The organism is Rubritalea tangerina (genome assembly GCF_042683245.1).
GTDB lineage: Bacteria > Verrucomicrobiota > Verrucomicrobiia > Verrucomicrobiales > Akkermansiaceae > Rubritalea > Rubritalea tangerina.
Genome location: NZ_JBHUJB010000047.1, coordinates 1 through 57671, shown reverse-complemented (window position 1 = coordinate 57671; position 57671 = coordinate 1). Strand labels below are relative to the sequence as shown.

40 protein-coding genes (1 of these 40 running past the window's edge) are annotated in these 57671 nt (G+C 51.6%); 20 read left to right on the top strand and 20 right to left on the bottom strand.

What is annotated here, in order from left to right; all coding sequences use genetic code 11:
* The 4 genes in view from trpS to ACFSW8_RS11840 are tightly spaced (at most 51 nt apart) and all read left to right on the top strand, a layout consistent with a single transcriptional unit that may run on beyond the window.
* On the top strand, window positions 1–667 hold the 3' portion of the coding sequence (gene trpS, locus ACFSW8_RS11855; protein WP_377087585.1) for a tryptophan--tRNA ligase. Its footprint begins 299 nt before the window's first position; 667 of the gene's 966 nt are visible here — the last part of the coding sequence; its start codon lies beyond the left edge, outside the window; it ends in the stop codon at window positions 665–667.
* An 18-nt stretch (window positions 668–685) separates the two neighbouring features.
* A complete protein-coding gene (locus ACFSW8_RS11850; protein WP_377087586.1) occupies window positions 686–2377 on the top strand; it encodes a DUF3592 domain-containing protein in 1692 nt (563 codons plus the stop codon).
* Window positions 2378–2379: 2 nt separating this feature from the next.
* The gene (locus ACFSW8_RS11845; protein WP_377087588.1) at window positions 2380–2799 is read left to right on the top strand and encodes a hypothetical protein; all 420 of its coding nucleotides are present in this window, start codon (window positions 2380–2382) and stop codon (window positions 2797–2799) included.
* Window positions 2800–2850: 51 nt separating this feature from the next.
* Window positions 2851–3432, top strand: a complete 582-nt coding sequence (locus ACFSW8_RS11840; protein WP_377087589.1) for an ATP-binding protein — start codon at window positions 2851–2853, stop codon at window positions 3430–3432.
* A 36-nt stretch (window positions 3433–3468) separates the two neighbouring features.
* On the opposite strand, the gene ACFSW8_RS11835 is transcribed toward ACFSW8_RS11840, so the two are convergent.
* A complete protein-coding gene (locus ACFSW8_RS11835; RefSeq protein ID WP_377178318.1) occupies window positions 3469–4161 on the bottom strand; it encodes a PEP-CTERM sorting domain-containing protein in 693 nt (230 codons plus the stop codon).
* A gap of 324 nt (window positions 4162–4485) precedes the next feature.
* On the opposite strand from ACFSW8_RS11835, the gene ACFSW8_RS11830 reads away from it, so the two are divergent.
* Complete coding sequence (locus ACFSW8_RS11830; RefSeq protein WP_377178316.1) at window positions 4486–5907, top strand: sulfatase family protein; 1422 nt, start codon at window positions 4486–4488, stop codon at window positions 5905–5907.
* A 237-nt stretch (window positions 5908–6144) separates the two neighbouring features.
* Here the strand turns inward: ACFSW8_RS11830 and ACFSW8_RS11825 are convergent, their stop codons facing one another.
* Complete coding sequence (locus ACFSW8_RS11825; protein WP_377087594.1) at window positions 6145–6777, bottom strand: hypothetical protein; 633 nt, start codon at window positions 6775–6777, stop codon at window positions 6145–6147.
* A gap of 241 nt (window positions 6778–7018) precedes the next feature.
* Here ACFSW8_RS11825 and ACFSW8_RS11820 point away from each other — a divergent pair, with 241 nt between their 5' ends.
* On the top strand, window positions 7019–8479 hold the full coding sequence (locus ACFSW8_RS11820) for an MFS transporter (protein ID WP_377087598.1): 1461 nt from the start codon (window positions 7019–7021) through the stop codon (window positions 8477–8479).
* A gap of 20 nt (window positions 8480–8499) precedes the next feature.
* On the opposite strand, the gene ACFSW8_RS11815 is transcribed toward ACFSW8_RS11820, so the two are convergent.
* Window positions 8500–9678, bottom strand: coding sequence for an AraC family transcriptional regulator (locus ACFSW8_RS11815; protein WP_377087600.1), 1179 nt, complete (start codon window positions 9676–9678; stop codon window positions 8500–8502).
* Between the two features lie 151 nt (window positions 9679–9829).
* Between ACFSW8_RS11815 and ACFSW8_RS11810 the strand changes: the two genes are divergently transcribed.
* From ACFSW8_RS11810 to ACFSW8_RS11785, 6 genes are all read left to right on the top strand, one after another.
* Window positions 9830–12088 carry a GH39 family glycosyl hydrolase gene (locus tag ACFSW8_RS11810; RefSeq protein ID WP_377178314.1) on the top strand — a complete coding sequence of 753 codons (2259 nt, stop codon included), beginning with the start codon at window positions 9830–9832 and terminating at the stop codon, window positions 12086–12088.
* Between the two features lie 13 nt (window positions 12089–12101).
* The gene (locus ACFSW8_RS11805) at window positions 12102–13514 is read left to right on the top strand and encodes a sulfatase (RefSeq protein WP_377178312.1); all 1413 of its coding nucleotides are present in this window, start codon (window positions 12102–12104) and stop codon (window positions 13512–13514) included.
* Window positions 13515–13537: 23 nt separating this feature from the next.
* A complete protein-coding gene (locus tag ACFSW8_RS11800; RefSeq protein WP_377087604.1) occupies window positions 13538–15082 on the top strand; it encodes a sulfatase in 1545 nt (514 codons plus the stop codon).
* Window positions 15083–15093: 11 nt separating this feature from the next.
* Complete coding sequence (locus ACFSW8_RS11795; RefSeq protein WP_377087606.1) at window positions 15094–16635, top strand: sulfatase; 1542 nt, start codon at window positions 15094–15096, stop codon at window positions 16633–16635.
* Between the two features lie 114 nt (window positions 16636–16749).
* Window positions 16750–18357, top strand: a complete 1608-nt coding sequence (locus tag ACFSW8_RS11790; protein WP_377178310.1) for a sulfatase family protein — start codon at window positions 16750–16752, stop codon at window positions 18355–18357.
* Between the two features lie 91 nt (window positions 18358–18448).
* Complete coding sequence (locus tag ACFSW8_RS11785) at window positions 18449–20875, top strand: glycoside hydrolase family 94 protein (protein WP_377087609.1); 2427 nt, start codon at window positions 18449–18451, stop codon at window positions 20873–20875.
* 164 nt (window positions 20876–21039) lie between these two features.
* On the opposite strand, the gene ACFSW8_RS11780 is transcribed toward ACFSW8_RS11785, so the two are convergent.
* The 3 genes from ACFSW8_RS11780 to ACFSW8_RS11770 form a co-directional block, all read right to left on the bottom strand.
* A complete protein-coding gene (locus tag ACFSW8_RS11780; RefSeq protein WP_377178308.1) occupies window positions 21040–21558 on the bottom strand; it encodes a hypothetical protein in 519 nt (172 codons plus the stop codon).
* A gap of 33 nt (window positions 21559–21591) precedes the next feature.
* Window positions 21592–21765 (bottom strand): hypothetical protein, encoded by a 174-nt coding sequence (locus tag ACFSW8_RS11775; RefSeq protein ID WP_377087614.1) that lies wholly within the window; start codon window positions 21763–21765, stop codon window positions 21592–21594.
* Window positions 21766–22032: 267 nt separating this feature from the next.
* Window positions 22033–23067 carry an SGNH/GDSL hydrolase family protein gene (locus ACFSW8_RS11770; protein ID WP_377087617.1) on the bottom strand — a complete coding sequence of 345 codons (1035 nt, stop codon included), beginning with the start codon at window positions 23065–23067 and terminating at the stop codon, window positions 22033–22035.
* A 256-nt stretch (window positions 23068–23323) separates the two neighbouring features.
* Here ACFSW8_RS11770 and ACFSW8_RS11765 point away from each other — a divergent pair, with 256 nt between their 5' ends.
* The 3 genes from ACFSW8_RS11765 to ACFSW8_RS11755 all read left to right on the top strand — a co-directional run bounded on the left by ACFSW8_RS11765 (window position 23324) and on the right by ACFSW8_RS11755 (window position 30657).
* Window positions 23324–25756 carry a glycoside hydrolase family 94 protein gene (locus ACFSW8_RS11765; RefSeq protein WP_377087619.1) on the top strand — a complete coding sequence of 811 codons (2433 nt, stop codon included), beginning with the start codon at window positions 23324–23326 and terminating at the stop codon, window positions 25754–25756.
* 290 nt (window positions 25757–26046) lie between these two features.
* On the top strand, window positions 26047–29685 hold the full coding sequence (locus tag ACFSW8_RS11760) for a hypothetical protein (protein ID WP_377087622.1): 3639 nt from the start codon (window positions 26047–26049) through the stop codon (window positions 29683–29685).
* A gap of 12 nt (window positions 29686–29697) precedes the next feature.
* Window positions 29698–30657 carry a hypothetical protein gene (locus ACFSW8_RS11755; protein WP_377087624.1) on the top strand — a complete coding sequence of 320 codons (960 nt, stop codon included), beginning with the start codon at window positions 29698–29700 and terminating at the stop codon, window positions 30655–30657.
* Here the strand turns inward: ACFSW8_RS11755 and ACFSW8_RS11750 are convergent.
* The 6 genes from ACFSW8_RS11750 to ACFSW8_RS11725 all read right to left on the bottom strand — a co-directional run bounded on the left by ACFSW8_RS11750 (window position 30654) and on the right by ACFSW8_RS11725 (window position 40925).
* Window positions 30654–31109, bottom strand: a complete 456-nt coding sequence (locus ACFSW8_RS11750) for a YtoQ family protein (RefSeq protein ID WP_377087626.1) — start codon at window positions 31107–31109, stop codon at window positions 30654–30656. The two genes, ACFSW8_RS11755 and ACFSW8_RS11750, sit on opposite strands and share 4 nt — an antisense overlap.
* Before the next feature lie 18 nt (window positions 31110–31127).
* Window positions 31128–33170, bottom strand: a complete 2043-nt coding sequence (locus tag ACFSW8_RS11745; RefSeq protein ID WP_377087628.1) for a family 20 glycosylhydrolase — start codon at window positions 33168–33170, stop codon at window positions 31128–31130.
* Between the two features lie 144 nt (window positions 33171–33314).
* Entirely contained in the window at window positions 33315–35000 is a 1686-nt protein-coding gene (locus ACFSW8_RS11740; RefSeq protein ID WP_377087632.1) for a sialidase family protein, read from the bottom strand.
* Window positions 35001–35030: 30 nt separating this feature from the next.
* Window positions 35031–37091: a family 20 glycosylhydrolase gene (locus ACFSW8_RS11735; protein WP_377087634.1), complete on the bottom strand. Its 2061-nt coding sequence runs from the start codon at window positions 37089–37091 to the stop codon at window positions 35031–35033.
* A 133-nt stretch (window positions 37092–37224) separates the two neighbouring features.
* A complete protein-coding gene (locus ACFSW8_RS11730) occupies window positions 37225–38907 on the bottom strand; it encodes a sialidase family protein (protein ID WP_377087636.1) in 1683 nt (560 codons plus the stop codon).
* A gap of 8 nt (window positions 38908–38915) precedes the next feature.
* On the bottom strand, window positions 38916–40925 hold the full coding sequence (locus ACFSW8_RS11725; RefSeq protein WP_377178306.1) for a family 20 glycosylhydrolase: 2010 nt from the start codon (window positions 40923–40925) through the stop codon (window positions 38916–38918).
* 299 nt (window positions 40926–41224) lie between these two features.
* Between ACFSW8_RS11725 and ACFSW8_RS11720 the strand changes: the two genes are divergently transcribed.
* Window positions 41225–44842, top strand: coding sequence for a sulfatase-like hydrolase/transferase (locus ACFSW8_RS11720; protein WP_377087640.1), 3618 nt, complete (start codon window positions 41225–41227; stop codon window positions 44840–44842).
* 86 nt (window positions 44843–44928) lie between these two features.
* The gene (locus tag ACFSW8_RS11715) at window positions 44929–45540 is read left to right on the top strand and encodes a carbohydrate binding domain-containing protein (RefSeq protein WP_377087643.1); all 612 of its coding nucleotides are present in this window, start codon (window positions 44929–44931) and stop codon (window positions 45538–45540) included.
* Between the two features lie 141 nt (window positions 45541–45681).
* Here ACFSW8_RS11715 and ACFSW8_RS11710 read toward each other — a convergent pair whose 3' ends face one another.
* Both ACFSW8_RS11710 and ACFSW8_RS11705 read right to left on the bottom strand, forming a co-directional pair.
* Window positions 45682–46773: a DUF389 domain-containing protein gene (locus ACFSW8_RS11710; RefSeq protein ID WP_377087644.1), complete on the bottom strand. Its 1092-nt coding sequence runs from the start codon at window positions 46771–46773 to the stop codon at window positions 45682–45684.
* 306 nt (window positions 46774–47079) lie between these two features.
* Window positions 47080–48180, bottom strand: a complete 1101-nt coding sequence (locus tag ACFSW8_RS11705; protein WP_377087645.1) for an aminopeptidase — start codon at window positions 48178–48180, stop codon at window positions 47080–47082.
* A 153-nt stretch (window positions 48181–48333) separates the two neighbouring features.
* Here ACFSW8_RS11705 and ACFSW8_RS11700 point away from each other — a divergent pair, with 153 nt between their 5' ends.
* Window positions 48334–49062, top strand: coding sequence for a uracil-DNA glycosylase family protein (locus ACFSW8_RS11700; RefSeq protein WP_377091400.1), 729 nt, complete (start codon window positions 48334–48336; stop codon window positions 49060–49062).
* A 26-nt stretch (window positions 49063–49088) separates the two neighbouring features.
* Window positions 49089–49730 carry a pyridoxamine 5'-phosphate oxidase gene (gene pdxH / locus ACFSW8_RS11695; protein ID WP_377087647.1) on the top strand — a complete coding sequence of 214 codons (642 nt, stop codon included), beginning with the start codon at window positions 49089–49091 and terminating at the stop codon, window positions 49728–49730.
* A 108-nt stretch (window positions 49731–49838) separates the two neighbouring features.
* On the opposite strand, the gene pheT is transcribed toward pdxH, so the two are convergent.
* From pheT to ACFSW8_RS11665, 6 genes are all read right to left on the bottom strand, one after another.
* Window positions 49839–52238 carry a phenylalanine--tRNA ligase subunit beta gene (gene pheT, locus ACFSW8_RS11690; protein ID WP_377087648.1) on the bottom strand — a complete coding sequence of 800 codons (2400 nt, stop codon included), beginning with the start codon at window positions 52236–52238 and terminating at the stop codon, window positions 49839–49841.
* A gap of 148 nt (window positions 52239–52386) precedes the next feature.
* On the bottom strand, window positions 52387–52764 hold the full coding sequence (locus ACFSW8_RS11685) for a type II and III secretion system protein family protein (RefSeq protein WP_377087650.1): 378 nt from the start codon (window positions 52762–52764) through the stop codon (window positions 52387–52389).
* Between the two features lie 58 nt (window positions 52765–52822).
* A complete protein-coding gene (locus ACFSW8_RS11680) occupies window positions 52823–53392 on the bottom strand; it encodes a DUF6036 family nucleotidyltransferase (RefSeq protein ID WP_377087651.1) in 570 nt (189 codons plus the stop codon).
* Between the two features lie 105 nt (window positions 53393–53497).
* The gene (locus tag ACFSW8_RS11675; protein ID WP_377087653.1) at window positions 53498–53809 is read right to left on the bottom strand and encodes a hypothetical protein; all 312 of its coding nucleotides are present in this window, start codon (window positions 53807–53809) and stop codon (window positions 53498–53500) included.
* A gap of 101 nt (window positions 53810–53910) precedes the next feature.
* Window positions 53911–54927, bottom strand: a complete 1017-nt coding sequence (gene pheS / locus ACFSW8_RS11670) for a phenylalanine--tRNA ligase subunit alpha (protein WP_377091401.1) — start codon at window positions 54925–54927, stop codon at window positions 53911–53913.
* A gap of 75 nt (window positions 54928–55002) precedes the next feature.
* A complete protein-coding gene (locus ACFSW8_RS11665; protein ID WP_377178304.1) occupies window positions 55003–55287 on the bottom strand; it encodes a putative quinol monooxygenase in 285 nt (94 codons plus the stop codon).
* A gap of 595 nt (window positions 55288–55882) precedes the next feature.
* Between ACFSW8_RS11665 and ACFSW8_RS11660 the strand changes: the two genes are divergently transcribed.
* On the top strand, window positions 55883–57097 hold the full coding sequence (locus ACFSW8_RS11660) for an alpha/beta hydrolase (RefSeq protein ID WP_377178302.1): 1215 nt from the start codon (window positions 55883–55885) through the stop codon (window positions 57095–57097).
* Window positions 57098–57671: the final 574 nt, after the last annotated feature.

Below are 57671 nucleotides of genomic sequence, written 5' to 3'. Positions count from 1 at the left end.
CCTTGAACGCTGCCATTCCTACAAAGATAAAGTAGCCAAAGGCCTCTCCGCTAACCACGCCCTCTTCGCCTACCCAGCCCTCATGGCTGCAGACATCCTGCTCTACGACGCAAACCTCGTCCCAGTAGGCAAAGACCAAAAACAACACCTCGAAGTCACTCGTGACCTCGCACAAAAAATTAACGACAAATTCGGCCCCGACACCCTCGTCATCCCCGAAGCACAAATCCGTGAAGATACCGCCGTCGTTCCTGGTACCGATGGCCAAAAAATGAGCAAAAGCTACGATAACACCATCCCCCTCACCGGTGGTAAAAAAGCCATACGCAAAACCATCATGCGTATCGTCACCGACTCCACTCCCGTCGAAGATCCAAAACCAACCGAAGGATCTAACGTCATCGCTCTCTACAAACTCTTCGCCGATGAAACCGCTATCAACCAAATGATCGCCGAACACGAAGCAGGCGGCTTCGGCTACGGACACTTTAAACAAACCCTCTTCGATGCCTACTGGGAATACTTCTCAGAAGTCCGCGCCAAACGCGAGGAGTTAGAAAATAACCTCGACTACGTCAACCAAGTCATCGCTACAGGTGCCGAACGCGCCCGCCAAGAATCTACCATAGTGCTCGACCGCGTCCGCAAAGCCGTCGGCCTGCGCTAACCCACACACAATCCAATCATGGGAATTTTCAAAAACTACCACAATTCCTCCCGTGATCAAAAGCAACTCGGCGGTTGCGGAGGAGTCGCCTTCGGACTCTTCTGGACCGCCTTCAGTAGCATTTTTGTCATCGTTGGCCTCTACGCCAGCTTCAGCGGTGTCAAGCAATCCCAGTGGCCCACTGCAGAATGCGCACTCCAGGAATTCTCCATCGATGCTAAACGCAATGCCGATCCACCATTCCAACCAAAGGTGCATTTCACCTACCAATGGAATGGACAAGAATACTCCAGCTCTAAAGTCTGGGCAGATAAACAAGGCGAGGATGATTATCAAGACCTAACAGATTTACTCGAGGCTCACCGCAACGAAGAACTTACCACCTGCTTCGTAAACCCAGATAACCCAAGCGAAGCCGTACTCCTGCATGAAGAAGAATCTATCTGGTTCGGTATCGCCTTTGCCCTTTTCGGGCTCTTCTTTGTCCTCATAGGTGTCGGCATCCTCGTCACCTCCTTGCGTGGCTCGAAATCTAAGAAACAAGCCCTCTCCTCAAAGAAAAATGAAGAAGCAGGCAAAGCGATTCTCATCCCATTTTTCGGCATCTTTGCCCTCGCCGGGCTCGCCGTACTAATATTCTTTGTCCTGCCCATGTGGCAAAAGTACCTCTCTGCTAAATCCTGGGAACCCACCTCTGCCACCGTCATCTGGAGTACTGTACGCTCACACTCAGATAGTGATGGCACCACCTATAGCCCAGACATCTTCTATCGCTACCAATACAATGGCCACACCTACCAATCCAACTCCGTCGGCCTCATGGGTGGTAGCTCCAGCGGTAGAGATTCAAAACAAGAACTCGTCAATGCCTACCCGAGGAAACACGAATTTACATGTTTCGTGAACCCTAACAACCCTTACCAAGCCCTCATCCAACGCGATATCGGCTGGTGGGCTGCCTTCACTCTCTTCCCTCTTCCCTTCATCGCCGTCGGCTTCGGAGGACTCATCTACACATTTAAAAAACAAAAATCTAAGAAGACCAAGGTCAGCCACGCCAATGCCAAACACTTCCACCAAACCACCTCTGCCCACTCTCAAGAATTTCGCCCTACTAAAAAACGCCTCGGCTGGATTCTCGGAGCTTTTCTTATCGCCGCATTCTGGAACGGCATCGTCTCAGTCTTCTTCCTAGATGTCTGGAACACTTGGCAAAAAGGTGACCCAGATTGGTTCCTCACCCTCTTCCTCACCCCATTCGTGCTCGTCGGCCTCGGCATGATCCTCCACTTCTTCTATCGAATCATGGCTGCGTGCAATGCCGCTCCCACCCTCACCCTGAAGCCAGCTTCCATCACCCTCGATACCCCCGCTCGCCTCTACTGGAAAACCCTCCGAGGGGAACATAAAGTGGCCCAGTTCCAAATCTACCTCATCGGTGAAGAAGAGGCTCGCTACCAACGCGGTACCAACACCGTCACCGACACTTCCATCTTCCACGAGTCCTTGCTCACCGAAACCTCAGACCCCAGAAAAATCCGCCGAGGCGAAATCGAAATCATCCTCCCTCAGGATACCATGCCCAGCTGGGAAGGATCTAACAATGCAATCAAGTGGTACCTCCGCGTCCGTGGAGACATCAAACTCTGGCCAGACATCAAAGATGATTACCTCATCACCGTCCTCCCACCTCACACTCCCGAATCCTAGGCATGAGCAACGCACTTAGTATCTCACTCACCCATACATCCGACTCCTACCTGCCTGGCGACACCCTCCACGGCCAAATCCATTGGCCAAACGCCACGGCCCCCTCCCAAAAAGTCGCCGTCCGCCTCTTCTGGTTCACCGAAGGCAGAGGCTCCCAAGATCTCGAAATCATCGACGAACTCCAACTCACCCTCTCCCCACACAGCCCTACTGAATTTCATTTCACCCTCCCCCACTTCCCATTCAGCTTCTCGGGTAAGCTCATCTCCCTCCAGTGGGCCGTAGAAGCCATCTCCTTGCCTGATGAATCCCACACCTCACGCCACCCCTTCTGTTTGAGCCCAACTAAGGATGAAATCAACCTCACCCGCGTAGAGTCTGCCCAGACCCAACAATCAAAAAAATGGAGCAACCGAAAATAGGGCACACCAAGAATCCTCATTTGCCTCTTTTGAAGTGCGATTTGGTACAACATGCTGAAAGCTCAAAATAACCCCTTTCGAACCTCTCGCCAACGCGATCTCCTCCCCTACGACCCCACACTCCACGGCGACTCATGGCAGCAGATTTTCCAGCGATGGAAGTCTCTCGGCCAACATGTCTCCATCAGTGCCCCTCACGGTGCCGGCAAAACCACCTTCCTCGATGCCTTCGAAACCTACCTCAATGCTAAAGGTTTCCCCACTCTTCGCATCACCCTCCACACTCATTCCCCAAAAATCTCCCGCCAAACCTTCCAACATATCAAAGCAAACCTCCATGCCACCATCATCCTCGATGGAGAAGAACAACTCAATCCATTCCAAAAAATCAAATTCCGCAGAATAAGCAAATCTGCCGTTGGCTCCATCCTTACCAATCACCACACCCATCCCCATCCCTCATTGCTCACACTCACCCCCTCACTTCCCTTGTTGGAACACTGCGTCTCCACCCTAGCTCCCGAGCACTTCTCGACCCTCAAACCATACTTGCCCCATTGGTTTCAACAACATCAACAAAATATTCGTCACGTGTTGTTAGAATGCTACGACTTCCTCTCCAGCACTGACTAAATGACGACACACAGCCAGTGCCTCTAGCAAACGCTTTTATGCCCTTTTGCGACGCAAAGCCACACAACTAAGACCAAGACCTAACAGGCTCAGTGAGCTTGGCTCTGGCACGGCCACAGCCGTCACCTCAACATCGTCCCAACCTCGTACCGCCGTCGAAACATCACGGTGACTTTCCAAATTGATATAAAGCGACTTCCCCGCATCTGCTAGCGTGCCAACATAAGTCACCTCATATTGATTCCAGCCATTCTGAGCTGCCTGCCCCGTCCCACTTGCATTGCTAGCAACTTGATCCGGCGTGTTGTACGCCGAACTCGCCCCACCACTATGTGTCACTGGTGCCACCGGCAATGCCGTGCTGAAATACGACCTAGAAAGCGCATATGAAGACCCAACATTCGTCCCCCAAACACTAAAGGTATAACTAGTCCCCTCGACAATTGTCGCCACCAAATGCGAATAAATCGCCGACCTCCCTCCATTCAGAAACTGCCCACTCGCAGTCCGAGTCGTGACAGTACTTCCACCAGAACTATCGCCATTCGCCCGTACCCCACGCGAACTGTGATCCCCGATATTATTGGCATCCGTGTAGACCCACGCCCCTGGAGATTGCTCCCCCACACTATAAGAGTCAAAATTCTCAACAAAAATAGTAGAAGCATCAGCCTGAGCCATCCAGCCCAAGCCAACTACAGCCAGTGATCGTAAAATTTGGGGATTCATAACCCCTAAAGTATTCAAAGCCTTACCTCCCCCCACAAGAATGGATTGCCTCACGTGTTCCATATAAGAAACACGCCGTTCCCATCCCTTATACCGTGACAGATAACACCCTCCTGATTTAGATAACACCCTCCTGATTTATTAAAAATAGCCCGATCCAATGCGAAGCGCTATTAGCCCAGAGGAATCTATGCTGAAAAGATACTCAGTCTCCCACTGTAATGTCCTATGGAAAATAGCCCAGATGGCATAAACCCCACCAAGCAACTCGACTTAGCCCCCAATATTAAACTAGGTATAGCCACCCACGCACACCCAATAACGATGATGATCCGATCCCTTATCCTCACTGCCCTCTGCCTCTGCTCATCCCTCCAAGCTGCAGAACGCCCTAACATTCTATTTATTCTCGCCGACGACATGGGCTTCGGTGATCTAGGCTGCTACGGCTCCAGCCAAATCAAAACTCCTGCCCTCGACGCCCTCGCCGCAAATGGGGTCAAATTTACCGATGGCTACGTCTCCGCCCCCGTCTGCGCACCCTCACGTGCAGGCCTTCTCACCGGCCGCTACCAACAAAGATTCGGCTTCGAACATAACCTCCACTCCCCTCATTACCTCAAACCTGAAAAAGCTGGCATTCCCCTCGATGAAACCACTGTCGCACAACGCCTCAAAAACCTCGGCTATCGCACCGGTCTCATCGGCAAATGGCATGTCGGATCCTACCTCCCAGAACACCACCCAAACGCTCGCGGCTTCGACTTCTTCTTCGGTATGCTAGGCGGCGGCCACACCTACTGGCCCACACTTAAAAAAAATAGCCTCCTCAGAAACCGTGAGAAAATCAGCGAAATCCGCACCCCTTACCTCACCGATTGGTTCTCACGTGAAGCTGAAGACTTCATCACTCAGGACTCACAAAATCCCTGGTTCCTCTTCCTTTCCTACAACACCCCCCACACCCCCATGCAGGCAAAAGAGGAAGACCTCAAAGCCTATTCCCATATCTCCCCAAAACGCCGGCAAATCTACTGCGCCATGCAAAAGTGCATGGATGACAATATCGCTCAAATTATCTCCAAACTAAAAGCTACCAAACAGCTCGAAAACACCCTCATCGTTTTCTGCAGTGACAATGGTGGCAGTGTCACCGCAAGCTCAGCAATCAATGCCCCACTCAATGGCATGAAAGGCTGCTTCCTCGAGGGCGGAATCCGTGTACCCATGATCATGCACTGGCCCGCAGGACTAAAACCAGGACAAACCTACTCCCATCCAGTCATCACCCTCGACTTCACCCCCACATTCGTCCACCTCGCAGGCGGTAAGGTAGAGGAAGAAATCGTCGGATCTGGTAAACGTGCCTACAAAAAAACACGCGATGGCGTCAACCTCATCCCCTTCCTCCAAGGACAAAAACAAGGCTCACCCCACCAAGCCCTCTTCTGGCGTATGGCAATCCGCGGCTCCGCCGTCCGCAGCGGCCAATGGAAACTCATCCAAACCCCTCACCACCCAACTATGCTCTTCGATCTATCTAACGATCTAGCAGAACAACATAACCTCGCACCCTCCATGCCTGAAAAGGTCGCCGAACTCACCAATCTCTACGCCGATTGGGCAGAAAGCCTCAAAGCAAACCCCATGTGGATCTCAGATAACTTCTGGTCCGCATATAATAAAAAGCTCTACGACATCGACTACGACCTAACACAACCCACCGGGAATACCACCAAACACTAAGTTCCACCCCACGCTCTAAAGCCAAGGGCTTTTTACAGCTCTTGGCTTTGAGGTATCCCACCCAAGTAACGACACACACTGGGGATTAGATACCAGACCGTTTCTCTCTAGGCGGTGTGGACAAATGGGTTTGCTGGGCGATGAAAGATGATTTGTTGACTAGCAAGGCGGTGATTTTTCATCCCATTTTCATCCTCTTCGCACTCTGAAGCAATGTGTCCATATCGCCTAACGCTTCTACTTGCTGAAGCTCACCTTGCTCTTGGTCAAAGTCGGCCAGTACACTAGCTTGACTTCAACCTCACCTTTGAGATTCCCGATGTTGAATGTTTTGGATTTTCCACTCCACGAACTCCCCTGCTGGTCGAGTTCCTTCCCGTTCTGAGTCACTTTGATCTCCTTGATCTTCTCTATCTCTCCCACCACTGTTACCCCCTCACCACCAAACATGCTCTTAGACTTGCCTGCATTCACCTTGTAAGGTCCCATCTCCAATGCTTTGTCCCCGACCTTAAGCTTCTGAGTCACTGTCTTCGTCTCCTTGCCTGTGAAGACCACCACTGAGCCCTCCGCCTTCACCGCATCCACCTTGCCTAAAAAATCTCCCTTCTTGTGAATGGAAAAACTCCCTTGAGTCCCATCATCCCCCACCTTAGGAAATGGCCCTAACTCCCATCCATCAGCCTCCAATGATTCCTTGTCAAAGCTGATCATATTCTCGCCTGTGACAAAAAAATGAAGCGTCACCCCGTATGCATACCCCATCGGCTTTACCTGAAAATCAGCTCCCTCCGGGACGCCTGCTGCCGCCGTGACACTCACAAGCTTTGCTGATTGCGCGACACTTACGGACGCTAATGAGGCTGCCACAATTGAAGTAGTTAGAAAAGTTTTGAACATGCGTCTGTTATACCCAGCACCCACCCACCCAGCCATTATAAAATACCGTTACAATCCTCATCACTACTCTGTACCCCTCCCACCTACACCCCCAAAGTACCAATTTTCAGCGCCCAAGGACTTAAATTCACAAGACTGCATGATCGACACACACTCCCACCACCGCCATCTTGATAGGACCCTCCATCAGATTTAGAGCCCCATAATTAGGATGAAAGAAGAGAGTCCCGCCAACACACCCAGCGAAAACCAAAATGTCTCAGGCTTAGAACGCCACGGCTACGGACTCGGAGACCTTGCCTCTAATCTCTACTTTCAAATGTTTAACATGTTCCTCCTCTACTACTACACCGATGTGTTCGGTATTGGAGCCGCAGTCGTAGCAAACATCTTCCTTTTCTCCCGCTTCTTTGACGCCATCAATGACCCACTCATGGGGATCATCGCCGACCGTACTCGCACGCGTTGGGGTTCATTCCGTCCCTACATCCTCTGGTTCGCTATCCCCTTCGGCATCACCGGCTACCTCATGTTCTACTCACCTCAGTTGAGTGGTAATGCAAAAATTGCCTACGCCGCCGTCACCTACGTCCTCTGTGGAATGGCGTACACCGCCGTAAATATCCCCTACTCAGGCCTCATGGCTGTCATTTCAAAATCCGCAAGCCAACGCGCCCGTGTCTCCGCCACCCGCTTCATCTACGCCTTCCTTGGTGGATTTGTCATCGTCCAGTTCCTCCCCTCCCTCAAAAATGCCTTCGGCTCAGGTGACGAAATCCTCGGCTTCCGCTATACCATGGCACTCTTCGCCATCATTGCCACCATCCTCTTCTTCATCACCTTCCTCACAACCAAAGAACGCATCAAACCTGACCCTCAACAACAATCCCGCTCAGATATTCTCGCTTCACTGAAAATCCTATTCACCGAACGCCCCTACCTCGTTCTCGTCCTCGCAGGGCTTCTCAACCTCACTGCTGTCGCTATCAAAAATGCTTCTAACATATACTACTTCAAGTACATCGCTGGCAATGCCGATGAAGTCGCTAGCTTCGGTGGCGGCGGGTGGATAGCCATGATCCTCGGCGTCATGTTCACCGGTGTCCTCATCAAGTTCTTTGAAAAACGACAACTCATTATCTGGCTCACAATCCTCGGAGGTATCGGGATGGCCGCCCCATTCTGGATCGACCCCAGCGCCCGTATCTCAAACCCTGGACTCTCTACGGGCCCCTTCTCTCTCTTCGGACTCCAACTCAATAATATCGAGTTTATCCCAGAAAATGCCCGCTGGATCTACCTGATTAATCTCATCGGCTCCTTCGCAGCTGGCCCTCCCGTCGCTCTCGTCTGGTCCATGTACACCGACGTTGCATCCTATATCGATTGGAAACATAAACGCCGTATCGCAGGACTCGTCGTCTCGGCTGCTGTCTTCTCTCAAAAATTCGGCCAAGCAATTGGTGGATGGTTCGCCGCTTCCCTCCTCGCTGCCTTCGGCTTCCAAGCGAACCAAACTCAAGGCGAAGACGCTAAACTCGCCATCCTGCTTCTCTTCTCCATCGTCCCCGGCACCCTCATTATCATCCAAGGTGCCCTCATCTTCTTCTACCCCCTCAATGCCAAACGACTTCACACCATCGAGTCCGACCTCGCTCAGCGCAACACCTAAGCAACACTCTAACTACCGATCTAACCCTTGTCTTTGAACAAAGGAGACCGGTACACATTGCGGTACTCTTGCGGCGACATGCCAATCTCCCGGTTGAATGCATGACTCAAATTTGAGCTGTTTGAATACCCACACTCCATCGCAATTGCGTCGATCTTAATGTCCGTCTGAGATAAACAATTCTTCGCATAGTCTAGGCGAATCCGCCGCAACACAGCCGCGGGTGAATCATTCAAATGCCGCTTGAATGCCTTCTCCAATCCACGCTTAGACACCCCCGAGTACTCATACACGTCCTCAAGCACCAAACCGTTCTTAAACTCCCGGCGCATCAACTCCAAGGCCTTAGCCACCGCTGGGTGCGTCACTGCCAAAGCTTCCGTGCTCCGGCGATTCACTATCGACTTGATTGGCACCGTCACAGGCTCCGCCTCGTTGTCAATTTCCCCGTCCATCAACCTCCCCAATTGCTCCGCCGCTGCATAACCAAGCTCCGTCAAATTACTATCGATACTCGATAAAGGAACCACCGCACACTCACATAAAAAATCAATGTTATCGACCCCCAGCACGGCAATCTCATCCGGTACCGAAATCCCCGCATTCGTACATACTTCCACCAGCGTCACCCCCAAATTGTCCTGCCCAGTAAACACCGCTAACGGACGCGGTAAATCCTTTATCTGATCCACCATCGACTGCACATGCATCTCCCAGTCCCGCATCACATCAATACTCGGCTGGTTGATAATATGGATCCCCTCCTCTGGAACATCCGCAGCCTTCAATGTCTCAATAAAGGCATCCTTACGCACCTGGTTGATCGCCACACTCTCCCACGAATAATAGGCAAAATTCCGATAACCTCGCTCTAAAAAGTGACGCGCTGCCCTCCTCCCAATCTGATCATTGTCCACCGTCACCCTCGGAATCGGTGTCGGTAACACATTCCGCGTGATGTCCACTTTAGGCATGTCTAAGGATAAAATAAAATCCCCCAAAGTTTCCCCATAACACGTGATCGCCCCATCCCCCTTCCACTTCGTCGGTACTGTTCTATCAGAAAATAAATACGGAGATAAATGCCAATTATGTTCAGCACAATACTGCGCTATCCCCCTGTATACCCGATGGTCATACCAATCAAATGCCACTAAAATACTCTTCGATGCTTTTGCGGCTGGCTTCTGGGTCTCCATACTCTTAATCTAACCATTGCCCCTCTGCCTAGCAAGATTCAATCCTGTCAATCGGGCGCATTTTCACTACCCGCATGATAAAAAAGCACTACTTTCTCCCCCTACACAGCTCCCAATCATCGTGCTAGTCTCATGGACTTCTATGCCTACTATGCCCAATTTCACCCAGCTCCTCACCACCCTCTGCATCGCTGCAAACCTCTCCTCAGCTAGCCATGCCACCCAAGCCACTGTCCATTTCAACTCCCAGGAGAAACTCTCCAGCCCATCAAAGCACAGGCTCCTCGGCAGTAACCTCGGACTTTGGTTCACCGATGCCGAAATCGAGAAACTCAACGCCAGCCAGTTCCTCAAACAATGGGCCCCAGCTACCATCCGATTCCCCGGTGGCTCGTGGTCAGATGAAATATACTGGAATGGCAATGGCGTGCGCTCCGGTGACCAATTCGATACCTCAAAACGAAACGGTGACTTCTGGCAAGTCGACTACTCAGACTGGAAACCCGGCTTCCGTATCAACCACGACCGAAGCCTCCACGAATTCCACGGCCACACCACCCTCCCCAAACTCCACCAGTTCGCAGTGGATAATAAACTCGAAGCTATCGTCACCGTCAACGCAGGTACCGGCACCCCAAAAATGGCCGCAGAATGGGTCCGCTGGGCCAATAAAAAAATGGGCTATAAGGTCAAATATTGGGAAGTCGGTAACGAACTCGAAGGTGAATGGGAAGCCGGACACATCCGCCCAGATGGCTCAAAAATGGATGCTAAAAAATACACCGCCATCTACCTCGAATTCGCCAAAGCCATGAAAGCTGTCGACCCCAACATCAAAGTTGGTGGTCCCACAAACTCTAACGATTCCATCGTTTTCACAGAGGAACTTATCAAACAAGCTGGTGAACACATCGATTTTGTCTCCTACCACACCTACTCAGTAGATGCCAAAATCACCGACACCGAAGCCATCTTCAAAGGGACAGAAAGAGTCAAACCCACCGTCGAGCTCATCCGATCATGGCTCAAAAAACACCAGCCAAATCGCGCCGACTCCATCGAAATAGGCATCACCGAGTGGCACCTCCAAGTGCATGAAAACCAAAACACTTGTAACCTCCTCAGCGGCCTTTGGAGTGCTCGGTTTATCGGTGAAATGTTCCGTGCCAATGTCGACTTCGCCAACCAATGGGACCTCTTCTCCACCGCGCATTCTGGTGGCCACGGGCTCTTCCAAAAAGGGGGACCACTCGTGCCTCGCGCCAGCTACTGGGCCATGTGGCTCTGGGGAAGCCAACTCGGTGACACCCTCATCACATCCTCAGTCACTGGTTCAAAACACCTCAAGTCATACGCCACTTTGCACAATGACAAACCCGCCATCCTTCTCATCAACCAATCTCCAACAGAATCTATCACCACCACTGTCAAACCACACGCCCCCCAGTGGAAATCTGGAGAAAGAGTCGAATTCTCCCACAGGAATTACCTATGGAACCCCTACGAGAAAAAGCCCGAATGGACACAGAAACCACTCAGCTCTGGCTTCGACACTGCCCGACCCATCACACTCCCCCCATTCTCAGCAACCGTCCTCCGCTTCGGTGAAAAAAGTATCCCAAAACCCTCTCCCCAACAAACACCCACGCCTGACATCTTCCTCCCAAAGTCACACCCTTCTGACCTCCCTCTCACCACAAAAGTATTCCTCAGAGACGGCGCCTCCCCCTACCTAGGAAAACCTACAACTCTCAAGGTCAGGCTTCACGGTCCAGCAACCCTCTCAGCCACATCTCTCCCAATGCAGATGCCCGTCAGTGACCTCACCATCACACCCACAGGTGCTGGCCCCGTCACCCTAACACTCACCTGCGCAGATCAATCCACACAACATACCTTCACCCTCAAGAAGGTGGCCCTCACACCCAAAGTCATCTGGAGCTTTGGAAACGATGCCGATGTCAAAGTCGCCACCGGAAACCTACCCACCCGCCGCAATGGTGAGGCCCGTCGCAATGAAGATGTCCTCGAAGTCACCATGCAAAACCTCCGCCCAACAAAAGGCAACGACCTCGCCGTCGAAATTAACCCACTCAAACTCCCCTTCCCCAAAAAGAAAATTGGCGGCATCTGCGCAAAAATAAAAGCCAGCCCAAACCTGCTCCAAGCCCCTAAAGGTGCAGCTATCCAAGTCGTGATCCAAAGCGAGGGTAACCACTGGATGGTGCTCAAAGAAATCCCCATCCATTCCCTCACTACTAATTGGTCGGACATCCATATCACTACCGAAAAACAACAAGAACTTGAAGCCATGGCCCTCAGCTACGCCCTCGTTTTCAAAATCAAATCCCCAAAACCTATCACCGGTAAACTCTTCATCGATGACCTCGGCTTTATCATCCGTAACTAAATCACCCATCCACATGCGCTCACTCATCCTTCTCGCCACCCTCTGCTCCACGCTCGCTGCAGCTCAAAAACCTAACATCCTCTTCGTCCTTATCGATGATATGGGTGCCGTCGACTACGCCGCTGCTGGAAGTAAACTCTATGACACCCCACACATCGACCAACTCGCTAAAGAGGGTGTCACCTTCAACCACGCCTATAGCTCACACCCCCGCTGCCTACCATCACGCTACTCCATCTTCTCCGGCCGCATCCCCGGACGCGATGGCGTCCCCGGCTTCCAAGACCGCAAAGCCTCCAAACACGCCCTCCCACTCGAACGCGTAACTTGGGGAGAAATCCTCCGAGATAACGGCTACTCCACTGGCTACATCGGAAAATGGCACCTCGGTAAAGATGGCGGTGAACCAGATAAACAAGGATTCACCGATAGTAGAATCGCCAATGCCGCTGGCGCCCCCCCTTCATACTTCTATCCCTACCACGTCGCCAGACAGGGTTCCTCAAAAGAACAATTCATGCTCATTGATGGTGAAAAGGATGAATACCTAACAGATAGACTCACCGCCGAGGCTCTCGACTTCATCGATAAAAATAAAGACCAGCCCTTCGCCCTCGTCCTCGCCCACTACGCTGTCCATACACCCATCGAAGCACCAGAAGCTGAAACCAAAGCCTACAAAAAGAAGCTTAAGTCGATGAACCTCCCAATCGGCACCGGCAGAAAAGACCAAGATATCGTCACCGTCGGAAATGGTTCAACAAAAACTCTCCAAAACCATCCCACATACGCCGCCATGGTCACCAGCGTCGATGCCAGCCTCGGCCAACTCCGTAGCAAACTCGCTGAGCTCAAACTCGACCAAAACACACTCATCATCTTTACCTCCGATCACGGCGGACTCTCCACTCGCTCAAAAGACAATAACCGTGAACTCGCCACCAGTAACCTCCCCTTCCGCTGCGGAAAAGGTTGGCTCTACGAGGGTGGCATTCGGGTCCCGCATATCGTCAGCTGGCCAGGAACTATCCAACCCGCCAACTCTAACACCCAAACACTCGGTGCCGACCACTACCCCACTATTCTAGAACTCACCGGCTGCAAACTCCCTGAAAACCTCGCAATTGATGGTATCAGCTATGCTCCAGCCCTGCGTGGCATCTCAACCACCCGCCCCCCCCTCTTCTTCCACTCACCACTAGGACGCCCCACACAAACGGGAGACCACCCCGCATCAGCCATCATCCAAAACCAGTGGAAACTCTTCGAACACCACATCTCAGGAAAACTCGAACTCTATGACCTCTCTAAAGACCCGGGCGAAACCACTAACCTAGCTGCTCAAGAACCCGAAAAACTCCAATCACTCCACGCTCTTCTCAAAGCCAACAAAGCAACCCTCGGCACCAAACAACGCTCACACTAATCACCTACCTAACCATTTTTTCTATGAAAGCATTTCTCCAAACGCTCCTTCTCACACTCACCAGCCTCGAACTATCACTCGCTGCTGAAAAACCTAACATCCTCTTCATTGCCGTTGATGACCTCAAGCCTGCCCTCAGCTGCTACGGTGACCCCATCGCCAAGACACCTAACTTCGATAGGCTCGCAAAACGAGGCGTCACCTTCACCAACAGCCACTGCAACCAAGCCGTCTGCGGCCCCTCCCGTGCTAGTCTCATGACCGGACTCCGCCCCGACCGAACCAAAGTCCACGACCTAAAAACAATCACACGCGAGGTCACCCCCTGGATTACCACTCTCCCCCAACAACTCAAACAACACGGCTACACCACCGCAGGCACAGGCAAAATCTATGACCCCCGTAGCGTCGATAAAAAGCTCGATGCCCCTTCCTGGTCACTCCCCTTCAGACTCCACAACCTAGACTACAACCCAAAATACCCCGAACCCGTCCTCGGAGCCTATCACGGTGCCCCACAACGCAAAGCCTTCGAAACCATGCAAGCCAATGGCCTAAAAGGTTATGGCCCAATGTATGCTGAACTCAAAAAACAAAAACTAAACTCCGTCACCGAATCCGAAAACGTCCCAGATGACGCCTACACGGATGGAGCCATCCGTAAACAAGGTATCCAGTTCATGCAGCAACTCGCTGCAAAAAAACAACCCTTCTTCCTCGCAGTCGGATTTAAAAAACCACACCTCCCCTTCATCGCTCCAAAAAAATATTGGGACATGTACGACCCCAAACAACTCCCCCTCGCAAGCTTCCAGCAATTTGCAAAAAATGCCCCCAAATTCGCCTACCATTCCTCACCAGAACTGCGCAGCTACGCTGGCCCACCCTCTTCAGGGCCCGTCCCAAATGACCAACAACGCCACCTCATCCACGGCTACTACGCCTGCGTCTCCTTTATCGATGCCCAACTCGGTCTCCTCCTCGATGAACTAGACCGCCTCAAACTTAGCGACAACACCATCGTTGTGCTCTGGGGTGACCACGGCTGGCACCTCGGTGACCACGGACTCTGGTGCAAACACACTAACTACGAACAATCCACACGCTCACCACTCATTATCGCTGGCCCAGGTATCCAAAAAAATAAACAATCAAACGCTCCAACAGAATTCGTCGATATCTTCCCCACACTCTGTGACCTCACTCACACTCCTGTCCCTAATAACCTCGATGGGGTCTCATTCCTTCCCATCTTGAATGGTTCAAAAGATGCTGTCCGAGAATTCGCTATGAGCCAATTCCCCCGTGGAAATGCCATGGGCTACGCCCTCCGTGACTCCCAATTCCGCTACATCGCCTGGCCTAAAAATACCACTGATGGCACCCCAGTCTCCGATGTCTCTAACCGAAAAGGTGAAGAGCTGTACGACTACGCCACAGACCCGCTCGAAACAAAAAATATCGCCAAAGAGGAAACCCAACGCGCACGCGTCAAAGCCTTCAGAGAGAAGCTCAACAAAACTCTCGCCGAGCAAGCCAAACGCATTGCCCTAGAACCAAAATCCTAACTCATCTTAACATGCTCTCATTGCGCTCAGCCTTCATCGCCCTCTTCGGCGCCTTCAACTTCTCTGCCTTAGCCACCGAAAAGCCTAACGTGCTCTTCATCGTGGTCGATGACCTCAAGCCTTACCTCGCCTGCTACGGTGACCCAGTTGCCATCACCCCAAATTTTGACCGACTAGCCAAACAAGGCACCCTCTTCACAAAAGCCTATTCTAACCAAGCTGTCTGCGGCCCCTCTCGCTGCAGTACCTTCACAAGCTTGCGCCCAGATCGGACACGCGTCCACGACCTTAAAACAGATTTCCTCGCCGAATCTCCATGGGTCGTCAGCCTCCCTGAACACCTCCGTAACCACGGCTACTCCACCGCAGGCTCCGGTAAACTCTTCCATGGAGGTAAGTCCGACAAGATCATGAACCAACGCGCCTGGCACGCGCTTGTCGATGAAGCCCAACTCCCCTTTAACCCCAATTACCCAAAACCTGCAAAACACTACCAAAACCCTAAAAGCCAAGCCGCCTATCAAGCCGCCCTCGCCAATGGGAAAAAAGGTTTCTTCGCTCTCACAAAAGCACTCAAAGACGCCAACGCTAACCCCTCAACAGAATGCCTTAATATCCCAGATGATGCCTACATCGATGGCGCTATCACTAAACAGTCCATCCAGTTCATTCATCAACTATCTAACTCAAGTAAACCCTTCTTCATTGCTGTGGGATTTAAAAAACCACACCTCGCATTCACCGCTCCCAAAAAATATTGGGACCTCTATGACCCAAACTCACTCAAACTAGCCACCTACCAAAAAGCCCCAAAAGGTGCCCCAAAGTATGCCGCACACACCTGGGGAGAGCTCAAAGCCTACTCGGACATCCAAGCCGACACTCCCGTCCCACCCAATAAACAACGCGAACTCATCCACGGCTACTACGCATGCGTCTCCTACATCGATGCACAAATCGGAAAACTCCTAGATACCCTAGAAGCCAAAAACCTCACACAAAACACACTGATTGTTCTCTGGAGTGATCACGGCTGGCACCTCGGCGACCATGGACTCTGGTGCAAACACTCAAACTATGAACAAGCCACACGCTCAGTCCTCATGTTCAGCGGCCCAGGGGTGAAAACCAACCAACAAATCCATAACCCAGTCGAGTTGATCGATATCTTCCCAACCGTCTGCGAACTCACTCAGACACCCCAACTCCCCAACCTAGATGGCATTTCATTAAGCCCTAGCCTCAATGACCCAAATCATCAATCACGTCGCTTCGCCATCAGCCAATACCCACGCCACATCACCATGGGGTACGCACTCCGTGATAACAACTATCGCTACGTCGCTTGGCTCAAAAACCCCAACCCCAAGACCCCACTCACTCAACTCGAAAATATCCGTGACGAAGAACTCTATAAATTGAGCTCAGACCCGCTCGAAACCACCAACCTCGCACTCCATGCCGAACAACAAGCCCGCATCACCTCCTTCCGTGACGCCCTCAATACCCACCTCAAACAACAAGCCTCACGCCCACAAACTCTCAAACCCTGACGCTTAATCACAACTCATGTGATTATATTCGACCAGCTCTGCCATTCCTCTCTCTCCCCCCTCGCCCTATACTGCTCCCTATCACCCTCACTCATCCGCACCTCAACGACTTCTATGACCACACGCCTTCTCAATCCCGCGCGCCTCATCACTCTGCTCCTCCTTCCCCTCACCTCTCTTGCCGAGGAAGTGAAGCGTCCTAACATCCTTTTTCTCATCACCGATGATCAATTCAAACACCACATGAATTGGATGCCCGAAGGTAAAGGTAAAAACCTCACACCACATACTGACGCCCTAGCTGCCTCATCCACCATCCTCGACCGCCAGTTTGTCACCTCTCCCGTCTGCACCCCCAGTCGCTTCGCATCACTCACCGGCCTCTACCCCAGCCGCTCAAAAGCCTCTGACTTCCTCGACCGACAAAAGGAATTAGACGGACAAGCCTCAGTCGAATGGAACACCTTCATCACCAAGGGCATGCCAAGCCTTCCCAAAATGCTGCGTGACTCAGGCTACCGCACAGGCATCGTTGGTAAAAATCACGTCGTCGAAGTCCCCGATATGGAAAAACCTGAGTGGCTCGCAAAAGCGGACGACCCAGACATGCTCGCCCTCCTCAAACGTAACGGCCAAAAACAACGCGCCGCCCTCCAGGAAGCCGGCTTCGATTACTCAGAAAGTCTCTACTACGATAACCCTGACTTCATCGGAGTCAAAGCTCTCGCCTCCCATAACCTCGATTGGATCGCTCAAGGAGCACTCGACTTCCTCCAAAAAAAGGATGAACGCCCATTCTTCCTCTACTGCGCTGTCACTATCCCACACGGCCCCGGAGAAGCTTCACGATCCTGGAATGCCGACCCCCGCATCACTGCCGAAGGACTCCTCGATCAGCCCCTCAACATCATGCCAGCACGCAACACCATCCCAAAACGCCTACGCCAAGCTGGCCTCAAAGACAATGCCCGCGCAAACCTCCTCTGGCTAGATGACATGGTCGGCGCCCTCGTCAAACAACTCAGAGACTCAGGTGAACTCAACAATACCATCATCCTTTACTTCAATGACCACGGCCAAAAAGCGAAAGGCACTATCTACAACGGCGGCGTGCACTCCGAGGCCTTTATCAAACGCCCCGGTGGCTTTCCCGTAGGACCCCGTACTGACATTCCCGTCTCAAATATCGATTTCACACCGACATTGTTAGAATGCGCTGGCGTCTCCTACACCCCCTCTCAATTTGACGGAAAATCCTTCCTCCCCATGCTCGAAGCTAAAGAAAAACAAGTTCACGATGCCCTCTACTTCGAACTCGGGTTCGTCCGTGGCATCATCAAGGACAACCTAAAATACATCGCACTTCGCTACCCCCAATCCGCAGAAAATATGCCACTCGCTAAACGCAAACGCATCCTCGAACGCTTCAATAAAAACCAACAACGCCGTGGCCGACCCGTCTATACCGATGACCCCATGGCCCCATTCAGCCACGTCCAACTCATCCCCGGTGGTGGAGACGCCGAACACAAATCCCTCACCCTCTACCCAGCCTTCTATGACAATGACCAACTCTACGATCTATCAAAAGATCCTAACGAGCAAGTCAACCTCGTCAATGACCCAGAGTACGCAGCCCAATACAAAGACCTCAAAGACTCCCTGCGCTCACACCTTGCACAAATGCCCGGAACCTTCGGCGAACTAAAACCCACTAAGTAAGCCCCCACTTTTACCTCACCCACCCACTCGCCCCACCGCGAGTCACTGGCACCACTGCGCCCACTTAATCACACCCTAGCTATAAAATATTATGCAATTTGGACACTTCGATGACGCATCACGCGAATATGTAATCACCCGACCAGATACCCCAAAACCATGGATTAACTACCTCGGATCAGAATCCTTCTTCGGTCTCATCTCTAACACCGGCGGTGGATATGCCTTCTACCGAGATGCCAAACTCCGCAGACTCACACGCTACCGATATAACAACATCCCCCTCGACTCAAATGGACGCTACTTCTTCCTCAGAAATGAAAATGGGGAATTCTGGTCCACCACCTGGCAACCAGTCCGCAAAGACCTCGACCACTACGAATGCAGACACGGACTCGGCTACACCAAAATCAATGCCGAATACGACAATATCCAGTCAGAGGTCACCTATACTGTACCTCTCGGCGAAACACTCGAACTCCATCGCCTCCTCCTGCGTAACCCTGGCAAACAAACCCGTAAAATTACCCTCTTATCATTCGTTGAGTTCTGCCTCTGGGATGCCAGTGAAGACGATAGAAACTTCCAACGAAACCTCAGTATCGGGGAAGTCGAGGTCGAAGACTCAACCATTTACCACAAAACTGAATACCGCGAACGCAGAAACCACTACGCCTACTACAGCGTCAATCGCCCCATCAACCACTTCACCACCGACCGCGAAAGCTTCACAGGCACCTACGGCTCACTCGAAGCACCAGAAGCTCTCATCAAAGGTCAACTCGGTGATCAGATCGCTTCCGGTTGGTCCCCAGTTGCCTCTCACCAAATCGAACTCACTCTCGAACCCGGTGCCGAAGAATCCCTCATCTTTGTCCTCGGCTACGCCGAAAACCCCAAAGACCAAAAATGGGATGCCAATGGCAACCTCAACAAGTCCCAAGCAAAAACCGCCATCGAACGCTTCGCTACCGACGCCGCCCTTGAAAAAGCTCTCGCCGTCCAGTCCGCTTCATGGGACGCCATACTCGCCCCCTTCCAACTCAATAGTAACGACGATAAACTCGACCGTATGGTCAACATCTGGAACCCATACCAGTGTATGGTCACTTTCAATATGTCACGCTCCGCATCCTACTACGAGTCTGGCGTCGGCCGTGGAATGGGCTTCCGTGACTCGAATCAAGACCTCTTGGGCTTCGTCCACCAAGTGCCTGCACGCGCACGCCAACGCATCCTAGATATCGCAGCCACGCAGCTCCGCGATGGCGGCGCCTTCCACCAGTACCAGCCCCTAACCAAACGCGGCAATGCCGATATCGGCGGCGATTTCAATGATGACCCACTCTGGCTCATCCTCGGAGTCGGCGGCTACCTCCGTGAAACAGGTGACTTCTCTATCCTCAACGAATCCGTAGATTTCGAGAACGATTCCACTCTCGCCTCCCCGTTGTTAGAGCACCTCGATCGCTCATTCCAATTCACCCTCAACAACCTCGGCCCACACGGACTCCCCCTCATCGGCCGCGCCGATTGGAATGACTGCCTCAACCTCAATTGCTTCTCTGAAGAACCTGGCGAGTCATTCCAAACCACCGCAAACCAGGAAGGAAAAACAGCAGAGTCACTCATGATCGCCGGCCTCTTCGTCTATGCCGCAAAAGAATATGCCTCCCTCCTCCAATACCTTGGCTACGATGACAAATCTAACACCGTCCTCAACGCTGCTGAAGATATGATCAAAACCATCGATGCACATGGCCGTGAACCCGAGTGGTTCCTCCGCGCCTACGACTACTTCGGCGAAAAAGTCGGTAGCCCTGAATCAAAAGACGGCCAAATCTATATTGAATCACAAGGCTGGTGCGTCATGGCCGGCTGCGGCCACCATGATGGATTCGCCCAAAAAGCGCTCAACTCCGTTTCCCAAAGACTCGGGACTGACCACGGACTCGTCCTCCAAGACCCGCCCCACGCTGAATACCAACTCAACCTCGGGGAAGTCACCTCCTACCCACCGGGCTATAAAGAAAATGGCGGTATCTTCTGCCATAATAACCCCTGGATCATGATCGCAGAAACCATGCTCGGAAATGCCGATAAAGCATACGATTACTACAAACGTATCGCCCCTGCGTTCCGAGAAAGTATCTCAGAAATCCACGGCCAAGAACCCTACGTCTACGCCCAAATGATCGCAGGTAAAGCTGCCCCCCGTCACGGTGAAGCTAAAAACTCTTGGCTCACAGGCACTGCCGCCTGGAACTATGTCGCAGTCACCCAACACATTCTTGGAATCCGACCAGGATTCGCCGGACTCATCATCGAACCTTGCATCCCCAAAGAACTAGACACTCTAAACATCACACGCTCATTCCGTGACTGCGAATACCATATCACCATTCGCCCTAGGCAGTCAGATGAAGCAGCCGGAATCATTGTCAATGGAGTCCGATCTCAATCTAACGAAATCCCACCACAACCACGATCTACAATCGTTGTAGAAGCACTCTACTGAGACAAGCATTAGAGAAACCTAACAAAATCTAACTTATTTAAACACCTTCACCACAATACACACGTGTCCGAGCGTGAGACTGCCTCTAACTCTCACACTCCTACACATAAAAAGCCCCCTGCGTTGCTCTCTGCAGGGGGCTTTTTCGTGATCTATTTACAGCACTAGGAGTCAGACCCTTGTGCCGAAACCAAGGCATTCGCCTTCTCGACACTGCTTTGATCAAGCTGCTCTATCTTCACCTTGATTTCTTTGCCTCTTGCATTCTTGAACACAAATGTCTCGCTGTTCTCAATCCGCAATAACTTCGCGTTGATAGTCGAGCCTTTCGCAGACTTCCAATCCGTCATCTCAGGGTTGAGAATTTTCACGACTCCCGGATCCTCCTCAGATTCTACATCAACCTCCAAGCCCGACACCTTCAAGGCCCCTTGCTTCTTCAGCTCTCGAATCTCCTTCTTCGCATCGCGAAATAAACGTGAATACTCCCCGTACTTCATATCTGTATAGCTAAAAGACTCAACCACCTGTGTAGTGTCGGGAGTCGTAATAAGCATCTTGGGTACGTAATTTACATTAATCTCCTTGAAAGCTTGCTTCAAATGCTTTGGAAGAACCTTCATATCATAGCCATTGTTGGCATCCACAAAAACGGTCACGCCCCAACTCTTCACTGCATCCATGGCTGCCAAACTGACAGTCCCACTGCAGGTCGCTCATTTTGGCCGTAACTTAATGTCAGAATACATAAAACATAGCGGCTTTTCATCTTCCGCCGCTACCCTGCGAGCCTCATCAAGGTCATCTATCCGATAGACCTTCTTGTGCAATTCTAACGCCTGACACACGATGGAACTCACTAACATTGTAAATACTACAAGTAATTTCATCACACGTATTCATAATGATTTTGTACAATCATCGCAATCTAAAAATAATCCACACTCAACCCCGCACTTAGCACGCTACCGTACATACCAAACAGCAGCGTGCCAAATGCAGGCCTCGCCCATACAAATTGACTGGGCTACTACCCTTTGTATTTCAGGGTTTGGGAAAATCACTCTTCAGCAATGCTACAGCTACTCTTGCCATGGAAACAACAAGTAGTAACCCAGTCAGAAGTAGAGGTAACTCCCAGCAATATCCTGACACCATTATTGCTTACCACTCCCCGAAACTATAGGATAAAGAGCCTTCGCAAAAAGGGCTGCTCCCTTGATCCCAAAATGCACCGGATCCTCCACTCGATCCTCACGCAAATTCTTTTCCGAACTGATCCTCTCTCCAGCCACATAATGCAAATGCTGATCACCACCTTCACGCAACTCAGCCACAAGCTTTTCTAATCCCTCCCTGTACGCATCCGTCTTATAGTCCGTCTTTTTCGACTGCGTATTCTTCGTGTAGGTCATACCAATACAATACACCTCAGCTTCCGGATGGTGCTTTCTAAGCTCTGCCAACCACCCTCGGTATGCCTCAGTATACTGAGCCGGACTCTTACCCTCAAAACACCAGTCGTTATAACCCACCAAGTGCGTGATGACATCTATGCGCTCCCAATCCCCCAGCTGCCTCGCCACAGGAATCGATACCTTCCCACCACCCACTGCCAAATTATAATAATCATAACCTAACATCTTAGCTAACAAGTACCCATAAGTCTGATAACTCGCCGAGCCCTGACCCACTCCATGTGTGATAGAATCACCACATGCCACATACACACTCTTAGGCTTCTCAACCCCACGAAAACTCGCTCCCTCATCAATCTCTATCCCTAACAATTGTGGGTTCGATAAACTTGGTAACACCACCTCAAACTGGCGTAGACCCGCACCTCCATCCCCCACACTAAAGCTACAGTCCACACCGTCCTTAGGCTTAAAATCGTAAGATTTGAACCACTCCCCATTCACAAAGACCCCAAACTGTGAACCGCGATTCACTTCTCCTTCCTGAACCCGAAACCTCAACTTCACAGACGCGCTGTCCGTCTCAAATCCAATGCGCACCCCCGTCGTCGTCTGTCCTTTCTGCCAATTAAATCCCATCTCCTTTGCCGGCAGTGAAGCAATGCTCTTAGCAAATCTCGAGAAACGCATAGCAGCCTCCCCCCTCTCAACATAGCGGCACCCCATCACCGTAATTCTAGGGTCCTTAGGCTTGATACTCTGCTGTGCACTCACAGATCCACAAACCAGCATCACTCCCAAAATCCATCCATAATAGTTCATCCCCACATCCTACCACAGCCACCGCATCCATTGTCACACTTCGAAATAGATCCAAAAGAACCAACGACTTGTGATTCTGAGAACCTCATCTCACTTTGGGCGCATTTGCACAGATCCGCTGGAAACATTCGACCTGCCATTCCCTTGCTGCTGACCCCACCCAATGCTCGAATGAAGAAAATAGATCACCACAAACACAACGCACACTATGAGTAAAAACTACGGCTATTTCGATGACGCAAAACGAGAGTACATTATCACTGACCCCATGACCCCCACCAAGTGGACCAACTATGTGGGTACAATCGACTTCGGTGGTATCGTAGATAATACCGGCGGCGCACTCCTCTGCGCTGGGGACCCTAGCCTCAACCGCATCAACAAATACATCCCCCAACAACTCGATACCGACTTCAAAGGTGCCACCCTCTACTTGCGTGTCAAACACTCTAACGGATACTCACTCTACTCCCCATTTTTCACGCCCTGCCTCACCCCACTCGATAGCTACGCCTGCCATGTCGGACTCTCCTACCAACGCATTGTCTCAGAATGTGCAGGCTTAAAAATTGAGGCCACCATCTTCGTCCCCACCGAATCAAAAGTTGAAGTGCGCGACATCACCGTCACCAACCAATCCAACCAGCCTCTCGAGGTCGACCTCATCCCCGTCGTCGAATACAGCCACTTCGAAGCGCTGAAACAATTCACCAATGCCGACTGGGTTCCCCAAACAATGATGAGTGAAGCCATCAATGACACTCCTGACACACTCACCTTGCTGCAGTACCCATTCATGCGCCGAGATGGCCTCGTCAACTTCCTCACCTCCGACCGCCCCGTAGATTCCTTTGAGTCAGACCGTAAAAACTTCCTCGGCGTCACCGGAACTTGGGCCGCCCCACAAGCACTTACCCTAGACTCCCTCTCAAACTATGAAGCCCGTCGCGGCGATAATATCGGCTCACTCCTCATCAAACTCGGTTCCATCACCCCTCAACAATCCAAACGCACCATCGTCCTAACAGGTCAAGCAAGCCGAGACACATACGCCGAACTCATCCACCAATTCCGTGACCACAATGCCGTCGATGCAGCCTTCGCTGGACAAGCAAAATACTGGGACGACTACCTCTCATCCTACCAATGCGAAACTCCTGATGCCAACTTCGATGCCATGATCAATGTGCACAACCCACGTCAGTGCCAAACCACATTCAATTGGTCTCGCTACCTCTCACTCTACCAACTCGGCCTCGGTGCACGTGGACTTGGCTTCCGCGATTCCTCCCAAGACTCCATGGGCGTGCTCGCTTCCATCCCAGCCAAAGCCAAAGAGCTACAAAAAAAGCTCCTCAGTATCCAAAAGCCAGACGGCTCAGCCATGCACCAGTTCTACCCAGCAACGATGGAAGCTAACGAAGGTGACTCACGTGAAGAAGGTGAAAAACTTACTTATGGAGATGACCACCTCTGGATTATCCTCGCCGTCACAGCATATATCCGAGAAACCGGTGACTACGACTACCTCAATGAATCTATCACCTTCTACGACAAAAACCTCCCGCTCGACCAACGCGAGGCAGCACCAGTCATCGACCACCTCGAACGAGGCCTCCACTATACCAAACACAACTGCGGCAAACATGGTATCCCCTTGCTCGGATTCGCCGACTGGAATGATACCGTCAACCTCCCAGGTGACGCCGAAAGCTTCATGGTTGCCTCACTCTACGGTGCAGCATTGTTAGAAGTCATCGAGCTCTTCGACTACCTCGGAAATGAAGCAAAAGTGGCCCAATACCAAGCTGACCACGCAGACATGAAAAAGGTCTTTAACGACCAAGGCTGGGACGGGGAATGGTACCGACGCTACTACACCGCCGATGGCGCACCCATCGGCTCAAAGTCTAACTCACACGGCAAAATCTACACCAATGGCCAATCCTGGCCCGTCATCGCCGGCTTTGCAGGTGAAGAACGTGCCCAAATCGCACTCGATGCCGTCGAAGAAAACCTCAATACCAAATTCGGTATCAAACTCAGTACCCCAGGCTATGATGGCTATGACCCTAACCTAGGTGGAGTCTCCACCTACCCACCAGGTGCAAAGGAAAATGGCGGGATCTTCCTCCACTCCAATCCCTGGATCATGATTGCCAATACCATGGTCGGCAACGGCGACCGCGCATACAAATACTTCTGCCAAATCAACCCCGCTGCCCGTAACAAGGACCTCGACACCTACGAAGTCGAACCCTATTGCTTCGCCCAAAACGTGCTGGGCGACGAACACCCACAATTCGGACTCGGACGAAATTCTTGGCTCTCAGGGACCTCATCGTGGACCTACCAAGCAGCCACTCAGTACATCCTCGGCGTCAAACCCAGCCACCACGGCCTCCAAATCCAACCCTGTATCCCACGTGATTGGAAAGGATTCACTGTCCGTCGCAGCTTCAGAGGTGCCAACTATGCCATCAAAATCACCAACCAAAACAGCAGTGACCAAACCGTCAGCCACCTCACCGTCAATGGCGAAATTATCCCAGGCAATACCATCCCCATCGCCCAACCCGGAACCCAAAACACTATCGAAGTTACCCTAGGTGCCGCCTGCCCAGAGCACGCCGTCGCCTAAGACCATTCTCATCCAACTTTTCTGGTAGCAATCAAGCCAAGTCGCTCACCCCGTGAGTGGCTTGGCTTTTCCCGTTTAAACCATAACAAACTCATAACCAACCCACTACAAGAACACATAAAACACATCCACGCTCCAAACGGTGGATCTGATTTATTATTGAGTGTACAATGTAAATGCAGCATAATGTACGCTAATCCACAATTCTCATGATATAACTAACATCCGCGATCCATTGTCATCCCCCCAAAAAACCGCATTATCAATGATGCACAACATTCATCAGGAGCATGAAACAAAGTAAACCCACCCCACATCCCTCTGCCCATCCACGCGGCTTCGCCCTCATCGCCAGCCTCTCCATCATGGTACTTCTTATCATGGTCACCGTCGGCATGCTCACCCTGTCCAAACAAGAGAGCCGAAGCTCCGAAGAAGAAAAAGCCATGATGGTCGCCAGAGCTAATGCACGTCTCGCTCTCATGCTCGCTCTCGCCCAAATCCAAGAAGCCGTCGGCCCCGATCAACGCACTACCGCCACAGCTGGCATTCTCGATGATAATCCCTTCACCGAAGAAATCGACGGTATCAATAACCCGCACTTCCTCGGCGTCTGGCGCACCGACGGACTCGAATACGCTGGTATCAATGCCGGTATCTTTGTCGACCAAAATGGTCGCCTCTTCGATAAACGTGTCCAAGATGATAAAACCCCTGGCCCTCAGTGCCTCGAATGGCTCGTCAGTGGTGATGTCTCTAACGTCCGCGACCCACTTCCCGGAAATGAAGGAACCGACTTCCTCACCATCGCCAGAGACCCTGAAACCACGGATGGGACCAATGACGTCAAAGTCCCTCTCGTCTCCATCGAATCAAGTAGCCTTCATCAAGGAAGCTACGCCTACTGGGTCGCTGACGAAAACCTCAAAGCCAAAATCAACCTACCCGACCCTAATAAGGACAAAAACCCCAATTGGTCAGATCCAGGAGATGGTGGCTTCGCAAAACTCTTCGCCCCAGCTAGTAACAATATGAGCGAACGTTGGACCGATCACAACGAACTCACTGAGGAACAAAACCACAAGATCCTCTCCAACGAAAGTGTCGAACTAGCTCTCAGTGAAGTTGGCTCCGGTACCACTTTCCACGACTTCACCACCCATTCATACTCTCTCTTTACCAACCTACGCGATGGCGGCCTCCAACAAGACCTCACCGCATACCTTGAGAGCTCCAGTTCACTACCCGCCCTTGGCCCCAACCGTCCCGGAATCAACGATAGTGACCCGATTATCAATAAAATTAGCCAACGCGAAACGGTCTCACCGCGCTTCAGCGCCCTCAAATCTTGGTACCAACTCTCAGATGCCGTTTCTGGCCCCCTCGGCAACCGATCAATCGAACCTCAATTCCCCGATATGGTAGGTAACCGAGTGGCCCTAGCTAGCGTCTCCAAACAACAAATCACTCCGGTGATGACCGAGGCCATGCTCTACATGCGCCACACATTCAATAACCGCCAACCCATCCTCCTCTATTACCCCCGCGTCGTCCTCTGGAATCCCTACAACGTCAAACTTCAGTCCAAAGGATACTTTGTCTATTTCCATTCCGATAAAAATACCCAAATGGATATCCGCTACCAAGGTGACCAACAGGGTGACCCTTTTCTTTCCGCAGATGCTGATATCAATTTCAATTTTACCTCTAACTGGGAACGCCGACCAATCTTTTACCTCGAACCCACAGAACTCCAGCCCGGCGAGGCCCTCGTCTTTACCACTAAATCCGCAGCCTCCATGCTTGGTGGCAAAGCTAGAAAGCTCAATTACGAGGGCTCAGACCTTCGCGGCAACGTCCTTTCCGCCCGAGAGGATCCAGCAGACAAATACTGCTTCTACTCGGGCCTACACCTGCGCCTCCCAGGAATTGCTGATTGGCAGTTCGAAGCCTCGCTGCCATCTAACACCAACATGGACACTATCTCCTACAGCCACCCTGAGGAGCTCACTTGGCATGGAAGCAGTGAAACCCAGTCCATCGTCCTCTACGCAGACAATGCCTCCAGCCCCGTAGGCTACCGTGACCTGCCATCTGGTGATGTCCCAGAAATCAGCGCCATGCGCTTCGATAACTATAGCCGTGATAACAACGGCCGTTGGGGACCGAGCTATACCCCTACTCCCCAATACACTCGTATTTCTGACGCTCTAGCAGCAGGCCCAGATACCATCACCCATTTCGGTGGGAGAATGCGCTGGTTCGATCCAGATTACTCCAACAAAGTTTTCGGAGAGGCTCTCAGAGAACCTTGGTACAATGCACCAATGGCCTTCGGCAATGTCCGTAGCCCGAACCACTTCCGCTGGCTCCGTGATAACATGTACGGACAACGATACAGCGATATCAACACTGGAACCGGGGGAGCCAGATCTCATTTATATTCATATGGAATGATTGCCCAAACACGTCAAGCTACTGGGTGGTTAGATCCTGCCGTGCTACCCACACTCTCTTCCTCTCTTCGTTACCGAACCGCAGTCTTCCAATCCGCAGACACTGCTAACGCTTTCCGCACCTACCCAATGTTTGAAATCCCAAACAAGGAAGTCGGACTTTTTTCTCTCGCTGGTCTCACCCACGCTCAGGTCTCGCGTTACTGGTGGCAGCCTACCTACCCCATCGCCAACTCATTGGCACCTAACAATGTCCCCCTCCACACCACCGCTCTCGATAATGCCAACAACCAAGAATCCAAAGAAAAATCAGAGACCCTCTCCACCCTTATCTTAGGACATAATGACCCAATCACTCAACTCAGCCAAACCAGTGGAAACCCTCTCACCACTGACCTTTCCTTCGAGCTCAACTACTCCCTCTGGGATCGCTTCTTCCTATCAGGGCTCTCATATAGCCAAGGCTCTGGCGGGTGGAACAATGGCACTTGGCCAGACGAAGAACCATTGCCAAACCCTCGCCTCATACTTAATCCTTACAACTCAAAAAGTGGTGAGTTCGCCGAGACAGCAGACTTCAATAAAGCGGCATCCAGCCTCCTCATTAATGGTGGGTTCAATGTCAACTCCATCAGTGTGAAAGCCTGGGAAGCAACCCTCAAGTCCTTCAGAGACATCACACTCAAAACCCGAGACGGCAAAGAAGAACATACCTCGTATATCTTTAGCAGATTCCTCGTCCCAGAAACTACTGGCCCATCCAACGAACCTCGCCTCTTCAATAATACCTACCAAGAAGATGGTCTCTGGAATGGATATCGCTCCCTAACTGATGAACAAATCACCACTCTTGCTGAAAATATTGTTAGGGAGAATAAGCGACGCGGACCCTACCTCACAATGGCTGATTTCATAAACAGACGCCTCAGTGATAAGAGCGATGAAACACAAATTGCGCGTTCCAGCGCACTCCAAACAGCCATTGATAATAGCCCTATCAATGCCCGCTTAGATAACAAGCCCGACACCACTTACAATATGCCAAAGGCCAGCACTGCAGATAGTGGAGCCTATGTATACGGCGCTGAATATTGGGGCGGGCATAGCCGTACCCCAAAAAACCAAACCTATGAAACATTCAATACCCGCGACTCAGAGAACAATACACGCTCTAAAGCGACTGGTGCTCCCGGATATCTCATGGCTTCAGATATTCTCCAACAGATCGGCTCATTCATAACAGCCCGCTCCGACACCTTTGTCATCAGAGCCTATGGTGACGCCAGAGACGCCAACGGGAACATCATCAGCCATGCCTACTGTGAAGCTGTCATCCAACGTACCACCACCCCCATTGAGCCCGATCCCGCTACCGGAAATCTAGACCCCATCCCACCTGAAAAAGATAAACCGCACTTCGGTAGAAAATGCGAAATTGTTGCCTTCCGTTGGCTCAAGAACGACGAAATCTAACCCACCCCCAGTATGCAGCTCACACATAAATTTCTCGCTTTTGCTCTCACATGCGTCGCCATCTCAGCATGCCTCCAGACGCAAGCCATCGCACAGAATAACCCAGAACAACAGGCCAAGGAAGAAGTCCGCAAAATCTCTCTCCAAATCGCCCCTATCGGCCCAGTCCGATTAGCCCAGTTCGGTAGAGTCAAAAAAGCCCCAGCCCCCCCTAAGCCCGACACTCAAAAACTCACACCAGAACAAATCGCTCTCATGAATAAACCTCAGGACTCAGCGTCCACTGGCCAAGAGAGTGAAAAAATTGATTCTGCAAAAGCTGCCGGAGGAAGCACCGACTTCTCCGTCATCCTCGCCCCAGAAGACGAAAGGCCTCCAAATCGACTCTTTGTAAAAAACGCTGAAAATGGATTCCAACAAATCATCTGCACACTCAACTCAGTCTCCGCGCCAGTAGAAATCCCAATCAAAGGTGAATCCCTCAGCCTCTTTACCCAAACCCCAGCCAAAAAGGCTGGTGAAAAACCTACTTACACAAAATTCGCCGACTTCAAACTACCAGCCGGCGATCGTTCCGTCCTAGTCACCATCACCAAACCACTTAAAACAAAAAAGTGGAAAGACCCCATCGTCTCAGCTCACGACCTCACCCAACTCGCCCCTGGCTCCATTACCATCATTAATACCAGTGCAGAACAGTTGATCTCATGCAAAATTAATGACCAACAAAAACAACTCGGTAAACGACGTGGACGAATCAGCTTCAATGGTGAATCTAACAGGAAGGTCGCCAGAGTCGCCCTCTTCAGCCAATTCGGCCAACGAGACGAAGACACCAATGCCTTAATCCCATTTCATGATGGCTTCTACCCACTCAAAGAAAATAGAAAAACCCTCTTCCTCATCTACTCTGTCACCAAAAAAGAATCCCCTAAAGGTGCAAAGTTTATTCGTACCAGCATCGAAATCTAAACCAACTCACCTCGCGTGACATAGCGTAAGATCTCGACTACTTGACTCACTTCCGATGCCACTGCACATGCGGCGGCATCGATTTCTTTTAAAGCGTGTTGGTACTCTTCCGGGTGCACAATGATTAACGGCTTACCGAGTGCTGACGCCATACCCGCATCATATGCAGCATTCCACTGGCGGTACTTGTCTCCAAACTTGACCACAACGACGTCCGCCTTCTCTATCATCGGCCGAGTACGTATCGCATTGACTCCAGCCCCTTTCCTGTCGTGCCAAAACGGCTGCTCCTCAGCTCCGAGAATGTGTCCCCCACACGCATCACTCGCTGCGTGATCTGTCACAGGTGAAAAAAAGCGTACCGCCAAGCCCTCCCGATCTGCAGCTTCCTTAAGCTCTTCTCTCCAGTTCGTGTGAATCTCTCCTGCTAGATAGACGTTCCAGTGCATCATGTCGCCCCATCATTGCCTCTATTTCGGCACCGTCGAGAACTTTAAACCCTCAACCTCCCGAATGTCCCCATTCTCACCCACCGAGATCGGATAAAATGCAAAGCACCACTTGTACGCGCGCCCAGCCTTCACCAACACCTCATTCCATCCCTCCTTCAGCTGAATCTTAGATGGTTCCCTCGCACTGTAGATCTCATTGGTCAATGCATACTCCATCCCCACCTTCTTACTCTTCCACTCGGGGGGAGCCACTCGCTCACCATTGATCCATAGATTACACGCAGGATTACCATCCCAGTCGCCCGCCTGAGGAATCCGCTCCCCACGCTTGTAACCAGATGCCGCTATCGTGTTGAAGTCAATCCATGCATCTACAACTTGATCCTTCGGGCTATAAATATAACTGAGCGCCCAAACAATGTCCTTCCCCTTCGGAAATTCCTTCAAATGACTCGGAAATTTGAAGAAGTGCCTCAGGTGAATGACTGCCCCATTCTTCGTATCTCCCCAAGTATACGCACCATAGCTCTCACCCACCTTCCCCTTTTCCAAATCTTCCACTTCACCATCTGCCACCGGACCTAATAATTGCCACTCCACCTCATGTGTGCGTAATGCCAAAAATGGCAGTCCACTCATAAACCTATCACGTTGCTCTAACAATCTTTCCTCAAAGTTCACATAGGAGGCAAATGCCTCAGTGCCACGCGCTGGCAGCTTACACCAATACTCAGGCTGGTCCTTCTCTACTCCCTTCCAAACAGCCTCAGAGTAAGCCACGATTGCCGAGAGCACAGGAGCATTCAACAATGCCTGTTTCTCATCATCCACCTTCGTGTCCGGCCAATAACACAAAATACCTCCTAAGTTCGTCTCATCACCGTGTGGCACACGACAAGGTTGTTGGAAATGCAAACGCGTCGCAAAATTCAAGGCCTGCAGGTAATTGAGATAGTTAGCCCTCGAGTCAATATGACGCAACTCTGGCAGCGGTTTGGAGCTCGCCCAAGTTTGCTGAATCTGCTTCGTATCACCCTTTATATGCATGCCATGAACCCACCCCACCACATCACGTCCATTCTTCTGAATCACAGCATGAAGTGCTGGTAAATAATCCGCACCCACTCGCTCGGCTGGACGTGATGCCTCATCCGTGCCCACATGAATATAAGGCATTTTTTCCTTTGGCACTAAACTGCACAGCTCATCAAACAACTTCACCATCGCTTCTTTGGCTCTCGGATCTTTCATTGTAGGAATCCCTAACGCCTTGCGGAATGCGTCACTGTGCCCAGGGCTGTTGAACTCCGGAATTACCGTCATTCCTCGTGCCCAACAATAATCTACCAAATCAACAAATTCCTCTTGTGTGTAGTACTTCCCTGGCTTGCGCGTGAAGGTATCTATCCGCTGTAACTCCGGAAACACCTTACTTTCTAATCGCCATCCGTGATACTCAGTCACATGAAAATGAAAGGTGTTCAGCTTATAACGTGCCGCAAGATCAATCTGCATCTTCAGCTGCTCAATAGTCTGAAAGTTCCTTCCTACGTCCTGCATAAACCCACGAATTCTAAAAGCTGGATAGTCCCTAATCTCACACACAGCCACCGTCGTTTTCCCCTCCTTACGCACCATCAATTGACGCAAGGTCTGCAGCCCATAATTCAATCCCTCCACGGCATTTGCCGTGATCACCACGCCCCGCTTCTCTACAACAATAGAATAAGCTTCCTTCTCCTGACCTTCCCACTGCTGCGGTACTGCTACCCTCCCTAACCTTAGCACTAACTTCAACTCTGCCTCAGACTCTACCCTCACAGCATGCGCAGCCAGCAAAGCTTCAATCTCTATCCCTACCTGATCCATCCTCGCATTCTCCAGATTAGGTAAAACCAAATTCACATTACTCAACTCAATCGCTTTGCCCGCCCACTCTACCTCTTGAGGTAGAGGTAACAAACTCGGCTTCTCTGGGTTCAACTTCTCTACGCCTGCCCAGCTCGACTTCAGCCCCCCTAGTAAAAATAGTACAAACCAAAGTAATCGTAAATTTAACATCGTTTTCATCATGTATTGAAGACAACCATACTACCACTACTCCCCCCTCTCTTCCATGCTTCAGCTGGTCCTCAACATCAACCAGTACACAAAAAAAGGGCAGCCCTCTCAGGCTACCCTCCCAACACATTAGTACAAAAATAATTACTTCACCTGTGCATGGGTACTCAGGATAGAAACCCCATTGCTATCTTCCCCGAGCGCAGGATTGTAGAAGTGCACGTAGCTCACTCCATTCGGTGTCGCATGCTGACAGGGGATCTTGATCGTCGTCTTGCGACCATCCAGTGACAAGCTTGCCTCACCCTTCTCTCCTACCTGCTTCCAAGTGATCGCAAGCTCGTGGGTTTTGCCTGGTGTCAGCAACTTCTTGCCTGACGCGGTCTTGCCATCTGCGTCGATCTTCAACACATAGTTGGCAAACTGGTCCACGCTGTGGTCAGTCGCATTGAACCATCGATCACAGAGCGCAATCTGCAATCCTGCCCCACCCTTCTCCAAGCGCACCTTCGTCGTGAGACGCCCCGTGTCACCCGCTGGGAAGTTCCAAGTCGCTCCCTGGTTTTGATTCGTCAAACTAGGATCGTTGACGCGCAACAATCGCAAAGCCCCATCCTGCACCTGCGCGCCTGGCGTGCGGTTATACGCACAATGACCCACGTACTTGCCAATGTACTGGTGCGTCGTCCAGTCCTTCAGCCCATCCTTCGCAATGACTGAGCTACGCTCCTTCTCATAGAGCCAACGCACATCCATGATCACCAATCGACGATGCATCGCATGCTGACCACAGGTCAGCAACACGCGGTTCGCATCTAACTGAAGCACTTCAGCCTGATGCTTGCCGCGATCTTGATGCCCTTTATAGGTGCCGTAATCACCACGGTTGCGATGCTCATCCAGAATGATTTCGCGGAACCCAATCCACGTCTTGCCATCATCCTCAGAGATTGCCGCATGAATCGTATCACGGTTCGTAAACGCGTCTTCTCCACGTCCAGTTGCCGTCTCAATTTCCGGTAAAGAAGTCGTGTTCGACCACAAAAAAAGCATCCGCCCGTCTTCCATCCTGAAGAAAGTCGGCATCGTAATCGTCCCCCAGAACCGCGATGGCTCAGCCGGACTCCAAGTCTTACCAAAGTCTTCAGAGAAGCTCTCGTAATGCTGGTCTTGCGCCGTGCGTGCCACCATCCAGAGCTTCTTGTCCTTCAGCTCAATGACCGTCGCTTCCACCATCCCGTGGTTCCAGCGCGTCCCCTTGTGGACCCCACCTGGCTTATGCGCTGGCGATTGAACCTTGTTAGAACGCTCCCAGCTCAATCCCTGGTCATCAGAATACCAAGTCCAAGCTCCACCACCGTGACCCGGCACCAGAACTCTCTTATTGTTATTAACCCATATGGGATTTCTCAAAATACCTCCCAACTTGAGACCCTCACCATTCTCAGCTAAAACTAGCTCCCACTCCCCATCAAGACCACCACTAGTTCGATATAGCCCATCCATCTTATTCTTGCTGCTGTAAGCCGGCTCCACACGCATGAACTCTCCTGTCACTGGGTTCTTTGCGATCGCAGGCGACTCCTTACTCATGCGTGTGGCCCCTGGATAACTCTTCGCCAGTGGTACAGCCTTCCAAGTCTCACCATTATCCAAAGACTGAAGCATCTGCTTCCCTCCCTTACCTGGATAGTGACGAATCTCTTCTTCAGAAACGCGAACTAAACCCCGCCCCCCATCCGCCGGCGGCGTCCCCACCACACGCGGTGCCTCATGCGCCAAAACACAAGTTACTGACGCTGCTGCTAATAAAGCATATTGTTTCATCATCTTAATAATTGTTTGTAAGAACCACCCCCCTTACTCGGGCGATTTTGCTGAAAATTTTAAACCCTCAACTTCTCTGTAGTTCCCTCCATCCTGCTGCACAGGGCTGAAGGAAAAGACCCATTTAAATTTTCTAGCAGACTTCACTAACACCGTATTCCAGCCCTTCTTTAAATGTATCTTGCTAGGTGCACGTGAAGTGTACACATGGTCAATCAGTGGAACTTCCTTCCCTAACTTCCCATCGTGTTTCCACTTCGGCGGATCAATTCGTTTGCCATTCAACCAAATATTACATGCTGGATGCGCACCCCAGTCCCCCTGCCTCGCCGCTCCCGCACGATCATCCGAGCTAGAAATCGTATTGAAATTAATCCAGGCATCTACCTCCTGATCCTCCGGACTATAAATATGCGTGTTCGCCCACACAATGTCCTTCCCCTTCGGGTGGTTATTTAAGTGCCGACTAAAGTTAAAGAAATGCCTCGTGTGAATCGCCGCACCCTGTACTGGCTTTGTCCAGTTGTATGGCTTTCCATCCACCTCATAACTATCTTTAATCTCACCACGCTCTAAATCCATCAGCTCATTGTCAGCTACTGGCCCTAACAACCTCCATTGAATGTGGTGCGTCTTCACCATCTTGAAAGGCGTATGACCGAGAAACCGATCGCGTTGCTCCGCAATACGTTCCTCAAAATCGACATACGCTTCAAACTCCTCTGTCCCAATCAACGGTAGTTTCGCCCAATACTCATTTCTATCTTTCTCTATCCCCTTCCAAACAGATTCAGAATACGCCACCATTGCTGGGATCACCGGATTGTTCGTCAATGTCAGCTTCTCATCCTCAACCCTCGTGTCCGGCCAATGCGCTAAAATCCCTCCCAGCTGCATCTCACTACCATGTGGAACACGACATGGCTGTTGGAATAGCATCCTTGAGGCAAAGTCTAACGACTCTAAATGGTTCACATAGTTCGAACGTGAGTCAATGTGCCTAACACCCTTCATCGGGCGATACTGCGCCCATGTCTGCTGGATCTGCTTCGTATCCCCCTTGATGCTCATTCCCTTCCACCAACCTATCACTTCGCGACCATTGTCGTACACTGCCTTGTGTAGCGCCGGAAGGTAATCCGCATCTACAAATTCCTCTTTGTAGCGCACCTCATCCGTTCCCACATGTATGTAAGGCATACGCTCCTTACCCACCAAAGAACAAAGCTCATCAATCAACTCAATCATCGCCTTGATTGCTCTCGGGTCTTTCATCGTTTGCACCCCGATACCCTTACGAAAGGCCTTACTATGCCCTGGGCTGTCAAACTCAGGAATGATGGTGATCCCCCTGCGCCAACAATACTCAGACATCTCCTTGAACTCTTCCTGCGTGTAGTACTTTCCTACATACCTCTCGAAGCTGCTGTCAGCCTGTAAATTCGGATAAACCTTACTCTCCAGTCGCCAACCATGATACTCAGTAAGGTGCCAATGGAAGACATTATATTTGTACATCGCCATCACATCTATCTGCATCTTCAGCTGCTCTAAGCTCTGAAAATTCCGCCCCACATCGTGCATGAATCCCCGAATTTTAAAGGCAGGATAATCACTCACTTCACAACCAGCCACGCTAGTCTTACCCTCATCATACACCATCAGCTGGCGTAAAGTTTGAACACCACGGTACAACCCCAAACTACTATTTGCCGTGATAACCACACCACGCTTCTCGGAAACTAATCGATATGCCTCCTCACTTTGCCCCTTCCATTGCTCTGGACATTCCACATCGCCAAGCTTGAAGACGAGCTTCTGCCCCCCTTTCTTCTGATCCAAATGATTCGCTCGAAGTAATGATTCTACTTCCATCTTCAGTTGATCTAACAAGATACCTTTCCCTCTTGGATACACCACCTCCACAGAACTCCAATCCACAGAGTCTTCCATCCATTCAATCTCCTGCGGCATCGGTAGCAAGCCAGGCTTCGCCCTATCCACCGCATACATCACCCCACACAACAACCAACTCAATAGAATAACTACCCCTCCTAACAGGGATGTTTTGCCTTTCCTTATACAAGTTCTCATAGCCCAAGGCTACGACCACCTTCCACAAAGTTAACACCCATCCACTTGGTCTTTATTCAGACCAAAACTCCTCAGGCTCAAAAAAAGGGCAGCCCTCTCAGGCTACCCTCCCAACACATTAGTACAAAAATAATTACTTCACCTGTGCATGGGTACTCAGGATAGAAACCCCATTGCTATCTTCCCCGAGCGCAGGATTGTAGAAGTGCACGTAGCTCACTCCATTCGGTGTCGCATGCTGACAGGGGATCTTGATCGTCGTCTTGCGACCATCCAGTGACAAGCTTGCCTCACCCTTCTCTCCTACCTGCTTCCAAGTGATCGCAAGCTCGTGGGTTTTGCCTGGTGTCAGCAACTTCTTGCCTGACGCGGTCTTGCCATCTGCGTCGATCTTCAACACATAGTTGGCAAACTGGTCCACGCTGTGGTCCGTCGCATTGAACCATCGATCACAGAGCGCAATCTGCAATCCTGCCCCACCTTTCTCCAAGCGCACCTTCGTCGTGAGACGCCCCGTGTCACCTGCTGGGAAGTTCCAAGTCGCTCCCTGGTTTTGATTCGTCAAACTAGGATCGTTGACGCGCAACAATCGCAAAGCCCCGTCCTGCACCTGCGCGCCCGGCGTGCGGTTATACGCACAGTGCCCCACGTACTTGCCAATGTACTGGTGCGTCGTCCAGTCCTTCAGCCCGTCCTTCGCAATGTCTGAACTACGCTCCTTCTCATAGAGCCAACGCACATCCATGATCATCAATCGACGATGCATCGCATGCTGACCACAGGTCAGCAACACGCGGTTCGCATCTAACTGAAGCACTTCTGCCTGGTGCTTGCCGCGGTCCTGCTTCCCATTGACAGTACCGTAATCGCCACGGTTGCGATGCTCGTCCAGAATGATTTCGCGGAACCCAATCCACGTCTTGCCATCATCCTCAGAGATTGCCGCATGAATCGTATCACGGTTCGTAAACGCGTCTTCACCACGTCCAGTTGCCGTCTCAATTTCCGGCAAAGAAGTCGTGTTCGACCACAAGAAAAGCATCCGCCCGTCTTCCATCCTGAAGAAAGTCGGCATCGTAATCGTCCCCCAGAACCGCGATGGCTCAGCCGGACTCCAAGTCTTACCAAAGTCTTCAGAGAAGCTCTCGTAATGCTGGTCTTGCGCCGTGCGTGCCACCATCCAGAGCTTCTTGTCCTTCAGCTCAATGACCGTCGCTTCCACCATCCCGTGGTTCCAGCGCGTTCCCTTGTGAATCCCACCTGGCTTGTGCGCTGGCGATTGAACCTTGTTAGAACGCTCCCAGCTCAATCCCTGATCATCAGAATACCAAGTCCAAGCTCCACCACCGTGACCCGGAATCACAATCCGCTTGTTATTGTTTACCCATAACGGGTTTCTCAAAATGCCTCCTGGGCGCACAGCATTGCCGTCCTTGTCGCGCACCAAGTTCCAGGTCCCGTCAATACCACCCTCAGTGATATAAACCCCGTCGTTGTTGTTCTTGCCACGATAAAGTGGCTCAAAACGGATATACTCTTTCGTCACAGGGTTCTGCGCAATCGCTGGCGATTCCTTTGAAAGACAAGTCGCCCCAGGATAAGTCTTTGGCAATGACACAGACTTCCATGTCTCGCCATTGTCCAAGGACTGAAGCATCTGCCTCCCACCTTTACCAGGGTAGTGACGGATCTCCTTCTCTGATACGCGAACCAAGCCACGCCCTGCGTCCGCAGGTGGTGTGCCGACCACACGTGGTGCCTCTACTGCTAACAATTGGGTCGCCAATGCGCCCGCTACTAATACTGAATATTTCATTTCTCTGCTTAAGGTTTAGTTGCCGAGTACTTCAGACCTTCTACCTCGCGGTATGACAGACCATGCTTCTCCACTGGGCTAAATGAAAACACCCACTTCCATGTCGGTGCAGACTTCACTAACACTGTGTTCCAGCCCTTCTTTAATTTGATCTTCGCCGGTTCACGGCTCGTGTACACGTTGTCAATAAGGGCAAGCTCCTTGCCTAACTTCCCTGGATTCGCCCACTTCGGCGGGTTCACCTTCTCACCATTAATCCAAATGGCACACGCCTTGTTGGAACTCCAGTAACCATCCAAAGCTGACCCCGCACGGTCATCAGATGTGGAAATCGTGTTGAATCCTATCCAAGCATCCACTTCCTGGTCCACTGGGCTGTACACGTGAGTATTTCCCCACACGATATCCTTCCCTTTCGGCTTGCCACCATAGTGACTCGCAAATCCAAAGAAGTGACGTGAGTGAATCGCTCCGCCATACACTGGCTTGCTCCAGTTGAACTTGGCACCATCCACATCATAGCTTTCCTTCACAATCCCCTTCTCAAGATCAGGCACTGCCCCATCTGCGACTTGACCTAACAAGCGCCACTCGATCGGATACGTTTTCACCATCGGGAATGGCACATTGCTGTGGAAACGATCACGTTGCTCCGCAATGCGATCCTCAAAGTCGGCATACGCTTCATACTCAGCTGTGCCCTTGCTCGGCAACTTTGCCCAATACCCACCATAATTTCCAGCATGTCCCTTCCACACCCCCTCAGAGTAGGCAACAAATGCTGGAATCACTGGGTTATTCGTTAAGATCAACTTCTCGTCGTCCACCTTCGTATCTGGCCAGTGACACAACACTCCCCCCAATTGGATGGAATCTCCATTCGGCTGACGGCAAGGTTGCTGGAAAAACATGCGCACACCAAAGTCTAATGCCTCTAAGTGGTTCACATAGTTTGAACGCGAGTCAATGTGCTGGCACCCACCCCATGGATTCGATTTCGCCCATGTCTGTGCCACCTGCTTCGCACCTTTGAAAGTCATCCCACTGCACCAACCAATGACTTCTCGGCCATTGTCCTGCACACACTTGTGCAATGCCGGTAAGTAATCAGCATTCACCCGCTGCTTGGCTTGGCGCACTTCGTCCGTACCCACATGCACATAGGGCATCTTTTCCTTAGGTACCAGAGAACACAACTCATCAATCAACTCAGTAATAGCCTTGAGTGCTTTCGGGTCCTTCATGTTGTCCACTCCCACACCCTTCATGAAAGCATCCGAGTGACCAGGGCTGTCAAATTCTGGAATCACTGTGATGTTGCGTGCCCAGCAAAAGTCAACCAAGTCGATGAATTCCTTCTGCGTGTAGTACTTTCCTGGCTTGCGCGTGAAACTGGAATCCGCCTGCAGGTTCGGATAAATCTTACTCTCAAGCCTCCAACCGTGATACTCGGTACAGTGGAAATGAAACACGTTCAACTTGTGCTTCGCCATTACCTCAATCTGCATCTTCAGCTGATCGAGCGTCTGAAAGTTTCTGCCCACATCGTGCATCAAACCACGAATCTTGAATGCCGGATAATCTGTGATATCACACGCTGCTACCGTCGCTTTTCCGTCCTTGTGCACCATCAATTGACGCAATGTCTGTACCCCATAATACAAGCCAGACACTGTGTTCGCGGTGATCACAACTCCGCGCTTCTCAGCCACCAATGAATACGCTTCATCCTCTTGCCCCTCCCACTGACCTGGCACCTCTATTTTGCCAATCCGTAAACGGATCTGCTGGCTTGCATCATCGGCCACCGCCACCTTGTTGCGCTTCAATAATGCCTGTAACTCAGTCTCAATCTGGCGCATGCGTAAGGGCGCATCCTTCACTTGAGGAAGCACGACCTTGACCTTCTCAAAGGCAATCGCCTGCTCCCCCCACTCCAAGGCCTGAGGAAGGGGTAATAATCCAGGCTGGGCCGCCTGTACTCGACTGTCATCAGCTCTGAGCAAAATTGCGCTCATGCCAAAGAAACACAGAGCTATTGCCCTGCACATTTTTTTTCGTTGGGATCTCATATAGTTGTAGATGTTGGAATCATCAATGTAGGAATAATTACTCCATTGCACCTTGCGATATTGCTGGTCCTGCCAACCAACCACTCTAATCCCATCCCCACCCATTTCCCAGTGAATTCGTCACCCACGATCTGACCAGATTCCCCCTCCTCTTCCCACTTGGACGTTATCTCACATCCTCGTACGCAATATTCAATCCGTCGACTACTTGTAGATCGCCGCCAGTAGATTATCCTTAGTCACCTATGAAAGCCCTTCTCTCTGCCTTCCTCCTCAGTGTCAACTGGCTAATTGCCACAGACACTCCCACTCAGGGAATCGCATCCCCAGCCGGCCCCACCACCATCTCCCTCAGCTGGAACGACAATGCGAACGATGAAAGCGGTTATGAAATCCAGCGCCACAATGGTGACCTCCAGTGGTCCACAGTCGCCAGCCTCCCAAGAAATGCTTTCCAACACTACGACCGCGGACTCACCCCCTCCACCACCTACTACTACCGCCTTCGCGCTCTCGGCACCCCCCATTCATCTTGGCTCACCCTCGATCCTGCTACCACCACCATCAAGATGAACATCCTCTTCTTTCTCGCCGATGATATGGGGTACAAAGACATCGTAGGACTCCGCGATGCCACCATCGACGGCCCGACCATTTATGAAACACCAGCTCTCGACCAACTCATAGCTGATGGCCTTAGCATCAATAATGCCTACTGCTCTGGCCCCCGATGCGTGGTAGCACGCCGCTCCATTCTCTCAGGTAAATACGACTGGCGCCCCGAAGCGATCCCGAATAACGACTACTACCTCGACCATCACGGAGACCCCATCGGCGGCGGACTCTGGGCTGGCGGCACCACCGTCGCTGGGGCCGAAGTCGGTGCTGGCGTCACCATCCCCAATGACAATGTCACCTACGGAGAAGCCACCACCGCTGACTACCTCACCTGCTATATCGGCAAATACCACCTCGGTGAATCGCCCTCCGCTACCCCCCTTGTCGGCTATACCTTCGGAGATCAACCAGCCCGTGGCCCCCGAGCCCAAGGCTTTGACGTCAGTATCGGTGCAGGCCACGCCGGAGCCCCCCCTGCATCCTACTTCTCAGTCGAAAACCAACATAACCTCGGCCACTACACCTTCGAACTCCCAGACCTCGATGATCCAGACTTCGGAACCACCGCACCCGTTCAAGGCGAATATATCACCGACCGCCTCACCCAAAAAGCCATCGGCTTCATCAATCACTCGCTCACTGCCAACCCAAACGACCCCTTCTTCCTGACCCTCGCCCACTATGCCGTCCACACCCCTGCAGAAGCTAAAATCAGCGACATCAACTACTTCAAAGCTAAAAAAATAAACATGGCTGCCGAACTCGCCACGCACCCAATGGCCGCCACCCCACTCATCACAGATACCACCACGAAAACGCGTATGCTGCAGGATAACTTCGTCTACGCCGCTATGCTCAAGTCCTATGACGACTCCATCGCCGCTCTGCGTGCCCACCTCGCCGCCACAGATGACCCACGCAACCCAGGTAAAAAACTCTCCGAAACCACCATCATCATCGTCAGCTCAGACCACGGCGGTAAATCCACCACTCCCATCGATGATAATAAACCCCTCGAAGACGATAACTCAGACCCCTTCAACCCCAGCCCCACATTCGATGCTGTGAGCGGCACCTACAAATCCGGTACCCCCAATGCCTACAGCTCATACCCCACCTCAAACTACCCGTACCGCCAAGGCAAAACCTGGGTCTATGAAGGTGGACTCAAAATCCCGCTCATTGTCTACTACCCAGGCCTCACCACCGCAGGCTCACGCTCAAACGCCTTCGTCCACGGTGCCGACTTCTTTTCCACATTCGTCGATATGGCCGGTGCCCCACAAAATGCCGAAGCTACCGACTCAATCAGCTTCATGCAAACACTCGCAGAACCCACACGCGCAGCTCGTACCGAACTCCACCACTTCTTTACCAATGCCAACAAAGGTACAGGTAACCCCGCTATCGCAGCCTACCGAAAAGGTGACTACAAGCTCCTCTACTTCATGGTCCAAAGAAAACTCGAGCTCTACAACCTCGCTGCCGACCCCTATGAACAAAATGATCTCGCCGCCACCCGCCCCGAACTTGCCGATGAAATGCTCAAACAAATCTACGACCAGTTCCTCTCCACTGGCGGTAAAATGCCCAAACCCGGGTCTAACACTTGGAGCTCCGAACAACAAATCCTCGTCGATAATGGCTTCATCAACGCCCTGCCCGCTCTCCCTGACGCCCCCCCTTCTGACCTAACACTTACCACCCTCTCGGATACCACGATCCAGCTCGATTGGAACGTCAATGCCTCTAACGCCACACACAACATCATCTACAGACGCTCAGACCCAGATGCCGAAGATAGCTACCGAGAAATTGCCTTCCTCCCCATCACCACAACAACCTTCATCGATACCGAACTCAGCCCCGGAGGTAAATACCGCTACCGCGTCGAGTCTGAAAACCTCGCAGGTTGGGCAACCTCTAACACTGGGAACAAAACACTCACCCTCACCAACTCTGGCTCCACCCTCCCCGCACTCGCTGCAGACGATTCTATCACCACCGTCCCAGGTGAACTGCGTATCATCTACCCACTCATCAATGACCAAGGTGAAGGAGCACTTCAAATCCAATCGGTGACTACCCCCACCATCGGTGCCGCAGTCCACGATGGCTCTCGCATCTTCTACCAAGCCCCTGAAAACTTCGCGTCCAACGCCACTCTCAGCTATACCCTCATCGATGAAGCCGGCCAAACTAGCACCGCTACCGTCACCCTCACACTCCCCATCCCGAAACAAGGTACAAGCTTGGAACACTGGGACTTCGATGAAACTGCCCTCTCGCAGTTAGAAAATACCCAAAGCAATTCCGGCCTCACCTTCTACGGCGCCACCTCACCAAAGGTCGCAACCAATGGCTCTGGCCAACTCCTCCTCCAACAAGATTCAAAAAATCACAACCGTAACTCTAACGCTATATCTGGTGCCCCCTACTCCAGCGGATCATTCACCCTCAATTACCATCTCTCCTCACTCGACCTCACCAATAGCCAGACCGGCGCTAGCCTAGGCTTTGGCTTCAGAGACGATCTGACAAAAAATGATATCGCCCTTGCCCGACTCAGACTAGTCTCAGGCACCCTCGTCCTAGAGGCTAGACACCCATCCACTACCCTACTCTACGCCTTCCCATCTAATACCAGCACACTCAATAATGCCACCGTCTCAATCACCCTCGACCTCGACGCTGACACCTTCACCACAGCTCTCACCCTCAACGGCTCCGAAGCATTCACTCCCATCACCCTACCCACTAACCCCGTAGCACCTCAACTCACCGCAATCAAATTCCAAGGAAATCAAGACGCCTCCCTCTGGGCTGCCTCAGATACCGCCGCCGTCGATTACTTAGAAATCATCCAGAACGCTACCACTAACACCCTCTACCACCACTGGGCCGCAACCTACCCCTGGGATGGCGAACGCCTCACCGCCCCACTCGATGACCCAGATGCCGATGGACTATCCAACATTATAGAGTTCGCCTTCGGATCCCCACCGAATCTCACTAACTCCTCCTCCCCTATCAGTATCGATCCCGCTACCCTACAAATCAACTTCACGCCCATCAGAGATACCACACACCTGCACTATCAAGTCGAATTCTCTAACGACCTCAACGATTGGTCCAGCACCCCGCCACAGCTCATTACCACACCAGCTAACACCCCAGTTCAGGTAGACCTCCCATCCAACGACAAAAGCTTCGGCCGCGTCACTGTGGGCTCTAATCCACAATAACACACCACAATTTCAGCCCATTGCCCACTAGCTCTCCCCCACATTTCTTGGCATAGTAAGTGACACAAACTTAGTAGACCACCACCATGAAATTACCCCACTTACTCACTACCATTTGCCTCATTAACTTCACCAATGCAGCCGACTCCAATATTGTCGAAAATGGTGACTTCAAATCAAAACGCCTCAAAGAATGGGACATCCGCCCAACCAAAGGGTACTACACTAAAGACATCGAACCCAAAATCAGCAAAGGCAGCATCCAATTCTCAAAACTCAGAGGAGAATACCCACGTGACCTCGTCTTCAGACAGTTCGTCGACTTAAAGCCCAATACCCAATACGCAGTCAGCTTCGAGGCCAAAGGTAATGTCGATCCAAAAAATAAAATTGTCTTCGGAGTCGGCCGACCACACTTCGCTTGCCCGAAAAAAGACCTCACTGACTACTTCCACCTCAAACTAACAAAACTCAAAATCACCCCTGAGTGGCAAACCTTTAGCTACGAATTTAAAACTATCTATAAAACCGATAATAAAGACGCCCGAAAAAATGGCTTCAACGAAAGCGCTGCCAAAAAAGAATGGGCCAAAGCCACCACCGACCCAGGTGAAGCACCCACCCACGTGATCTTTAAACTCGGAGACATCGAAGGCGACATCTCCATCCGCAATGTCCAACTCGTCGAAAAAAAGTGACCCCTCCCCAATAATCTTTTTCTAACATACTGCCATATCTAACTTCATTCACCCGTGTAGTGTGAATGCCACTCAGGGGGACAGCACCATGATGTTGATTGGGTCCATGGTGCAACTCCCCTGAGTGGCCACCACTCCCTCCTATTCCTTTACCTCAGGCACCATCGCTCGCGGTGGGGCCTCCTTCATCGCTATCACCGGAGCACTCTGCGCCACCCGCACCACACTCACCGTCTCATCTCCCATGTGCGTCGTTACCAGCACATCTAAATCGTCCAGCAAGGCTTGGCGAACAGGACGGTCAGCTAATAAAAAGATGTAAACGTCACCTGGACGCTCCACCCCCGCCCTCAGTGCACGCATCAATTCCACCCCCTTCTCCGCATCCACGCGCTCATTGACCGCGTACCACAAATCTTCCGCTAAAGGGAAAGCCGCCGGCTTCGCCTGCCCCTGCTTCACCTGCTCGATCAACCGATACCCCAATGGAGCCATCGCCACGACTCCCAACCCAACCAAACCCGTGAGGATGCGCTTCATACTCAACGCCAGACTCGCATCCATGTCCTTGGTCTTGAGCCCGTGAACACGAAACACCATGGCACTGCCCAAGGTGATCATCACCATGTTGGTCAAAAATAGAATGAAGGCCCCAAGCGCAATCATCCAGTCCTGTGAGCCAATCGCAATCCCCGATGCCGTCAACGGCGGTACCAACGCCACCGCAATCGCAACCCCAGGCAATGCTCCCGACATCTTCGGCCGTGCCATCGCATACGCCGCAGCAGCCCCAGCAAAAAAGGCGATAAATAAATCCAAAATGTTCGCAGACCCACGTGCCGTTACCTCCGTCGTCAACTCATTGCCCGGTGTTAACACCCGCAATAAAATCCCTAAACCTAACCCCACTGCCACCCCACGCCACATCGACTTCACCGCCGTCGTCAATAACTCAAAGTTCCCCTGTACCAAACCCAAACCCGTGGCAATCAAGGGCGTCATCAAGGGCGCCACTAACATCGCCCCAATGATCACCGCCACTGAGTTCTGCAATAAACCCAAACCCGCCAATAATACCGAACAACCTAACATCACCCCAAAGTTCATACTCCACGATGATCCCTCCTTGAGCTGATCCTCTAACTGAATGCGTTCCTCTTCATCTAACTCTGGGAACAACTCCAAATAGTCCAATACATGGCTCAACTTCATGCGCTCCTTCTTGATACCCATACTATCTAGCAGATTACACAGACCACTTACGGTCAGTCAATCACCCCATAGACTTGATCACCCACAACTCTTTCTCACACCGCGACAAACACAAAAAAAAGCCGCCCCCCGATGGAGCGGCCTAATACGATGCTACGAGACGAAATGGTCGGAATGAGCTTGCAGTATATCAAGTCGGAGTGAAGCAGTCCCGCACACGCGGGACAACTGAACCACCACGATGATAGTATCTAAGGTAATCCGATTTACTCTAAAATCGCGTAGCGCACCCTAGAGCCATCGTTCGATCCCAAAAGAATTAAATCCCTAGAAATTTAACTTCTGCAGTGACTTCGGTAAGAATTGCCCATCCTTACGCACCAACTTGCCATCGAAGTAAATCTCACCACCACCCCAGTCCTTGCGCTGAATCGATACCATGTCCCAGTGCACCTGCGACCGGTTTCCATTGTCCGCTTCCTCGTACGCCTGACCAGGAGTAAAGTGGAAAGAACCCGCAATCTTCTCATCAAATAAAATATCACGCATCGGCTCCTTAATTACCGGGTGAAAACCTAAGGCAAACTCACCAACATAACGCGCACCTTCATCGCTATCCAATATCTTGTTGAGCTCCTTTGTCTTCGAACCAGCCTCTGCTTTCACAATCTTACCGTGCTGAAATTCCAACCTAATATTATCAAAAGCAATCCCTTGGTAAATAGTTGGGGCATTGTGCGTGATCACTCCATTCACACTATCCTTCACAGGTGCCGTAAATACCTCCCCATCGGGAATGTTGTAATGCCCACAGCACTCGACAGCCGGAATGTCCTTGATAGAAAATGTGATATCCGTACCTGGATTAACAATCTGAACCACATCTGTCTTCTCCATCAGACGCTTCAATGCGCGCGCTGGCGTAAGCATCGCTTTGTAGTCTAACAAGCATACATCAAAGTAAAATTGCTCAAAGGCCTCAGTGCTCATTCCCGCCTGCTGCGCCATCGATGGCGTAGGCCAACGCAAGACACACCACTTCGTTTCTTTCACCCGGTGGTCCATCACCGGGCTCAAATGCTGCATCGCAGTTGCCATCTTCTTGGCCGGCACATCACTCAGCTCAGTGATGTTCTGTGACCCCCTCAGTGCAATGTAAGCATCCATGTCCTGCATCTCCGCCATCTGATGCGCTGCAATCGCCTCATACTGCGCATCAGTCGCCCCCATCAACATCTCACGGTTCAACTTGGCATGATTCACTCGTAAAAATGGAATCGCTCCCTTCTTGCGTGCCTCTCGCATCAATGAAATGCCAATTTCATCAGGAACTTCTGCCACATCAATCAGCACTTTCTCACCGCGCTTGAGGCTTGTCGAAAAACGCACTAACTGCTGCGCGAGTTGGTCAATTCTTGGATCTTGCATGCTCACAGACTCGCCATGACGCACCACTTGTCAAGTGAGTCAAATCGCTTTGCCGATTTCCAAGTTCTCTTTGCCACTACTGACCAAGCCACCACCTCAGACTTCTCCATTCTTTCGCATTGCACTCTCATCAATCTGCACGATCATACCCCCATGATCACGGAGTTAGAAAAAGCAGCCAATGAGCTCAATGCAGCTCTAGCACCCCTCCACTTTTCCTCTCCTGTCACCCACACCTACAACCCCCTCGTCTACGCCTGGCAGTCACACCGTACCTACCTCGAACGATACGCGTGCTCCAAAAAACGCGTCCTCTTTCTCGGCATGAATCCCGGCCCTTGGGGAATGGCACAAACGGGTATCCCCTTCGGAGAAATCCCCGCCGTCCGTGACTGGATGGGTATCCAAGCACCCGTCTCAAAACCCGATAACGAACACCCAAAACGCCCCATCGAAGGCTTCGATTGCTCGCGCTCCGAAGTCAGCGGACGCCGCCTCTGGGGACTCTTCGCCGAACGCTACCCAAACGCTCAGGACTTCTTCGCCGACCACTTCGTCGCCAACTTCTGCCCACTCGTTTGGATGGCTGATACCGGTAGAAATATCACCCCAGACAAGCTGCCAAAGGCTGAATCAGCTCCCGTAGATGCTGCATGCCTTAAACACCTCGCCACCCTCATCACCCTCCTCGAACCTGAATTCCTCATCGGTGTCGGCGCCTTCGCTGAAAAACAACTCAAGACCGCAGTCAAACAATACCACCCCAACACCAAGTTTAAAATCGGCAAAATCCTCCACCCATCCCCAGCTTCTCCCCTCGCAAATAAATCGTGGCCAGAACTTCCTGAAAAACAACTCATCGAACTCGGTGTCTGGCACTAATCTAACGCATTCTCTTTCTTTATACCATGGACCTCTCTGACTACCGCCAAGAATACCTCAAAGACGCACTCACTCGTAGCTCCGTCGAACCTTGCCCATTCCAACAATTTACCAAGTGGTTCCAACAGGCAGTCGATGCCGACTACCCAGAACCCAATGCCATGTCCATCGCCACGGCTTCCTCCGCCGCCGCCCCCTCACTGCGAACTGTCCTCCTGAAATATTTCGACACCCAAGGCTTCGTCTTCTTCACGAACTACCAAAGCCGTAAAGCCAAAGAAATCGCGGAAAACCCACAAGTCTCACTCCTCTTTCCTTGGATCAACCTCGAACGCCAAGTCGTCGTGCTCGGTCGTATCGAAAAAATCTCCAAAGAAGAATCCCTCAAGTACTTCCAAAGCCGCCCACATGATAGCCAACTCGGCGCTTGGGTATCCTACCAAAGCTCAGTCATTCCAGACCGCGAATGGCTCGCTACAAAACTCGACGAACTCAATAAACAATACGCTCCCGGCGAAGTCCCACTCCCCGAGTTCTGGGGCGGCTACCGAGTCATTCCCCACCATATCGAATTCTGGCAAGGTGGCCCAGCTCGCCTCCACGACCGCATCCTCTACTCCAAGTCTGATGACGCCTCCGAATGGTCCCTCGATCGCCTCTCACCCTGAGTAATACCACTTCGTGATTCAAAAGACTCAAATGACGGTGCAATTTGTTCAGGAGTCAAGGCGGAGTGAAGGAGTGCAATTTAGCATAACTCCTCCACAGGCCAGCATCTAGCGGAAGCTCACCTTGACGCTCTTGGCCAAGAAATCGAGTAAAGCTTGGTGCGCCTTGTCCACTTCCTTTGCCTTGAGCGTCTTCTCCGGGGAACGATAGGTAAAGCTGTAGGCCACAGACTTCTTGTCGGCTGCGATCTTCTCACCAGTCGGATCCGTGAAGACATCAAAGCAATGGTAATCGACTAAGAGCATCTCGTTGTGCTTCTTGATCGCATTTTCAATCGCTGCGTTTTCAAGAGTGATTGGAGCTTCCATCGCTGCATCGCGGCTAGACCCCGGAAATTGTGGTAGTGGATCTACTTTCTCAATACCCGTGGCAAGCTGCTGGAGCTTCGCTAGATCGAGTTCTGCGACATACACCGGGTGGTTCGCATCGATCGCACGGCAGCGTGCTGGAGTCAGCTGAGCGAAAGCGCCAATTGGCTTACCGTCCGCTAACACATCCGCTGCGAGAATGAAGCCATCGCGCTTACGCTCCTTGAGCTGAACAACAGCCTTAGGAAGAGCTGCGGTGATCACCGCCTTGAGATCATAGAGATCCGCAATGCTTGGAACTTTGTTTGCCCAGTTCACTGGAGCATCTGTACCGGAAATGAGAAGTGCCAGAGACTCAGCTTCAAGATCTTTTGCCTTACCACCACCTGCGTTGCGGAACTGCTTACCCATTTCGAAGAAACGAAGCGACTTGCGGCCTTGGCGAATGTTGCGAGCTGCTACTGCAACAAGTCCAGGTACAAGACTTGGGCGCATGACGGCGTGGTCTTCGGAAAGCGGTAGAGAAACTTTGACAAGATCGCCATCCATCAGCGGGCGCTGTGGAAGTGCGTCACACATCTGAGCGACCATGTTGTCGTTAGAGTGCTCAGCAATCAACTTGATCGTCTGCGTCTCGTAAAAACCTAGTGCTGCAAGCTGCTGCTTCAGCTTCAGCTGATAATCGTATGCCTTGTCGACATCGCTCTCGTCCACGTAAGCACCGACGAAGCGGCTCTCGACATTTTCAAGACCGTGCACGCGCGCGATCTCTTCGACGAGGTCGATGTGACGTTGAAGATCAAGACGGTAGCTTGGAACTTCCCAGCTGTTATCTGCACCCTCAGTCAGACCGAGCTTGGTGAGAATCGCTTTCGCTGCATCAAGCGTGATGCTGCCACCCATGAGCTGCTCAAGCTTTGCAATGTCAAGTGTCACGGGCTGCGTGAGCACAGGTGCTTCACCTGCCACTTCGGTAGCACCTTCAATGATACCACCTGCGATTTCGACAATCAGTTTCGCCGCCAGAGCTGCCGCATTATACACTGCCTGCGGGTCAGTACCACGTTCGAAACGGTAAGAAGAATCAGAGCTAAGCGCTGTGCGGCGAGAACTGCGACGGATAAAGGAAGGCGTGAAGTAGGCTGCTTCCAGAATCACATCAGTCGTTACTTCTGTAACCCCTGACGCTTCACCACCCATGATACCAGCAAGCGCAAGCGCGTTACCGGAAGCATCAGAAATCAAAAGGTCTTCTGTGGTGAGTGCGTGCTCAGATCCGTCGAGCGCATCAAACTTCTCACCATCATTGGCTAAACGAATGTCCAAGGCTCCCTCCACCTTCGCCGCATCAAATGCGTGAAGGGGATGCCCAAGCTCGTGCAATACAAAATTGGTGATATCCACCACATTGTTAATCGGGCTCAAACCGATCGCTTCCAGCTTAGTCTTAAGCCATGCTGGGCTCTCAGTAACTTTCACACCCGAAATCTTTGTCGCCGTGTAAAGCGGACAACGCTCTTCCGCGGAAATCGTCACCGTGCTGGCAGCTGTCGTCTCCAAACTCGGTTGCTCAAATGGCTTGCGCTCCTTACCAGTCAAGGCCGAGAGCTCGCGTGCCATCCCAGTGTGGCTCAACAAATCTGGGCGGTTCGGAGTGATCTCCACCTCAATGATCGTGTCAGACTCAAAGATCTCCACCAGTGGCTTACCAACCTCTGCATCCGCAGGTAAAATCATCAAACCATCTTCCTCGTCCACCAAACCAATCTCGCTTGCCGCTGCCAACATCCCCTTGGACTCCACACCGCGCATCTTTGTCTCACCAATCGTGAATGAGCCAAGACTCGCTCCAGGTAAACAACAGGGCACCTTATCTCCCACCTTGTAGTTCTTCGCACCACAGACGATCTGGCGTAGGGCGCCTTCGCCAGCATCCACCTGAGTCACCTTCAATTTGTCCGCATCTGGATGCTGAACCGCCTCCATAATTTGCGCCACCACAATCTTGTCTGATGGCACACCAGTCCTTGATATCCCCTCTACTTCTACACCTGCAAAGGTGAGAAGGTCATCGAGTTGTTCGAGACTGTGATCGCTGAGGTCGAGGTGGTCGTTAAGCCAGTTGAATGAGACGTTCATGGTATGAAGCACCGCTTTGCGATGCGAAGTTGTAGTTGGTCCTAAGTGCCCCGATGGGATGAAACCCTATCCGAAACACCACGATGGGATGCGCTTTCACTGCAGGAATTTCACCCAAATGTCAAACCTTCCATCCCTCTGCAGAAAATCACCGCACCTCCACCCGAAACCTCCCAGCCACTTGATCTCCTCTGGGAGCCGAACCCAAACGATTCCCGTACCATGCCCATGTCTCCCCCTCCTTTTTGCCCACCAAGTACACCTCCGGCGCAAATCTATCGGAACCATCACCATAGCGCACCTCCGCCACACTCTCATCCTCCAACCATACCCCCTCCCGGTATCCCCCAACAAGCGCCACACCTTGCCTGTGCGTGACCACCTTCTTGGCTCCACCTACCTCCAAATGCACAGGACTCAACTCGCCCCCCGAGCGTACAGCACGAGCATCATGCTGCGCATAACGAATCCCACCACAGCCCGTCAGCCCTAACACCACCATACCTGCCAATACCAATCGAATCATGCCTCATACCCTCGCAAGCTTCCCCACCCCAATTCAATCCCTAATCACCCCCACCCGCCTAAACTTCATCCAGGCCCGCACACACCAATGCGTAATGCTTCAGCACATTCGGCAATAAGTCTGGGTGAGGACATCGCTCATGGATAAATGCCTCCAGCTCCTCGCGACTAATAATCCCCTCATTAATCATCCCTGCCACAAAATCAATGTCCTTCTGACGTCCAGCCTCCGTCTTATTGTACGCCAAATCTATCGGGTCCAAACAATAGCCGGTGATCTCACCCACCTCAAACTTCACACAGCGCTCCAGCCATCCCTCTGGTTGCGATAACATCGTCCAGTCCCCCACCCGCTCAACATAAAAATCGTTCTCAGATTCAAAGGGACTCGCCTGCCCCACCAGATCATCCCCAGGCTTGAAGGTCTCCGTCTTCAACTTCCGAATCGGAAACATGTCAATGTCCGCTGACAACCTTAAATACCCTGGCGCATCCGGAAATGACGCTAAGATCGATGCCGAACCCACCACCACAAAACGCTTGCGGTCATACGCCCGCGCCGCCGCCTCCAAGGCCGTCTTCAAATCTTCCTCAAATAATTCCCTCGCACTACTCATTGGCTCATTCATATCCTAAATGCCGCATTAAGCACACTGCGAATCTACCCGATCCTCCCCCACATGCCACCAAATCATTGTGGCAACATCGTCTGTTGCACCTCCCCAAACTTCCGCTCAGGACAAACAAAAAGGCGCGCATGAACGCAATTGCTCGGTCGATGAACTCGTGTCCCTCAACAAATTTGCCACCGCACTCGCCGGCTGGGTCAGCAAAATCTTCTCCCACTCCATGTATATCTCACGCGCCGCACACAATGGTCGAGCTAGCTGGCTGCGTACTTTTGCCAATCCCTGCGCCATCGCGTCAGGGTTATGTTCCACAAATTCCGCGAGACGTGCATGCACCCTCAACTGACGCTGACGCATACGCTCAACGCCCGCCGCTTTCTCAGCTAATAAGGTGTGAATAGTTTCGCTATCGACCATGTAACATTCAAGCTAAGCAAAAAAATCTCTCCTGTAAAGGATGTGATCGATGCCCAATGATTAAGCGACCTGAGCCCCACGCCTCAATCGCCCCTGCCAATTTACGCAAATTGCTTCAAGAAACGCGTGTCATTCTCAATCAATAGACGGATGTCCTTGATCCCCCACTGAATCATCGCCAATCGATCTAGCCCCATACCAAAGGCAAAACCTGTCACCTTCTCAGGGTCAAACAAATCGTCGCCACGGCTCTCCGCGAGTGATGAAAATACCGCTGGATCCACCATGCCGCAGCCCGCAACCTCAATCCACTTCGGCTTCTGGCCCTTGACGTGTAACTTCACATCGATCTCGAAACTTGGCTCAGTGAACGGGAAAAAGTGTGGACGGAACCGAACCTCAGTCTCATTGCCAAACATCGCACGGAAGAAATACTCAAGCGTCCCCTTCAGGTCGCCCAACTTCACATCCTCAGCCACAAATAAACCTTCGAGCTGGTTGAAGACTGACAAGTGCGTCGCGTCAATCTCATCACGGCGGTACGCTGACCCCGGAGCAATAATCCGCACCGGTGGCGTCGCCTTCTCCATCGTACGAATCTGTACAGAAGATGTGTGCGTGCGCAGTAACTTGCCACTATCAAAATAAAACGTGTCCTTCTCGTTGCGCGCCGGGTGGTCATCCGGTGTGTTCAGCGCATCAAAACAATGGTACTCAGTCTCAATCTCCGGCCCCTCAGCAAGTGCAAAACCCATGCGTCGCAATATCTGAATCGCACGATCCTTCACCAAGGTAAGTGGATGCAACCCGCCTTCTAGCAACTCGCGTGCTGGCAATGTCACATCAATGCCTTCCACGGACTTCTTGTCAGCCTCTTCCTGTAAAGCGGCTAGCTTGGACTCGATCGCTGCCGTAATAGCCTGACGCGCCACGTTAAGTGCCTGACCATACGCAGGCTTTTCCTCGTTTGGCAGGTCTTTCATCGCTGCAGAAGCGGCAGTCAATCGCCCCTTCTTTCCGAGAAAGGCCACACGTGCCTCATCGAGAATTTTCTGATCAGAAGCAGCTTCAATGGCGCTGAGAGCATCAGCTTGGATCGTTTCAAGTTCCTGTTTCATGGACGGCAAAGCCGTGCCATATTTCCCCCACTCTGTCCACTGGTTTCTCCCACTCCCATAAGGGTACCCATCCCCCTAGAGAAAATGATTGAGCTCCTCAGACGACTTGCTAGCGACCAAGGCCGGAGCCTTCTCCTTAAATTGCGCAAAGTGCGCCGTTTGCTTATGCGCCTCCAAATGCTCTCCACTCTCCCATACCTCAATCAAGAAAAACTCCTCAGGCTCTTCCTTCTGTTGATACAACACATACTCCACACACCCCGGCTCCGGCTTCGACTCCTCCACCATAAACACGAGCAGCGCAGCAAGCGCATCCGCACATCCAACCTCAGCCCTTAAATTAATCTTCTTCGCAATCATATCCAGTTTCTTGTGTTCGCAAAACCTAGCCACCACAACAGCCAATCTCAAACAAAAACTCCCCCATCAAGCCCAAAGAATGCCCACAATTCCCCACTTGCCACCCACAACAACCGCACCAAAAAAATGCTTTCCAGAAAGCCATGCTAAACAGTAAAAAGAATAACTTCCTAACAGACTAATACCACTTCGTGATTCAAAAAAGTCAAATGACGGTGCAATTTGTTCAGGAATCAAGGCGCGATGAAGAAGTCCCGCACCCGCGGGATGACTGAAGAGAAACGCTGATTCATTAACAAAGAGCCCGATCCTAAATTTCTCTCGCGCAGCGCAATGCATCAAGGCCCCCAAAAATCATCATTTGTCTTTTTTGAAGTGCGATTTGGTACAACCGCCCGACCGCACCCGCCACTTTTCATTCGCTATCAAGTCGAAATCTCCCAACATGCAACGAGCCGCTTCACCACAAACCAAGGCAAACCCAAGCTCTAGATTGCTAGCAAAGCCCTGCCTAAACCCAATGCGGCAATTGAGAAATCTATGCTGGCTCTCCACCCTTTTCATCCTTGTCGGCTGCCACCCCCCGAACCACCTGATGCCCACCCCAGCCCTTTACTCACATGGGGCTCAGCCAGCATTCTCCAACAACTTACCCACTGAGCTGAAGAGGCCCGAAATGCCAATCTTGTACGTCACAGACCGTAAACCCACTAACAAGACCCCTCAAAATTGGTCTTATGGGATTGGACGAGACCGTTCCTTTGCTGTCGGTGAAGCAATTGTCGGCTTCCAGAAAAATACAAGCTGGGAAGAACTTGCCACCGACGCAACGAAAAGCACCCGAAAGGCCCCCTATAAAATGCGCATTCGCTCAGTCGACGAAAAAGTGCGCACTCCTAACTACCCCCTCAAGTATCTCAATCGACACCAACACTCCAGTGCCGCTCCTGCTGTGAAATCTGAGGAAGCTGAAGCCATCGCGGATACTAAACGCTTAATCCAGCAACGCCTCAAGCTGTCTCCTAAAAAAGAACTCTTAATCTATGTCCACGGCTTCGCCACAGACTTCGAAAAGTCACTATGCACCACAGCTGGCCTCTGGCACTTCATGGGAAGAGAAATGGTGCCAATCACCTACACCTGGCCAGCCGGCAGTGGTAGCCTCCTGCGTGGCTACGCTTATGACCGAGAATCCAGTGAACTGACCGTCTTCCATTTCAAGCGATTGTTGAAATGGATCAGTGACATGCCAGAGGTCGAAGGAGTCCATCTGATTGCCCATAGTAGAGGCGCTGACGTGACCATCAATACCCTGCGTGAACTCGCACTGGAGTCATTAGCGAGAGGGCAAAACCCTCAAAGCCGCTATAAAATCCGCAACGTCGTGCTCGCAGCTCCAGATGTCAGCGGTGAGATTGGCCTAGAAAAACTTACAGACTCAGGCGCTAACAGAATCTCACGCCGGTGGCTCACCTACACTTCAGGAAGAGATAAGGCCATCGGCATAGCCGAATACCTCTTTAGCAGCAGCCGCTGGGGACGCATCAGATGGGATCGACTCAGTGCAGATGACTTAGAGGCGATAGAGTTTTACTCAGGCTTCTTTGGCAAAGAAGATGCCACTGTAGAGTACCGTGGACGCCTCGGCGGCTCATTTGGCCATGAATTCCATATCGCAAATACCATCGTCTCATCAGACTTAGTGCTAGCCCTCCGATTTAACAAATCACCAGGCCCAGAACATGGTCGCCCACTACATCAAAAAGGCTCACTCTTCTGGATCATAGACGAAAATTTTTATAACCAATAATTCTCACTTCCCAGTAACGCATTCCCCTCTTCGAGAACCAGACAAACAAAAATGGTACGTAGTGAAGCCCGATGACATGCCATTCCAAACAAACCATTTGAAACGAACCGAAATACCACCGCGTCACCACCGGCATGAACGCATCCCCCAAGTCGCCCTCAAAGGAATTGCCAAACCTCAACGAGGTTTCCGCACCCAGCCCAGAGTGGCAAAGCCAACTCTGGGTAATCACAAAAATCCACTAGAAGTCTGAAAGACTTCAGGCTTAAAAATGATACAGATCCTTACACCCCTGCACCTTTGGCATTGAGATCTGTATATTCAAAACTAGCCCCATGGTTTTCTCCTGAAACTCGTCTCCCAGCCAGGTTTGAACCCAAGGGGAGATAAGTAATGTGACCATTTATTCGGTATCTGGTGGAAACTTTCCGGTAAATCGATACAAGCTCATAGCATCACTTCCTCTGCGGAAGCCAAGCAAATCGCAGCAAGAATCCTACGTGGTCGAACATGCGCGTTCACTTAAGGAGCTGTAGTTTATCCATCAGCGACTTACGACTTCTTCGATCCATCC

Coding starts and splice junctions, on each gene's coding strand:
- ACFSW8_RS11850 (WP_377087586.1), top strand. CDS start 686: ATGGGAATTTTCAAAAACTACCACAATTCCTCCCGTGATCAAAAGCAA.
- ACFSW8_RS11845 (WP_377087588.1), top strand. CDS start 2,380: ATGAGCAACGCACTTAGTATCTCACTCACCCATACATCCGACTCCTAC.
- ACFSW8_RS11840 (WP_377087589.1), top strand. CDS start 2,851: ATGCTGAAAGCTCAAAATAACCCCTTTCGAACCTCTCGCCAACGCGAT.
- ACFSW8_RS11835 (WP_377178318.1), bottom strand. CDS start 4,161: ATGAATCCCCAAATTTTACGATCACTGGCTGTAGTTGGCTTGGGCTGG.
- ACFSW8_RS11830 (WP_377178316.1), top strand. CDS start 4,486: ATGATGATCCGATCCCTTATCCTCACTGCCCTCTGCCTCTGCTCATCC.
- ACFSW8_RS11820 (WP_377087598.1), top strand. CDS start 7,019: ATGAAAGAAGAGAGTCCCGCCAACACACCCAGCGAAAACCAAAATGTC.
- ACFSW8_RS11815 (WP_377087600.1), bottom strand. CDS start 9,678: ATGGAGACCCAGAAGCCAGCCGCAAAAGCATCGAAGAGTATTTTAGTG.
- ACFSW8_RS11810 (WP_377178314.1), top strand. CDS start 9,830: ATGCCCAATTTCACCCAGCTCCTCACCACCCTCTGCATCGCTGCAAAC.
- ACFSW8_RS11805 (WP_377178312.1), top strand. CDS start 12,102: ATGCGCTCACTCATCCTTCTCGCCACCCTCTGCTCCACGCTCGCTGCA.
- ACFSW8_RS11800 (WP_377087604.1), top strand. CDS start 13,538: ATGAAAGCATTTCTCCAAACGCTCCTTCTCACACTCACCAGCCTCGAA.
- ACFSW8_RS11795 (WP_377087606.1), top strand. CDS start 15,094: ATGCTCTCATTGCGCTCAGCCTTCATCGCCCTCTTCGGCGCCTTCAAC.
- ACFSW8_RS11790 (WP_377178310.1), top strand. CDS start 16,750: ATGACCACACGCCTTCTCAATCCCGCGCGCCTCATCACTCTGCTCCTC.
- ACFSW8_RS11785 (WP_377087609.1), top strand. CDS start 18,449: ATGCAATTTGGACACTTCGATGACGCATCACGCGAATATGTAATCACC.
- ACFSW8_RS11780 (WP_377178308.1), bottom strand. CDS start 21,558: ATGGATGCAGTGAAGAGTTGGGGCGTGACCGTTTTTGTGGATGCCAAC.
- ACFSW8_RS11775 (WP_377087614.1), bottom strand. CDS start 21,765: ATGAAATTACTTGTAGTATTTACAATGTTAGTGAGTTCCATCGTGTGT.
- ACFSW8_RS11765 (WP_377087619.1), top strand. CDS start 23,324: ATGAGTAAAAACTACGGCTATTTCGATGACGCAAAACGAGAGTACATT.
- ACFSW8_RS11760 (WP_377087622.1), top strand. CDS start 26,047: ATGAAACAAAGTAAACCCACCCCACATCCCTCTGCCCATCCACGCGGC.
- ACFSW8_RS11755 (WP_377087624.1), top strand. CDS start 29,698: ATGCAGCTCACACATAAATTTCTCGCTTTTGCTCTCACATGCGTCGCC.
- ACFSW8_RS11750 (WP_377087626.1), bottom strand. CDS start 31,109: ATGATGCACTGGAACGTCTATCTAGCAGGAGAGATTCACACGAACTGG.
- ACFSW8_RS11745 (WP_377087628.1), bottom strand. CDS start 33,170: ATGTTAAATTTACGATTACTTTGGTTTGTACTATTTTTACTAGGGGGG.
- ACFSW8_RS11740 (WP_377087632.1), bottom strand. CDS start 35,000: ATGATGAAACAATATGCTTTATTAGCAGCAGCGTCAGTAACTTGTGTT.
- ACFSW8_RS11735 (WP_377087634.1), bottom strand. CDS start 37,091: ATGAGAACTTGTATAAGGAAAGGCAAAACATCCCTGTTAGGAGGGGTA.
- ACFSW8_RS11730 (WP_377087636.1), bottom strand. CDS start 38,907: ATGAAATATTCAGTATTAGTAGCGGGCGCATTGGCGACCCAATTGTTA.
- ACFSW8_RS11725 (WP_377178306.1), bottom strand. CDS start 40,925: ATGAGCGCAATTTTGCTCAGAGCTGATGACAGTCGAGTACAGGCGGCC.
- ACFSW8_RS11720 (WP_377087640.1), top strand. CDS start 41,225: ATGAAAGCCCTTCTCTCTGCCTTCCTCCTCAGTGTCAACTGGCTAATT.
- ACFSW8_RS11715 (WP_377087643.1), top strand. CDS start 44,929: ATGAAATTACCCCACTTACTCACTACCATTTGCCTCATTAACTTCACC.
- ACFSW8_RS11710 (WP_377087644.1), bottom strand. CDS start 46,773: ATGGGTATCAAGAAGGAGCGCATGAAGTTGAGCCATGTATTGGACTAT.
- ACFSW8_RS11705 (WP_377087645.1), bottom strand. CDS start 48,180: ATGCAAGATCCAAGAATTGACCAACTCGCGCAGCAGTTAGTGCGTTTT.
- ACFSW8_RS11700 (WP_377091400.1), top strand. CDS start 48,334: ATGATCACGGAGTTAGAAAAAGCAGCCAATGAGCTCAATGCAGCTCTA.
- pdxH (WP_377087647.1), top strand. CDS start 49,089: ATGGACCTCTCTGACTACCGCCAAGAATACCTCAAAGACGCACTCACT.
- pheT (WP_377087648.1), bottom strand. CDS start 52,238: ATGAACGTCTCATTCAACTGGCTTAACGACCACCTCGACCTCAGCGAT.
- ACFSW8_RS11685 (WP_377087650.1), bottom strand. CDS start 52,764: ATGATTCGATTGGTATTGGCAGGTATGGTGGTGTTAGGGCTGACGGGC.
- ACFSW8_RS11680 (WP_377087651.1), bottom strand. CDS start 53,392: ATGAATGAGCCAATGAGTAGTGCGAGGGAATTATTTGAGGAAGATTTG.
- ACFSW8_RS11675 (WP_377087653.1), bottom strand. CDS start 53,809: ATGGTCGATAGCGAAACTATTCACACCTTATTAGCTGAGAAAGCGGCG.
- pheS (WP_377091401.1), bottom strand. CDS start 54,927: ATGAAACAGGAACTTGAAACGATCCAAGCTGATGCTCTCAGCGCCATT.
- ACFSW8_RS11665 (WP_377178304.1), bottom strand. CDS start 55,287: ATGATTGCGAAGAAGATTAATTTAAGGGCTGAGGTTGGATGTGCGGAT.
- ACFSW8_RS11660 (WP_377178302.1), top strand. CDS start 55,883: ATGCCCACCCCAGCCCTTTACTCACATGGGGCTCAGCCAGCATTCTCC.